This window comes from Burkholderia sp. DN3021, from assembly GCF_049805555.1.
GTDB classification, from domain to species: Bacteria; Pseudomonadota; Gammaproteobacteria; order Burkholderiales; family Burkholderiaceae; genus Burkholderia; species Burkholderia pyrrocinia_C.
Genome location: NZ_JBNCAB010000020.1, coordinates 1 through 57,084, shown reverse-complemented (window position 1 = coordinate 57,084; position 57,084 = coordinate 1). Strand labels below are relative to the sequence as shown.

General features: G+C 67.4%; 46 protein-coding genes and 6 pseudogenes (1 of these 52 only partly in view). 23 read left to right on the top strand and 29 right to left on the bottom strand.

What is annotated here, in order from left to right:
- A pseudogene (locus ACPUER_RS13080) lies at positions 1-420 on the bottom strand (trypsin-like serine peptidase) (it extends 805 nt beyond the left edge of the window).
- Positions 421-1,156: 736 nt separating this feature from the next.
- Here ACPUER_RS13080 and ACPUER_RS13075 point away from each other — a divergent pair.
- The 4 genes and pseudogenes from ACPUER_RS13075 to infA form a co-directional block, all read left to right on the top strand.
- Positions 1,157-1,297, top strand: a pseudogene (locus tag ACPUER_RS13075) (VOC family protein); the annotation flags it as partial.
- Positions 1,293-1,983, top strand: a pseudogene (locus ACPUER_RS13070) (3-ketosteroid-9-alpha-hydroxylase); the annotation flags it as partial. The pseudogenes ACPUER_RS13075 and ACPUER_RS13070, both read left to right, overlap by 5 nt.
- A gap of 288 nt (positions 1,984-2,271) precedes the next feature.
- Positions 2,272-2,475: a cold-shock protein gene (locus tag ACPUER_RS13065; protein ID WP_006483056.1), complete on the top strand. Its 204-nt coding sequence runs from the start codon at positions 2,272-2,274 to the stop codon at positions 2,473-2,475.
- 476 nt (positions 2,476-2,951) lie between these two features.
- The gene (gene infA / locus ACPUER_RS13060) at positions 2,952-3,215 is read left to right on the top strand and encodes a translation initiation factor IF-1 (RefSeq protein WP_034180178.1); all 264 of its coding nucleotides are present in this window, start codon (positions 2,952-2,954) and stop codon (positions 3,213-3,215) included.
- 165 nt (positions 3,216-3,380) lie between these two features.
- On the opposite strand, the gene ACPUER_RS13055 is transcribed toward infA, so the two are convergent.
- Positions 3,381-4,187 carry an alpha/beta fold hydrolase gene (locus ACPUER_RS13055; RefSeq protein ID WP_425131304.1) on the bottom strand — a complete coding sequence of 269 codons (807 nt, stop codon included), beginning with the start codon at positions 4,185-4,187 and terminating at the stop codon, positions 3,381-3,383.
- A gap of 113 nt (positions 4,188-4,300) precedes the next feature.
- Positions 4,301-4,411, bottom strand: a pseudogene (locus ACPUER_RS13050) (3-oxoacyl-ACP reductase); the annotation flags it as partial.
- A 185-nt stretch (positions 4,412-4,596) separates the two neighbouring features.
- Between ACPUER_RS13050 and ACPUER_RS13045 the strand changes: the two are divergent.
- From ACPUER_RS13045 to ACPUER_RS13020, 6 genes are all read left to right on the top strand, one after another.
- The gene (locus ACPUER_RS13045; RefSeq protein ID WP_425131303.1) at positions 4,597-5,844 is read left to right on the top strand and encodes an alkaline phosphatase family protein; all 1,248 of its coding nucleotides are present in this window, start codon (positions 4,597-4,599) and stop codon (positions 5,842-5,844) included.
- On the top strand, positions 5,841-6,083 hold the full coding sequence (locus ACPUER_RS13040; protein ID WP_310137748.1) for a hypothetical protein: 243 nt from the start codon (positions 5,841-5,843) through the stop codon (positions 6,081-6,083). Before ACPUER_RS13045 ends, ACPUER_RS13040 begins: the two co-directional genes overlap by 4 nt.
- A 251-nt stretch (positions 6,084-6,334) precedes the next feature.
- Entirely contained in the window at positions 6,335-6,583 is a 249-nt protein-coding gene (locus ACPUER_RS13035) for a hypothetical protein (RefSeq protein WP_072438631.1), read from the top strand.
- 423 nt (positions 6,584-7,006) lie between these two features.
- Entirely contained in the window at positions 7,007-7,651 is a 645-nt protein-coding gene (locus tag ACPUER_RS13030) for a DUF1326 domain-containing protein (RefSeq protein ID WP_175963536.1), read from the top strand.
- Positions 7,648-8,439, top strand: coding sequence for a DUF2182 domain-containing protein (locus tag ACPUER_RS13025; protein ID WP_425131302.1), 792 nt, complete (start codon positions 7,648-7,650; stop codon positions 8,437-8,439). Before ACPUER_RS13030 ends, ACPUER_RS13025 begins: the two co-directional genes overlap by 4 nt.
- Positions 8,440-8,813: 374 nt before the next feature.
- Positions 8,814-10,085 (top strand): collagen-like triple helix repeat-containing protein, encoded by a 1,272-nt coding sequence (locus ACPUER_RS13020; RefSeq protein ID WP_425131301.1) that lies wholly within the window; start codon positions 8,814-8,816, stop codon positions 10,083-10,085.
- A 114-nt stretch (positions 10,086-10,199) separates the two neighbouring features.
- Here ACPUER_RS13020 and ACPUER_RS13015 read toward each other — a convergent pair whose 3' ends face one another.
- A complete protein-coding gene (locus ACPUER_RS13015) occupies positions 10,200-10,661 on the bottom strand; it encodes an Lrp/AsnC family transcriptional regulator (protein ID WP_072438626.1) in 462 nt (153 codons plus the stop codon).
- Between the two features lie 114 nt (positions 10,662-10,775).
- Between ACPUER_RS13015 and ACPUER_RS13010 the strand changes: the two genes are divergently transcribed.
- Complete coding sequence (locus tag ACPUER_RS13010) at positions 10,776-11,408, top strand: LysE family translocator (protein ID WP_175963539.1); 633 nt, start codon at positions 10,776-10,778, stop codon at positions 11,406-11,408.
- A gap of 53 nt (positions 11,409-11,461) precedes the next feature.
- Positions 11,462-11,698, top strand: a complete 237-nt coding sequence (locus tag ACPUER_RS13005) for a hypothetical protein (protein WP_310137766.1) — start codon at positions 11,462-11,464, stop codon at positions 11,696-11,698.
- A gap of 95 nt (positions 11,699-11,793) precedes the next feature.
- On the opposite strand, the gene ACPUER_RS13000 is transcribed toward ACPUER_RS13005, so the two are convergent.
- From ACPUER_RS13000 to ACPUER_RS12985, 4 genes are all read right to left on the bottom strand, one after another.
- The gene (locus tag ACPUER_RS13000) at positions 11,794-12,042 is read right to left on the bottom strand and encodes a hypothetical protein (protein ID WP_425131300.1); all 249 of its coding nucleotides are present in this window, start codon (positions 12,040-12,042) and stop codon (positions 11,794-11,796) included.
- A gap of 117 nt (positions 12,043-12,159) precedes the next feature.
- A complete protein-coding gene (locus tag ACPUER_RS12995) occupies positions 12,160-13,134 on the bottom strand; it encodes a threo-3-hydroxy-L-aspartate ammonia-lyase (protein WP_425131299.1) in 975 nt (324 codons plus the stop codon).
- A gap of 51 nt (positions 13,135-13,185) precedes the next feature.
- The gene (locus ACPUER_RS12990; RefSeq protein ID WP_175963542.1) at positions 13,186-13,824 is read right to left on the bottom strand and encodes a helix-turn-helix transcriptional regulator; all 639 of its coding nucleotides are present in this window, start codon (positions 13,822-13,824) and stop codon (positions 13,186-13,188) included.
- 50 nt (positions 13,825-13,874) lie between these two features.
- Positions 13,875-14,390, bottom strand: coding sequence for a YbaK/prolyl-tRNA synthetase associated domain-containing protein (locus ACPUER_RS12985; protein ID WP_175963586.1), 516 nt, complete (start codon positions 14,388-14,390; stop codon positions 13,875-13,877).
- Between the two features lie 246 nt (positions 14,391-14,636).
- On the opposite strand from ACPUER_RS12985, the gene ACPUER_RS12980 reads away from it, so the two are divergent.
- Positions 14,637-14,825, top strand: coding sequence for a hypothetical protein (locus ACPUER_RS12980; RefSeq protein WP_175963587.1), 189 nt, complete (start codon positions 14,637-14,639; stop codon positions 14,823-14,825).
- A 266-nt stretch (positions 14,826-15,091) separates the two neighbouring features.
- Here ACPUER_RS12980 and ACPUER_RS12975 read toward each other — a convergent pair whose 3' ends face one another.
- Positions 15,092-15,589 (bottom strand): nuclear transport factor 2 family protein, encoded by a 498-nt coding sequence (locus ACPUER_RS12975; protein ID WP_425131298.1) that lies wholly within the window; start codon positions 15,587-15,589, stop codon positions 15,092-15,094.
- Between the two features lie 89 nt (positions 15,590-15,678).
- Between ACPUER_RS12975 and ACPUER_RS12970 the strand changes: the two are divergent.
- Together ACPUER_RS12970 and ACPUER_RS12965 are read left to right on the top strand one after the other, a co-directional pair.
- Positions 15,679-15,876: pseudogene (locus ACPUER_RS12970) on the top strand (SDR family oxidoreductase); the annotation flags it as partial.
- Positions 15,877-16,403: 527 nt separating this feature from the next.
- Positions 16,404-18,269: a phosphoenolpyruvate carboxykinase (GTP) gene (locus ACPUER_RS12965; RefSeq protein WP_204423029.1), complete on the top strand. Its 1,866-nt coding sequence runs from the start codon at positions 16,404-16,406 to the stop codon at positions 18,267-18,269.
- Between the two features lie 289 nt (positions 18,270-18,558).
- Here ACPUER_RS12965 and ACPUER_RS12960 read toward each other — a convergent pair whose 3' ends face one another.
- On the bottom strand, positions 18,559-20,223 hold the full coding sequence (locus tag ACPUER_RS12960) for an acid phosphatase (RefSeq protein ID WP_425131297.1): 1,665 nt from the start codon (positions 20,221-20,223) through the stop codon (positions 18,559-18,561).
- 473 nt (positions 20,224-20,696) lie between these two features.
- Here ACPUER_RS12960 and ftsH point away from each other — a divergent pair, with 473 nt between their 5' ends.
- Complete coding sequence (ftsH, locus tag ACPUER_RS12955) at positions 20,697-22,670, top strand: ATP-dependent zinc metalloprotease FtsH (protein WP_425131296.1); 1,974 nt, start codon at positions 20,697-20,699, stop codon at positions 22,668-22,670.
- 83 nt (positions 22,671-22,753) lie between these two features.
- Positions 22,754-23,221 carry an OsmC family protein gene (locus ACPUER_RS12950; protein ID WP_072438613.1) on the top strand — a complete coding sequence of 156 codons (468 nt, stop codon included), beginning with the start codon at positions 22,754-22,756 and terminating at the stop codon, positions 23,219-23,221.
- Between the two features lie 6 nt (positions 23,222-23,227).
- Here the strand turns inward: ACPUER_RS12950 and otsA are convergent, their stop codons facing one another.
- Positions 23,228-24,634, bottom strand: coding sequence for an alpha,alpha-trehalose-phosphate synthase (UDP-forming) (gene otsA, locus ACPUER_RS12945; RefSeq protein ID WP_425131295.1), 1,407 nt, complete (start codon positions 24,632-24,634; stop codon positions 23,228-23,230).
- 309 nt (positions 24,635-24,943) lie between these two features.
- The gene (locus tag ACPUER_RS12940) at positions 24,944-27,022 is read right to left on the bottom strand and encodes a TonB-dependent receptor (protein ID WP_425131294.1); all 2,079 of its coding nucleotides are present in this window, start codon (positions 27,020-27,022) and stop codon (positions 24,944-24,946) included.
- Between the two features lie 449 nt (positions 27,023-27,471).
- Here ACPUER_RS12940 and adhP point away from each other — a divergent pair, with 449 nt between their 5' ends.
- On the top strand, positions 27,472-28,500 hold the full coding sequence (adhP, locus tag ACPUER_RS12935) for an alcohol dehydrogenase AdhP (protein WP_425131293.1): 1,029 nt from the start codon (positions 27,472-27,474) through the stop codon (positions 28,498-28,500).
- Positions 28,501-28,560: 60 nt separating this feature from the next.
- Here adhP and ACPUER_RS12930 read toward each other — a convergent pair whose 3' ends face one another.
- From ACPUER_RS12930 to ACPUER_RS12920, 3 genes are all read right to left on the bottom strand, one after another.
- Positions 28,561-30,003, bottom strand: a complete 1,443-nt coding sequence (locus tag ACPUER_RS12930) for a sialidase family protein (protein ID WP_425131292.1) — start codon at positions 30,001-30,003, stop codon at positions 28,561-28,563.
- Between the two features lie 520 nt (positions 30,004-30,523).
- Positions 30,524-30,955, bottom strand: a complete 432-nt coding sequence (locus tag ACPUER_RS12925; protein WP_310137807.1) for a MarR family winged helix-turn-helix transcriptional regulator — start codon at positions 30,953-30,955, stop codon at positions 30,524-30,526.
- Positions 30,952-31,869: a serine aminopeptidase domain-containing protein gene (locus ACPUER_RS12920; RefSeq protein WP_175963551.1), complete on the bottom strand. Its 918-nt coding sequence runs from the start codon at positions 31,867-31,869 to the stop codon at positions 30,952-30,954. The genes ACPUER_RS12925 and ACPUER_RS12920 overlap by 4 nt, the downstream gene beginning before the upstream one ends.
- A 301-nt stretch (positions 31,870-32,170) precedes the next feature.
- Between ACPUER_RS12920 and ACPUER_RS12915 the strand changes: the two genes are divergently transcribed.
- Together ACPUER_RS12915 and ACPUER_RS12910 are read left to right on the top strand one after the other, a co-directional pair.
- Positions 32,171-33,136, top strand: a complete 966-nt coding sequence (locus ACPUER_RS12915; protein WP_175963552.1) for an ABC transporter substrate-binding protein — start codon at positions 32,171-32,173, stop codon at positions 33,134-33,136.
- 52 nt (positions 33,137-33,188) lie between these two features.
- The gene (locus ACPUER_RS12910; RefSeq protein WP_425131291.1) at positions 33,189-34,283 is read left to right on the top strand and encodes an LLM class flavin-dependent oxidoreductase; all 1,095 of its coding nucleotides are present in this window, start codon (positions 33,189-33,191) and stop codon (positions 34,281-34,283) included.
- 108 nt (positions 34,284-34,391) lie between these two features.
- Here ACPUER_RS12910 and ACPUER_RS12905 read toward each other — a convergent pair whose 3' ends face one another.
- From ACPUER_RS12905 to ACPUER_RS12860, 10 genes are all read right to left on the bottom strand, one after another.
- A complete protein-coding gene (locus ACPUER_RS12905) occupies positions 34,392-35,327 on the bottom strand; it encodes an ABC transporter substrate-binding protein (protein WP_425131290.1) in 936 nt (311 codons plus the stop codon).
- A 34-nt stretch (positions 35,328-35,361) separates the two neighbouring features.
- Positions 35,362-37,152, bottom strand: a complete 1,791-nt coding sequence (locus tag ACPUER_RS12900) for an amino acid ABC transporter permease/ATP-binding protein (protein WP_425131289.1) — start codon at positions 37,150-37,152, stop codon at positions 35,362-35,364.
- An 81-nt stretch (positions 37,153-37,233) separates the two neighbouring features.
- Positions 37,234-38,586: an LLM class flavin-dependent oxidoreductase gene (locus ACPUER_RS12895; RefSeq protein ID WP_175963556.1), complete on the bottom strand. Its 1,353-nt coding sequence runs from the start codon at positions 38,584-38,586 to the stop codon at positions 37,234-37,236.
- Between the two features lie 7 nt (positions 38,587-38,593).
- Entirely contained in the window at positions 38,594-39,643 is a 1,050-nt protein-coding gene (locus tag ACPUER_RS12890) for an LLM class flavin-dependent oxidoreductase (protein ID WP_175963557.1), read from the bottom strand.
- A gap of 53 nt (positions 39,644-39,696) precedes the next feature.
- Positions 39,697-40,638, bottom strand: coding sequence for an ABC transporter substrate-binding protein (locus ACPUER_RS12885; RefSeq protein WP_175963558.1), 942 nt, complete (start codon positions 40,636-40,638; stop codon positions 39,697-39,699).
- 53 nt (positions 40,639-40,691) lie between these two features.
- Entirely contained in the window at positions 40,692-41,252 is a 561-nt protein-coding gene (locus tag ACPUER_RS12880; RefSeq protein WP_425131288.1) for a GNAT family N-acetyltransferase, read from the bottom strand.
- A 315-nt stretch (positions 41,253-41,567) separates the two neighbouring features.
- Complete coding sequence (locus ACPUER_RS12875; RefSeq protein ID WP_175963560.1) at positions 41,568-41,777, bottom strand: type II toxin-antitoxin system MqsA family antitoxin; 210 nt, start codon at positions 41,775-41,777, stop codon at positions 41,568-41,570.
- Positions 41,778-41,808: 31 nt separating this feature from the next.
- Positions 41,809-42,843, bottom strand: a complete 1,035-nt coding sequence (locus ACPUER_RS12870) for a succinylglutamate desuccinylase/aspartoacylase family protein (protein WP_425131287.1) — start codon at positions 42,841-42,843, stop codon at positions 41,809-41,811.
- Positions 42,844-43,098: 255 nt separating this feature from the next.
- Entirely contained in the window at positions 43,099-43,371 is a 273-nt protein-coding gene (locus ACPUER_RS12865; RefSeq protein ID WP_152859912.1) for a hypothetical protein, read from the bottom strand.
- A 245-nt stretch (positions 43,372-43,616) separates the two neighbouring features.
- Complete coding sequence (locus ACPUER_RS12860) at positions 43,617-45,167, bottom strand: sensor domain-containing diguanylate cyclase (RefSeq protein WP_175963562.1); 1,551 nt, start codon at positions 45,165-45,167, stop codon at positions 43,617-43,619.
- A gap of 348 nt (positions 45,168-45,515) precedes the next feature.
- On the opposite strand from ACPUER_RS12860, the pseudogene ACPUER_RS12855 reads away from it, so the two are divergent.
- Positions 45,516-45,851: pseudogene (locus ACPUER_RS12855) on the top strand (c-type cytochrome); the annotation flags it as partial.
- Between the two features lie 95 nt (positions 45,852-45,946).
- Here the strand turns inward: ACPUER_RS12855 and ACPUER_RS12850 are convergent.
- A complete protein-coding gene (locus ACPUER_RS12850) occupies positions 45,947-46,117 on the bottom strand; it encodes a hypothetical protein (RefSeq protein ID WP_175963563.1) in 171 nt (56 codons plus the stop codon).
- A gap of 105 nt (positions 46,118-46,222) precedes the next feature.
- Here ACPUER_RS12850 and ACPUER_RS12845 point away from each other — a divergent pair, with 105 nt between their 5' ends.
- Positions 46,223-46,801 carry a hypothetical protein gene (locus ACPUER_RS12845; RefSeq protein WP_310137845.1) on the top strand — a complete coding sequence of 193 codons (579 nt, stop codon included), beginning with the start codon at positions 46,223-46,225 and terminating at the stop codon, positions 46,799-46,801.
- A 141-nt stretch (positions 46,802-46,942) separates the two neighbouring features.
- Here ACPUER_RS12845 and pal read toward each other — a convergent pair whose 3' ends face one another.
- The 3 genes from pal to ACPUER_RS12830 all read right to left on the bottom strand — a co-directional run bounded on the left by pal (position 46,943) and on the right by ACPUER_RS12830 (position 49,924).
- A complete protein-coding gene (gene pal / locus ACPUER_RS12840; RefSeq protein WP_175963564.1) occupies positions 46,943-47,434 on the bottom strand; it encodes a peptidoglycan-associated lipoprotein Pal in 492 nt (163 codons plus the stop codon).
- A 409-nt stretch (positions 47,435-47,843) separates the two neighbouring features.
- Positions 47,844-49,055 carry a porin gene (locus ACPUER_RS12835; protein WP_425131286.1) on the bottom strand — a complete coding sequence of 404 codons (1,212 nt, stop codon included), beginning with the start codon at positions 49,053-49,055 and terminating at the stop codon, positions 47,844-47,846.
- A gap of 290 nt (positions 49,056-49,345) precedes the next feature.
- Positions 49,346-49,924, bottom strand: a complete 579-nt coding sequence (locus ACPUER_RS12830) for a hypothetical protein (protein WP_425131285.1) — start codon at positions 49,922-49,924, stop codon at positions 49,346-49,348.
- Between the two features lie 360 nt (positions 49,925-50,284).
- Between ACPUER_RS12830 and ACPUER_RS12825 the strand changes: the two genes are divergently transcribed.
- Positions 50,285-57,084, top strand: a 6,800-nt coding sequence (locus tag ACPUER_RS12825) for a DUF4781 domain-containing protein (RefSeq protein ID WP_425131284.1), incomplete at its 3' end; no start/stop codon positions are given.

The window sequence follows — 57,084 nt, the reverse complement described above, 5'->3', positions numbered from 1 at the left end:
TGCGGTTCGACCCCGGACTGACTCAAATCGACTGGCGCGACCAGTCGCACCGGCCTTTGCCTGCCGTCTCCAACGCCGCCTTGCGCATAGCCCGGCACGCCCAGCGCCGGCCTGGCGTTGTACATCAGTGAATCCAGCATGGTAGGCGGCGCAACGAGCGGTCTTGGCAGCGGCATCGGCAGAGCGTGCTTGAAATCGACTGTGGCCACCTGGAGACCGCGCTCGGGTAACGTGATCTGCGTCACGCCTCCCTGCGTTCTGATCTGCTGGGCCAGCGCGCTGGTTGCGATCAACGAACCGAAAGCAACAACAGCGATTTTACTGATCAGTTTGCTCATTTGAATCTCCTTTCGAACTTATGAGTTGTTTTTCTGAGATTCGAAATATCTGTCGAACATTGAGGTGCCCCTCAGATAGCACGAAAATTATGCTGGGCGAATTAAATAAACTGCGAGGACATTGCGTGAAAATGCTTCCAATGAACTCTCTTTGTTGTTGCTGAGCAATCGAGCCGGTGGGAGGGGCTTTGTTTTAATTGATTGGTTAATGTTTTTCGCCGATTGGAATGCAAATCGTGCGCCAATTTAATTTCTTGGGGCCATCTCCGGTGTGGTCGGTAAGAATCAACAAAAATGCAGTGGATGTAATGCGAATTTTGTTTGGATGAAATAAAGAACAAATCAAATTTACACCTTATAAATCGACTCAATGGTATAACATTATATAATAAGCTTTATTACTTTTTATAATTTAATGAAATCCGGTTGATTTAAATGTGATTGTCGGGTGCGAATAAATCCGGAGGCATTAATGGAATTAAAACTTGCATCGTTTCAAATCCACGCCGCGAGATTCAATCGAGGGAATCGGTTCGAAAACCGCATACGAGTTCAACCGGAACGGTGGCGCGAAGCCGATGTGTCTGGACCGGGCGGCCGCCTTTTTGCCGCCGTCGGTCGCGCGTTCAGCCGATGCCAGCGTGCCGGCGCACAAACCTACCGAACGCCCCCCGGCTGACCCAACCCGCCGCACCGCCTCCACGGCCCGCCCCGTCCGTTTCCTCTCCGCCTCTCGTCCCAACAGACGATGTAACGCCACCCCCGACCGGCCAGAATCCTTTCACGAACAACGGATTCTGAACCAGGAGGACGCCGACATGATCGATGTCCTTGCGCTTGGCTATGTCGTCGTCGAGGCGACGCGCGTCGATGCGTGGCGCCGCTACGCGGAAGACGTGCTGGGCATGCAGGCGCTCGACGCACCCGACGGCGCGCTGTACCTGAAGATGGACGAGCGCGCCGCCGGCGGAAGTCGCGATTCCGCGCGTCGATGTGTGCTTCTCCGGCGAATGGTCGGACTGGGTCGTCGACAAGTTGGTGATCCAGGCCAACTGCCGCGAACTCGTCGACAACATCTCGGACGTCGCGCACTTCGCGACCGTGCACCGCGCGCCGATCGACTATTTCGCGAACCTGTTCGAGGATCACAAGGCGACGCAACTGATGGTCGGCCGCAGCGAGAAGCTCGGCGGCGACAGCCTGAGCGCGCTGTCGACGTATTTCGGGACGGCCGTGCACATCACGCAGATGACAGGGCAGAGCAACGGGCAGCCGATCCATTCGGTGCTGTTGAACTGCCATGTGCCGATCGGCATGAACAGCTTCGAGCTGCGTTACGGCGTGATCGTGAAGAAGGTGGCCGGGCTGACCGACGAACAGAACCTGGAGATCGCGAACGCGTACGTGAAGGAAGCGCAGCGCGCGTTCTACGAGGACGTCGACATCTGGCACAGCAAGACGCGGATCGACAACCCGCTGCTGTGCGAAGGCGACGGCCCGCTGTACCAGATGCGCGACTGGTATTCGCGGTTCTACCTGGACATGGCCGACGTGTGGCGCGACGTGCGTCGCGCGCGAGACATTCGAAATGCGGATTCGCGAAGGCGCCTCGCCGCCGGCGCTGCAGCACGTGTTGGAGCCGCGGCAAAAAAACGGCGGCCCAGCCGAAAATCGGGGGGGCATCGAAATATGCTCCGTCGGCCGACAACACCCGCCACATAAGGCGCGCGCGGCGCCCGTGCGCGCGCGTCGCACCGAAAGAGCTTGACGGGGCGGCCGCTACCGCGTAGTGTCCGTGACCGAAGTCTTCAAGAAGTTCGATTGCTCATCATTGGCCGCACTCCGTGTGCGGCAGTCGTTGGTCTCTCCCTCTTTGATTCTTTCTGTGCCCGTCGCGGGCGCATGTTCAATTATTCGTATTAAGGAAGTATTTGTGGATACCGGTACCGTCAAGTGGTTCAACGAAACCAAGGGCTTTGGTTTCATCTCCCCGGACAACGGCGGCGACGATCTGTTCGCCCATTTCTCGGAAATTCGCGGCACGGGCTTCAAGACCCTGGCCGAAGGCCAGAAGGTCAGCTTCGAAGTGAAGCGCGGCCCGAAGGGTCTGCAAGCGTCGAACATCACGCCGCAGTAAGCCGCATCGGCATCGGCCGCCGATCGGCGGCGGGTGCCGGATGGAGTTTCGCGCGGGGCGCCGCTGCGGTTCCGGTGGCCTGCGCGTTCCGATGCGCACGACCGATGCATCGCGACATTCACGATGCATCGGTCGTGACGCCTCCCCATCGCATGCGTGACCCGCGTGCGACACAACGCCCTCGCGAAGCGAGCGCCGCTTCGCCAGCGCATCACCGCTTTAACGCATCAACCCGAGCAGACCGCCGCCATGCCGTAGCAGCCGGCGCGGTCCCGACTACTTGCGCGGCGCTCATCGCGCCGCCGCCACCGACCGCCCGAACGCCGCAACGCGCCGGGCTCCGATCGCAAGACAGGCCCGTGGCCCGTCTGAACGAACCGATACCCGGCAGCCTGCCGGCCGTCGTCCCGTTGCGGGAAACGGCGCCGGGCAGATCGCCGCGGCCGCGGTCAATCACCTTGTCTGGAGGAATTGGTTTGGCAAAAGAAGAACTGCTGGAACTGGACGGAATCGTCGACGAAGTGCTGCCGGACAGCAAATACCGTGTCACGCTGGAAAACGGCGTGGTGGTGGGCGCGTATGCGTCGGGCCGCATGCGCAAGAACCACATCCGCATTCTCGCGGGTGACCGCGTAACGCTGGAACTGTCGATGTACGACCTGACCAAGGGCCGCATCAACTTCCGTCACAAGGACGCGAATTCTCCGCGTCCGCAACGCAACAGCGGACCGCGCCGCTAAGCGGTCAGGATCGCGCGCAGCACAGCGCCGATCGACTCCCGTCCGGCCGTGCGGGCGGACGAACCGGATGGACGGCACGGGTCGTGCCGTTTGTCGGTCGCCGGCGGCGTCGTTACGCCGCGGCGGCCAACACTATCTTCTCCGATCGCCGCGCGTATTCAACGCTCAGGTGGCCACGTCTCTCAGGAAATCCTCGACGACCGTCGCGAAATACGGCGGACATTCCTGCATCGGGTAATGCCCGCAATTCGGAATCTTCAAGAGTCGCGCGTTCGGGTGCCAGGCCAGGAACGTCGCCTGCATCGCCGCTTCGTCGAGCCCCGGATCCTTGTCGCCGACGATCACTAGAAAGCGCGTGTCGAGCCCGCGGATATCGTCGACGAAATCCGTTCCGGTCAGCATGTCGAGATAGGCGAGCCGGCAACCCGGCGCCACGCGCTCGCGGTTCTGCCGCAGTTTCACGTCGGCCCATCGCGCCGACAGTCCACCCGTCACGAATCGCACGAGCCGGCGAAACGCGTCGTCGCTCACGGCCGTGCTCGCGAAGAACGCGCGCGCGTCGTCGTTCAGGCGATTGCCGGCCGCCGACACCGGACACACGGCGATCGCGCTCTTGATGCGCGACGGCGCGTTGGCGGCGATCCGCTGCGTCGCCATGCCGGTCATCGAATGGCCCATGACGTGAAAGCGCTGCCAGCCGAGCCGGTCCGCGAGCGCGAGGCAATCGGCTGCAATCTCGTCGACGGTGCAGGCACCGTTCAGGTGGATGGAGGTCCCGTAGCCGCGCAGGTCGACGAAGACGTAGGTGAAGGCCGTTTCGTCGAGATACGGCAGCAGCGCCGCGTAGTTCGTACTGTCGCCGAGCCAGTCGTGCATGACCATCACGCATTCGGGGCCGGTGCCGTGCCGCAGGTAGCCGAGGCCGTCGAGGTCGGCGTTCGGGCAGGAGGCGAAGGTGTCGATACGGTTCATTTCAAGGGGTTTCCTTTTGGTCCGGGAACCAAAACGAAACGCCCTCCCGGCGGACCGGGAGGGCGTCTTGAAAGTGCATCGATCGTATCGGGCCGACCCGCGAAAGTCAACGTTCAGCGCGCCATCCCGCTCGACACCTCGACGCGCTGCGCATTGACCCAGCGGTTGTCGTCCGATAGCAGCGACGCGATCATCGGCCCGATGTCGTTACACTGAAAAGCGCGCCGACGGGCGGGTGAACGCACGCGCAGCAACGCGGTTCGCGTGCGGCTTTACGCGCGGGCCGGCACGGTCGTACACTCGTCGGCAATTCGCGGCCCGCGCGCATGGCTTTCAAATCCTTCAGTCGCTTTCAGCAGGCCAACGACCGTGCCAGCCGGACATTCGTCGCGCGACGCCAGGAGGCGCCATGAGTGCAGACGCAGCCCCCGCATCCCCATCCGTTCAGGACCGCATCCAGCACGTGTTCGTGCTGATGCTCGAGAACCGCTCGTTCGATCACCTGTTCGCGCTGTCGGGCATCGCCGACATCGTCGCCGCGTCGCCGGGCGACAGCAATGCGTACGGCGGCGCCGTCTATCCGTTCGGCGGCGGCGCGCCCGACCGGATGCCGACCGACCCGTGTCACGAATTCACCGACGTGCTCGAACAGCTCTGCGGCGCGGGCGTGCCGTTCGTGAAAGGGCAGGCTTATCCGGGCGTCAATAATTCGGGATTCGTGTCGAACTACGCGACGTCGCATTCCGAAGGCACGCCGCCTCAGCCGGCCGACGCGGGCAAGGTCATGCAGGGCGCCGACGTGCGGACGCACGCGCCGTCGCTGTACGCACTCGCGAATGCGTTCGTGCTGTGCGACGCGTGGCATGCGTCGATGCCGGGGCCGACCTGGCCGAACCGCTTCTTCCTGCATGGCGCGTCGTCGGCCGGGCTGGACCATTCGCCGACCAGGGAAGAAATGGGCGGGTGGGAGGCGTTCGACGGCTTCCGTTATCCGAAGGGCTCGATCTTCGGCACGCTCGGCGACGACAACTGGCGCATCTACCAGGATCAGTCGGGCGATCCGCTCGGCCACGTGCCGCAGGTCGCGTCGCTGAAGGGCGTGAGCTTCGTCGACGTCGACGATCTCGCGCACTTCGAGGCCGATCTCGCGGCCGGCTACACGGCACGCTACACGTTCATCGAGCCCAGCTACGGCGACATCGTGCACGGCACCTACCGGAACGGCAGCTCGCAACACCCGATGGACGGGCTGGCCGGCGGCGACCAGCTCGCCGCGCGTGTGTACAACGCGATCCGCAATTCGCCGGTGTGGAACCGCAGCCTGTTCGTGATCGTCTACGACGAGCACGGCGGCTTCTACGATTCGGTCAGGCCGGGCGCCGCGCCGCCGCCGAACGACGGTGCGGCCGCGACGCTGAATGCGAGCGGCTTCGGCTTCGACGTGTATGGCGTGCGCGTGCCGGCGATCGTGATTTCGCCGTGGGTCGCGGCCGGGAAGGTCGACCACACGCCGTACGATCATGCGTCGGTCGCCGCGACGCTCGAGCGGCTGTTCGGCCTCGCGCCGCTGACCGATCGCGACCGCCTCGCCAACGATCTGCTGGCGCTCGTGACGACCACCTGCCGCACCGACTGCCCGCAAAGGATTGGATCATGAGCACGCCCCCGGACCCGCGTGACGCGCTGCCCGTGCGCGACGGTACGAGCCTGATCGCCTATCTGCACATCCTGAAGAAAGCGCATGCGGCGCTGGTCGGTCACGACAACGCCCATCTGCGCTTCAGCGAGATCGTGACGCGCGGGCAGGCGCGGCAATACATCGAGGAACTGATGCCGACGCTGCTGCAGGCGCGTGCGGAACACCGGCGGCGCCGGCACGGCGGGAGGCATCGCTGACGGGTATGGCGGCGCACGGGTGGCGCAGTGTGAAGCCGGTGCGTGCGTGAGACAGGCCGCGACGCGTCGCGCCGCCTGCCGCGCGCGCTGCACGCTGACTGCCGCTACCGCCGCACCCGTCGACTGAGCGGCCGCGCCGGCAAATATCGCGGCGCGCAAGCCACGATGATCGGGCCGATACCGGATCGATTGCGTCACACGTCGCCGTTGGCTTAAGATCGGCAGCAGTTCATCCCACGCCTTCAGCGCCAATGAAAACGAGCATACGCCTGCGGGTCGCCGTCATTACATCCGCCTTTGCGGTGTTCAACGTCTACATGCACATTCAGCAGTTCATCAGCGGCTGCATGTGGGTCAGGGGCCATCAGCGCTGCAGCTTCGAAAACAGCGCGAATTTCGAAGGCTGGATGGATCTCGACCTGCTGGTCACGTGTTGCTGGGTCGCCGGCGCCGTGATGGGCTGGGTGGCTGTCGCAGAGGCGGCGAGAAAGCCGGATTAACGGGCGACACCCGTGTTCGTGTGCGACGAATCGGCTGCAACATGGCGCTCGATCGAAACGACTCTGTCAATCCGTGACTACGCGTATTCGCTGGCCAGCGGCGAAGCCGCTCCTGATTCAATCGAACCGGAAATGAACTCGCGAGCTGCTGCCGGCGGAAGAGATCACGGCGATCCTCGGCGAGTGTTTCCGTGCGGCGCGCGCGCCGCGTGGTGTGCGATCGTCGCATCGCTGCTCGTGTGAGATCCGGGGTGCGACGACGGTGGCCGGAACCGCCTTCGTCGAGTAGTTCGGACCGTCACGCGTAAGGCTGGAACGCACGGGTTTCACGCGTCGAACCGGGCTTCCATTCCGGCTTTGATTTCCCCAGTGCCGTGCACTAGATTCGAAGCGTTCATATGTCACCGAGCGCGAGGTGGAGTCATGACTCCGTGGGAGATTCAGGGCACCGAATTGATCAGTTGCAATTGCTCATACGGTTGTCCTTGCCAGTTCAGTGCGTTGCCGACCAACGGAAATTGCGAAGCGATGGGCGCGATTTCGATCGACAGCGGCCACTACGGCGACGTGGTGCTCGACGGCGTCAGGATCGCTGTCGTGTTTCAGTGGCCGGGGGCGGTCCACGAAGGCAGGGGCAAGTGCCAGCCGATCGTCGACGAGCGCGCCAGCCCGGCACAGCGCGAAGCGGTGCTGAAGATCATGACCGGTCAGGATACCGATCCGTTTGCGACGATGTTCTCGGTGTATGCGTCGACGCTCGAGCATGCGTTCGAGCCGATCTTCACGAAGATCGATTTCGACGTCGATGTCGATGCGCGGCGCGGCCGGATTCATGTCGACGGCGTGTTCGACGTTGCGGGCGATCCGATTCTTAACCCGGTGACGGGCGCCGAGCATCGCGCGCGAATCGACCTGCCGAACGGCTTCGAATACGAGCTTGCCGAGATCGGTTCGGGCACGGGGCGCTCGCAAGGCAACATCGCGTTGACGCTCGACGGAACCTACGCGCAGTTCGCGCGGCTGCACATGAACAACCACGGGCTGATCCGGCATCGCGTTGCGGCATGACTCCGTTCGACACCTGGCTCGGGCGCGAGCGCGTCGTCACGCTGCTCGGCATGGCCGCGCTCGTCGGCGCGTGCTGGTTCTATCTGTGGACGGGCGCGGGAACCGGCATGTCGGCGCTGGAGATGACGACGGTCGCGCTCTTTCCGCATCGACTGGCGGCCGGGATGGGCAGCATGGATCCGTCGCTGCCGACCGTGATCGCGATGTGGTGGGTGATGATGATCGCGATGATGACGCCCAGCGCGGCGCCGCTCGTGATGCTGTACCGGCGCGTGCTGCGGGATCGCGGCGCGGACGGCTCGGGTGCCGCGTTCACGTCGGTGTCGCTGCTGGCCGGTTATCTGGCCGCATGGCTCGCGTTCTCGATCGGCGCGGCGTTGCTTCAGGCGCTGCTGCAGCCGGCCGGGCTGATCTCCGCAATGATGCTGTGGTCGAAGAGCGCTGTTCTTTCCGCAGTCGTTCTCGCGCTGGCCGGGCTCTATCAATTCTCGCCGCTGAAACGCGCGTGCCTTCGGCAATGCCGCGCGCCGGCCGGTTTTCTTGTCTCGCACTGGCGTCCGGGCGTCGTCGGCAGTTTCCTGCTCGGCGCGCGCCACGGCATGTATTGCGTGGGCTGCTGCTGGTTGCTGATGGCGCTGCTGTTCGTCGGCGGCGTGATGAATGTCGTCTGGATTGCCGCGCTGTCGCTGTTCGTGTTCGCGGAAAAAATCCTGCCAGGTGGAGATCTGGTCGGGCGCTTGCTGGGCGTCGTGCTGATCGCCTGGGCCGGTGCGACGTTGATCGTTTGAACGGGGCATCCGAGTTCGCAAGTCATTCGCGATGCGCGACTTCCACACGCAGCGGAAGCGTCTTCGAGGTAACGGGAGATTTTCGATGAAGCGGCGGCATGCGCGAGGTGCCGGGGCGGGAGCAAGCGAGGTGCGGTCGCGGCCGGTTTTTCACCGCTCGTGCTACGTAACGCAGGGCCGGTGTTACGTCGGCGTCGCGGGGACGCGAGGGCGGATCGAACCGCAGGGCTGGACTCGCATGCGATGCGTCGTGCCGGAAAGTGCCGTCAGGAAAGCCGCCGCGGCGCGGTTGAGGAATTGTTAACGAAGCCGACGAAGATGGCACGGTAGATGCTTGCTGGAATGTTCGCGCTGAATGGCTGACGGGGACTTCCATGCAAAATCATTTCATCAAGGCGAACGTTGCGCTCGCCGCCATTGCCACGGCGTGTGCGCTGGCAGCGTGCGGCGGCAATGACGTTACTGCGCCGAAACTGGCCGGTAACAACGTCGGGACGAGTACGAGCGGCACTAGCGGGAGCAGTGGGACGAGCGGGACCAGTGGCGCGAGCGGCACAAGCGGCACAAGCGGCACAAGCGGCACAAGCGGCACAAGCGGCACAAGCGGCACAAGCGGCACAAGCGGCACAAGCGGAACAAGCGGAACAAGCGGAACAAGCGGAACAAGCGGAACAAGCGGAACAAGCGGAACAAGCGGAACAAGCGGAACAAGCGGAACAAGCGGCGCCACCAGCGGCACCAGCGGAATCGGAGGCACCAGCGGAACGAGCGGCACGCCGGGCACCAACGGTATCGTCACCTCCGTCGGCTCGATCGTCGCGGACGTGGGCGTCACGATAGGCGGCGCAAGCCTGCCCGGCGGCGTCAGCAAGGGCGTGACCGCCGGGCCGGCCGACACGCTCATGGGCGTCGGCACGCTCGTCCGCGATACCTCGGACGCCGTGAGCAGCGGCATAGGCCAGATCGGCTTCACGGCGAACCCGGTCGGCACGACGGTCGCCGGCCTCGGCACCATCGTCGGCTCGACCAGCAACCCGGTTAATGGTTTCAGCGAAACGGTGAAGGCGCTCGGCACCGGCCCGTTGTCGCCGCTGGCGCCGATCACGACGCCGGTCGGTGGCCTGCTCGACACGGTGGCCGGCGGTCTGAAGTCGGGCGGCACCATGCTCGGCTCGGCCCTGTCGTCGGGCCCGGTCCAGCAGGCGACGCAGGCGCTCAGCACCGCGATCACCCCGCTCGTGACGACAGCAGGCCAACTCACGCAACAGGTCGGCACGGCAACCGGCCTCGGCCAGCCGGTCGCCGGCCTGCTCGGGCAGGTCGGCGGGGCCATCACGTCGGCCGGATGGAAGGTGACATCCGCGTCGCCGCAGCCGGTCGTTAGCGGTGTCGGCGAACTCGTCCGAGCGGTTGGCAACACGGTGAGCAATGTGGGTGGGCTTGTGAACCCGAGCGGCGCGAACGGCGCGGTGCCGATCGCCGGTCTGGTGACGAGCGTGGCCGGCGGCATGCCGTGGATCGTGCATGACGGTTCCGCTACCGGCACCGGCACCGGCGGCGGCACGCCGTCGGGCAGTCTCGCCAATCCGCTCGCGCCGGTGACGTCGCTGGTGGGCGGCCTGCTCGGCGGCGCGGTCGGCAAATAACCGATCGGCGCCGAACGTCACGGAGGCAAACGGCCGAATGACCGAATGGCGGCCGTCACCGGCCGCCAAAGGTTCAGGCCGGGATCTGTCGGTCGGCCATGAAAACCCGGCCAGCTACTTGCGGCCGTCGTCGAACTTCGACGGCGGCCGCGCCAGCCCGCGCACCGGCAGCGGCGTCGACATCACGATCGATGTGCGCGTTTCACCGTACAGGTTGATGCGTTCGATCAGCTGTTCGAGGTGTGTCATGCTGGTGGCGACGAACCGCATGACATACGAGTCGGCGCCCGTCACATGATGGCATTCGACGACTTCGGGAATCGTCTCCAGCAACTTGAGGAATTTCGCTTTCGCCGGCTGCGGCACCGTGATGCCGATAAGCGCGCTCACCGGATAGCCGGCCGCGGCCGGATTGATCCGGGCCGTGTAGCCCTCGATGATGCCGGCCGTTTCAAGTCGCTTCACGCGTTCCGTCACCGCCGGCACCGACAGATGAACCTGGCGGGCCAGCTCCGTATAGCTGATGCGGCCGTTGGCCTGCAACAGCGCGAGTATCTTCCAGTCCAGATCGTCCATCGCGGCGGTTTTTTTAGGCGGAACGGCTATTTTTCCTTAAAAACCGCATTCAGCGGCGACCGGACTTTCCCTACGATGCCTGTTCAACCCGTTGCATGTCGCAAGGAGCAGGCGATGCTGTTCATCAAGTCCGTCGTAATGGGGCTGTCGATCGCGGTGCCCGTCGGCCCGATCGGCATGCTGTGCATTCAACGCAGCCTGAGCCGCGGCTTTCAGGCAGGGTTCGCGACGGGTGTCGGTGCCGCGTGCGCCGACGCGATCTACGGCCTGCTCGGCGCGCTGGGCATCGCGGGCATCGTCACCGCATTCCCGATGCTGACCGTCGGCCTGAAGATCGGCGGCGGCGCGTTCCTCGTGTGGCTCGCGTGGACCATCGCGCGCCAGGCGCCGGCCGTGTCGGCGCTGCAACGCGACCTGCCGCGCACGACCGTCCTGCGCGATTTCCTGACGACGTTCGGCCTCACGCTGTCGAACCCGATGACGATCCTGTCGTTCGTCGGGATTTTCGCGGCGCTCGGCCCGTTGTCGGGCGCGCGGGAAGGCGCGATGTGGCCGGCCGTGTCGCTGATGGTCGCCGGCGTGTTCATCGGTTCCGCAACCTGGTGGCTGTGCCTGAGCGGCGCGACCGCCGCGCTGCGTACGAAGATGTCGTTCGCGTTCATGCACGGGCTGTCGCGCGTGTCGGCCGTCGTCGTCGCGGCATTCGGCGCGATCCAGGTGGTCGCGGGCGTGCGCGGCCTTGTCTAGTCCTGAAGCGGGGCATCGCCTTTCGACCGGATGTCGTCGACAGCCGTCCGCAGATGCGCGAGCAGTTCGAGCATCACGGCCGCCCGAAAGTGCAGTCCGGCATCTTCAATGATCCGTTCGGCGCCGCACACGACCGGCCCGAGCCGCGCGGCTTCGTCGACACGATGCGCTCGATGCTGAACGAGCACGGGCTCACGCCCGACGCATTCGCCGAGCGGGTGTTCGACGGCATCCGCGCCGGGCGCTACTGGCTGATTCCGCAACCGGAGACGCTCGACGGCGCACTGTAGCGGCGCGCCGACGACATCCTCGCTGCGCGCGATGCGTCGCTGCCGTCGTTCCGACAATGACGGCCGCGCGCGGCAGCGCCGGCCGGCACGCGCCGTTACATGCGGGTGCCGGTGTGCGTGCGGCCGCTCGGGTCGCCGCCGCGGTCGGGCGGCGTATTGTTCTGATCGATCTTCGCGAGCACGAAGCCGGCGGCCGGCAACGCGCCGGGCGAACGATGGGGCACCTGCGCGACTGCGTCGTGCGGTGATGCGGCGGGAAAACCGGCTGACGTAACGCCCGGTTGAGCGAACGCCGAAAGGGAAACGGTCGCCAGGGCGGCGGCGACGATCGCGTGCGTGTTCATGGTGACTCCTTCACGACTGACTTCAGGACAACGTAATCAGTCTAGGGCGCGAAACTTAACGCGACGTGAAGGAGCGGCGGCGCGCAGATGACAGGATGTTCATGCGCGCCGCGACGTTCATGCCGATGTCGATACCAGCGCGCAGAAGTTCTCGAGATCGACGTTGCCGCCGCTGATCACCACGCCGACACGCTTGCCTTGCAACTGGTCCTTCATCCGTCGCACGGCGGCGAACGACAGGCAGCCGGTCGGCTCGACGACAATCTTCATACGCGTCGCGAAAAAACGCATGCAGTCGACGAGTTCGGCGTCCGTCGCGGTCAGGATGTCGTCGACGTCGCGGCGGATGATCGGGAACGTCAGGTTGCCGAGGTGCTGCGTTTGCGCGCCGTCGGCGATCGTGCGCGGCGTGTCGATATGCACGATCGCGCCCGACCGGAACGATTGCTGGCCGTCGTTGCCGGCTTCCGGCTCGACGCCGTACAACGCCGCGTGCGGCGACAGCGCACGCGTGGCCAGCGCGGTGCCCGACAGCAGCCCGCCGCCGCCGAGCGGCGTGAATACCGCGTCGAGCGGCCCGACTTCGTCGAACAGCTCCTTCGCCGCCGTGCCCTGGCCGGCGATCACGTCCGGATGGTCGTAGGGCGGGATCAGCGTGAGCCCGTGCTTCTCCGCGAGATCGCGCCCGATCTGCTCGCGATCCTCGGTGTAGCGGTCGTAGGTCACGACGTTGCCGCCATAGCCGCGCGTCGCGGCCATCTTCGCGGCCGGCGCATCCTGCGGCATCACGATCGTCGCCGGGATGCCGAGGATGCGCGCCGACAGCGCGATCGCCTGCGCATGGTTGCCGGACGAGAATGCGACGACGCCATGGCGGCGCTGCTCGGCGTCGAAGCGCGACAGCGCGTTGAATGCGCCGCGGAACTTGAATGCGCCCATGCGCTGCAGGTTCTCGCACTTGAAGAACACCTGCGCGCCGAGCGCCTCGTCGATCGTCCGCGACGTCATCACCGGCGTGCGGTGCGCATGGCCTTCGAGCCGGGCCGCGGCGGCGGCAACGTCGTCGTACGTGGGGAGAGTCGGAGAGTTCATGGTCGTTCGAGGGTCGGAAAGTTTAGTCAACATGAAAGCAGCGCGCTTGCCTCATTTCGCATCGTTGTACACGGTCGCGCGCGATACGCCGAGGTGCTGCGACACGATCTCCATCGCGCGGCGCACTTCGAGAAAGCCGTCGGCCTTCAGCGTCTGCATCAGCTCGCGGCGCTGGTCGGTCTTCAGTTCGCGCGGCGTCGTCGCGAGGCGCGTCGCGAACGCGTCGATGCGTTGCCGGATCGCGTCCGCGCCGGCCGGGTCGAGCGTTTCGGCGACGGTTTCGCCGTCCGTGCTGCAGAACTGGTTCAGCATGCCCTGGAAGCCGCGGAACAGCGTGACGTCGGCATTCAGGCACAGCGCGGCCACGTAGCGCCCGGTCGAATCCTTGATGCCGATCGACGTGCTTTTCGCGGTGCGGCCGTCGGCGAAGCGGTTCGGGTAGTTCGCGAGCACCTGCGGGAAATCGTCGTCCTCGATGCGGGCGAGGCCGAGCTCGGTCGCGGGGTCTCCGACCGCGCGTCCGGACAGGTTGTTGTGGATCGCGAGGATCGCGTGCTTCGGCGTGCGCAGGTCGTGGACCACGACCTCGGTGAACGGCGCGAACATCTCGCCGAGCCCTTCGGCGATGCGCTGCACCTGTTCGATCAGCGATGCCTGCTCCGACTGCGCTTTGTTTCGGGTGGTGGTCATGAGGGGCTCGCGTTCAGGTTTCGGATCGATGCGACGGTTTCGGGAAACGGTCACCCGGCGTGTTCCTGGTCGGCTGTCGTTTCCGGCCGCGTGATGTCGGCCAGCAACGGGCGCGCGATCCGCACGTAGTCGGCCGCATCGAGCACGACCGAGCGGTCGAGGCGGCCCGCGTTGAACGCGATCTCGTCGTTGCGTTCGACCAGCGCGGGATCGACGACGAGCGCCACGTTTCCGTCGAACACGAACGGCGGCACGGCGCCCATCACGCAGCGGGTAACGGCGGCCGCGACATCGGGCGACGCGAGCGTCGCCTTGCGGCGGCCGACGGCATCGGCGACCTTGCGGAAATCGATCTTCAGGTGGCCGGGGATCACGGCGAGCGCGGTCGTGTCGCCGCCGTCCTTGAACGTGCACAGCATCGCCTTCGCGCCCTGTTCGGGGCGCGTGCCGCGGATTGCGGCGATTACGTCGGATTTACCTTCCGCCGGGTGCTCCAGCACGCGAAAACGGGCGCCGGATGTGGTCAGCAGGTCGCAAAGCGTGTCGAAAACGGGGTAGTCGTTCATGTCGCTCATGTCGTTCCGGGCGGGTTGGTCGATGGATTGTCCAATTATAGACGTTTTGTCATGATGGCAAGCGTTTATCGCTGAGCTGGTCCTTTGACGCATGCCGGATGACCTTTGGCGTAACTGCGATCACGGAGGACGACGAATCTTGACGGCAGATCAATTCGACTGCCGGGGTTGCATACGGAATCGTGGAAGCTAGACTGGAAGTTCCCCATGCAAACCATGGAGGGAGGCATGACGACTATGACGACCATCTATGTCGTGAAGACCGGTGAGCAGTTCCTCTGCACCGGTGAGGATGGCGACATCGGCATGGCGCCGGTGATTGAAGACGCCATGTCCTTTCTGTCGTATGAGGAAGCGAAAAAAGCGGCGAACGAGAACGCCGACCCCGGATACGAAATCGTGACCGTCAACATCACCGTCCGCTGACGCGGAGTTCGTGTCCCCAGCGACCTGGCCGGCTGCATCGGCAATCGGAAACTCCTTCGCGAATCTATGCGTGGTTGACCGGACTTGGCGTGCTGCCGCGCATCCTTGTGTGTCTGGAGACACCGCGCGGCTCCACTGATCGGGCGCGGCCTGTGCGTCGCGCCACAACACGTAAACGACTTTCTCCATTGCTCCGGCTCCAGAGGGGAAATGACGGGGTCGGCGGCGCTGCCGCCGGGGTTCAGGAAGCTGTGACGGCCGCGCCACTATGCACTATGCGCACCATGTGCACCCGGCGCGAACCGGTTTGCGGCAAGCGTGAACGACGGCGGGATCGGCGACGTGACGGTTTCGAACAGCCGCTCGTGGCGCGTCGCATGAATGCGCCATACACCGTCGCGTTTCACGTACTGGTCGTCGCAGAGCGCGGTTCCGTGCATCAGGTAGTTGTCCTCTGGATTGATCGCATGATCCTCGAGAAACCGCACGTCGCACGCGTGATCGGCGGATACCAGCGTAAGTTCGGGGTGATGGCCGTGATGCATCGTCAGGAAGGTCGGCTTGCCGATCGGCTCGCGCAGGCTCGACACGAACGCGTTGCCGCCGTCGTACGCATAGCGGCCGCCATACAGCCGCGCGTCGCGGTCCTCGGTCAGGCAATCGGCGAGCAACGACCAGTCATGCGTATCGACCGCGCGGAAATACCGGTACTTCAGCTGCCGGATCTGCTCGTATTCCTGGAGCGTGCGGGTCGTGTCGTCCATCGCCGTATCTCGTGGTGGTGTCGTTCGATGGCAGGAACGAAGGCGCCTGCATCACATCGTCTGTTCGGACGAAAGCCGCGCGCGCATGCGATTCGATTCATCCGGGCGGCGTGAACAACATCGCGATGTCGAACCCGACCGGCGCGCCGCTCGAGGAGATCAACAAGCACGATGCGAACGTGCCGCTGCAGCGCTTCGGCCTGCCCGACGAGATCGCACGCGCGACGCTGTTCCTCGCGAGCGACGAAGCGTCGTATTACCCCGGATTGCCGGGCGCGCCGTTTTGAGCAGGGACGTACATCACGCGTTGGAGCACGATGTTTGTGTACGCAACCTAATTCAGGGTTTGCCTGAGTAGCGAAAACGAGAATTCGCCGGGCGCGCATGTGCAATTTTCATGCGCGCAGCTGGCGGGCCGAACTTGCCGCTTTCGCCAAACGCTTGTCCGACGGACGTTCCCCGCGTTTCGTCCCCGGCAGCGATCGCATCGACGCAGTCGAAATGACTTTCCTGCAACACATGTGCCTGCACGTCGTGACAGTTGTTTCTTGTTGCAACGCAACGCCCGCTCGATAACGGCGATGGTATGCTGGCCGGCATGGAAGTTGTAAGGCAGGTTGCTGGCATGGCGAAACTCGCGTTCGCATCTTCTAACGAGACATCACATCCTCTCGCCCGCATCGCGGCATCGACACGCGCACAGCTCGCGTGCCCCGCGTTGCGCGTTGCTGCGTCCTGCATTCCGATCGCATTCCCCATCCGGCGGGTTCACCCCGCGTCCCGCATTCCCGTCCAATAATCTGGAGACATCCCCATGTCGCAAAACAATCTGGCCGAAGCAACGTACGGCCCGCTGATCGCTCCGCCGGCTTTCGTCAAGCATCGCAAGCTGATCGACTGGGTGTCGCGCATCGCGGCGCTCACGGAGCCCGATCGCGTCGTGTGGTGTGACGGTTCGCAGGAGGAATACGACGCGCTGTGCCAGGCCATGGTCGACCAGGGCACGCTTACGCGCCTGAACCCGGCGAAGCGCCCGAACTCGTATCTCGCACAATCCGATCCGTCCGACGTTGCACGTGTCGAAGATCGCACGTTCATCTGCGCGGAATCGCGCGACGACGTCGGCCCGACCAACAACTGGGTCGCACCCGCCGAAATGCGCGAGACGCTCAACGAGCTGTTCCGCGGCTCGATGCGCGGCCGCACGCTGTACGTGGTGCCGTTTTCGATGGGCCCGCTCGGCTCGCCGATCGCGCACGTCGGCGTCGAACTGTCCGACAGCCCGTACGTTGTGGTGAACATGCGGATCATGACGCGCATGGGCCGCGACGTGTACGACGTGCTGGGCGAGGACGGCGAGTTCGTGCCGTGCGTGCACAGCGTCGGCCATCCGCTCGAAGCAGGCGAGCAAGACGTGCGGTGGCCGTGCAACCCGGTCAAGTACATCGTGCATTTCCCCGAGACGCGCGAGATCTGGAGCTTCGGTTCGGGCTACGGCGGCAACGCGCTGCTCGGCAAGAAGTGCTTCGCGCTGCGCATCGCGTCGACGATGGGCCGCGACCAGGGCTGGCTCGCCGAGCACATGCTGATCCTCGGCGTGACGTCGCCGGCCGGCAAGAAGTATCACGTCGCGGCCGCGTTCCCGTCCGCGTGCGGCAAGACCAACTTCGCGATGCTGATTCCGCCGCAGGGCTTCGACGGCTGGAAGGTCACGACGATCGGCGACGACATCGCGTGGCTGAAACCGGGCCGCGACGGCCGTCTGTATGCGATCAACCCGGAAGCCGGCTTCTTCGGCGTCGCGCCGGGCACCGGCGTGAAGACCAACCCGAACGCGATCTCGACGCTGAAGGAAAACGTGATCTTCACGAACGTCGCGCTGACGGAAGACGGCGACGTGTGGTGGGAAGGGCTGACCGACACGCCGCCCGCGAAGCTGACCGACTGGCAGGGCAACCCTTGGACGCCGGAAATCGGCAAGGAAACCGGCCGCAAGGCCGCGCATCCGAATTCGCGCTTCACGGCGCCGGCCGCGCAGTGCCCGTCGATCGACGCGGACTGGGAGAACCCGGCCGGCGTGCCGATCGATGCGTTCATCTTCGGCGGCCGCCGCTCGACGACGGTACCGCTCGTGACCGAGGCGCGCGACTGGGTCGAAGGCGTGTACATGGCCGCGACGATGGGCTCGGAGACGACCGCCGCGGCAGTCGGCCAGCAGGGCATCGTGCGCCGCGACCCGTTCGCGATGCTGCCGTTCTGCGGCTATAACGTCAGCGATTATTTCGCGCACTGGCTGAAGCTCGGCAAGCAGCTCGAAGGCGCGGGCGCCACGTTGCCGAAGATCTACTGCGTGAACTGGTTCCGCAAGGACGCGAACGGCAAGTTCGTATGGCCTGGCTTCGGCGAGAACATGCGCGTGCTGAAGTGGATGCTCGACCGTCTCGAAGGCACCGGTGGCGGCGGCGAACATGCGTTCGGCGTGTCCCCCGCTTATGAAGACCTGCACTGGGACGGGCTCGATTTCACGCGCGAGCAGTTCGCCGCGGTGACGTCGATGAACGCCGACGAATGGCGCGAGGAGCTGAAGCTGCACGCGGCGCTGTTCGACATGCTGAAGCTGCGCTTGCCGGCTGAAATGACCGACACGATGAAGAAGATCGAGCAGCGCCTCGGCGGCTGACGATCCGCAACGACGCATTGACCCTGACGTCCCGCCGCCGGCTTCCAACCCCGGCGCCGGGACGTTTTTGCATCGATGCCGTTTCTCCATCCGCATCTCGCGAAATGCGACGCGGCGGGCCTGTCCACGACGGACATACGCCGCGCACGCGGTGCGCGACGCATTGCGCAGCGCCGCGTAGCGTAGCGTGGCCGCAAATGCACGACGCCCCGGGCAATCGATCGCATTGCCCGGGGCGTCGTCGATTCAAGCGGTGAACCGGTGAACCGGCTAGGCGACCAACCGGCCGTCAGCCGAGATCGAGCGCGTTGGTGAGATCGCCGGGTGGCGTCTCGCCGCGCGCGGCGAACGCGTTGTTGCGCGCGGCCACGCCGTCGAGCGGCGCGAGCCCGTGCACGCGGCTGATGAAGCGCAGGATCGAGTTCGTGTCGTACAGCGTGTGATCGACGAAGCCCTTCTTCGCGAACGGCGAGATCACGAGCGCCGGAATCCGCGAGCCCGGCCCCCAGCGGTCGCCGACCGGCGGCGCGACGTGATCCCACCAGCCGCCGTTCTCGTCGTGCGTCATCACGATCACGGTGTTGTCCCATTGCGGCCCGCGCCGGATATGGTCGATCACGGTCGCGATGTGGCGGTCGCCCGATTCGATGTCCGCGTAACCCGCGTGCATGTTCAGGTTGCCCTGCGGCTTGTAGAACGTGACGGCCGGCAGGCGCCCCGCATCGATGTCGGCGATGAAGCGGTTCGTCGACGGCTCGTCGCCGAGCCCTGCATCACGAAGGTGCCGTTGGCGCGCGGCGGTGCCCGGCGCGTAGTTGCGGAAGTAGTTGAACGGCTGGTGGTGGTACTGGAAATCGGGCACGGTGCCCGTTTCGCGATGCTCGAGCGCGTATTGCCATGCGCCGCTGTACCACGCCCAGTCGATGTTCTTCTCCGACAGGCGATCGCCGATCGTCGCGTAGCCCTGCGGCGGCAGTACGCGATGGTCGGCCGGATCCGCATACGCGGCGTTGCCCGGGTCGGGCGGCGGCACGTAGCTCGGCTGGTACGGCGGCGCCATCGTGTTCACGCCGTAGCCGTCGGGTGTCAGCGGGCCGTCGCCCGCGAACTTCGGCGGGCCGTCGAGCGCGGATGCCGGCGAATCGGCGGCGAGCGCGAGGCGTGTGCCGGCCGGATCGTCGCCTTCGACCTTCGACAGCAGCTTCGCTGCATGCGGATGCTTGTGCGCGTCCGGATACAGCGGCGCCTGCGCGGAAATCAGGAACATGTGGTTCAGCCACGAACCGCCGAAGGCCGCCATGAAGAAGTTGTCGCACAGCGTGTATTGCCGCGCGAGATTCCACAGCCGCAGCGTGTCGGCCGAATTGCGGTAATGGCCCATCACGAGGCCGCCCGAATCGGCCCACGCGGCGAACTGGTTGTTGCGGCCGGCCGCGATCTGCATCTGGTTCTGATAGAAGCGGTGCCACAGGTCGCGCGTGATCACGCCGTTCGGCAGCGGCTTGCCCTGTGCGTCGGCGATCCGGAACGGCGCGTTCGGCAGCTTGTCGATGTCGCGCTCGGCGATCGCGTAGCGCTTGCCGTCCACTTCCTGCGCCTGAGGCACGAGCCCGCCCCAGATCTTCGGCAGCACGGGCAGCGGCGTCCTGCCGTCGCGGTCGAGCTGCTGCGCGTGCTCGGGCCGCACCTCGCTCAACGGATGGCGCACCCCCGGGAAATCGCCGTACAGGTTCGCGAAGCTGCGGTTTTCCGCATAGATCACGACGATGTGGCGCACGCGCTGACGCAACGCTTCGTCGATGCGCTGGTCGGCGGCGGAGCGCGGCGCGCTGCCCGGCGTGGTTTCACAGCCGCCGAGCGCGACACCGGCACCGAGCGCGGCGAGGCCGCCGAGTACGCGGCGGCGGTCGGGATCGGCGGGAAGGTCGTCGGGGCGATCGGGGGTGTCGGTCACGTCGTGGGCTCCTCGAATGGGCAGGTTGGCGGTGTGGATCGATACACCGGCCGCGTCGCTCGGGCTGCCGCGATGCGAAACGGACAGCAACGGCCGGCGTCGCGCAAAAGCAGGTGCGATGCAACTGTCACACAAATGTCATGAACGCGACTATAACGCGGCGGGTGCCGCCGACGAAAGGTGTTTGTCGGACGATTCGACTTGCGCGGCGGGCGATGCGCGACGCCCGCGCGCGAGCTAGACTGAATTCAGGGGCGGCGCGTCGCGGCGTGCCGCCCGGGCGACGATCGCCCGACGGTGCCGGCCGACGGCGCCGCCGCGGCGTCATCGATGCGACGAACCGAGGCGACCCAGCGAGACGACGATGACGCGGATGAATGCCGCTTCCGCATGGCTGCCGATGCCGCGCGCCGGTCGCGTGCGGTTGTCGGAGTGAGTGCGCGCCGCACCGCGCGTGCGGCTGGTCCGATGCCATGGACAGGAAATTCGACTACCCGGGATTGCTGATCGCGGCGGGCTTCTTCGTGCTGTTCGCCGCGCAGTTGCTGATGCTGCACCCGGCGTCGGCGTCGATCGCATACAGCGATTTCCACCAGCTCGTCGCCGCGCGGCTCGTCGACGATCTCGAGGTCGGCCCCACGTCGATCACGGGCACGCTGAAGATGCCGCAGGCCGGCACGATGCTGCCGGCGTCCGAAGCCGCGGCCGTGCAGCAGGCCGGCGCGCCGTGGCGCTTCACGACCAACCGCGTGACCGACGAGCATCTGACCGACACGCTGACCGCCGCCGGCATTCGCTATCACGGCACGCCCGACACGGGCTGGATCGCGTCGCTCGCGTCGTGGCTGCTGCCGCTCGTGCTGTTCGTGTTCGTATGGAACATGATGCTGCGCAGGCGCGGCGGGCTGCAGGATTTCACCGGGATGGGCAAGAGCCGCGCGCGCGTGTACGTGCAGCAGGAAACCGGCATCACGTTCGACGACATCGCGGGCATCGACGAGGCGAAGGCCGAGCTGCAGCAGCTCGTCTCGTTCCTGCGCAACCCCGACCGCTACCAGCGGCTCGGCGGCAAGATCCCGAAGGGTGTGCTCGTCGTCGGCGCGCCGGGCACCGGCAAGACGCTGCTCGCGCGCGCGGTGGCCGGCGAGGCGGCCGTGCCGTTCTTCTCGATCAGCGGCTCGGCGTTCGTCGAGATGTTCGTCGGCGTGGGCGCCGCGCGTGTGCGCGACCTGTTCGAGCAGGCGCAGCAGAAGGCGCCGTGCATCGTGTTCGTCGACGAGCTCGATGCGCTCGGCAAGGTGCGCGGCGTCGGCCCGATGTCGGGCAACGACGAACGCGAGCAGACGCTCAATCAGTTGCTCGTCGAGATGGACGGCTTCCAGGCCGGCTCCGGCGTGATCATCATGGCCGCGACGAACCGGCCGGAGATTCTCGATCCCGCGCTGCTGCGGCCCGGCCGCTTCGATCGCCACATCGCGATCGACCGGCCCGACGTGAACGGCCGCCGGCAGATCCTCGGCGTGCACGTGAAGCGCGTGAAGCTCGCGGCCGAGGTCGACCTCGGCGAACTCGCGTCGCGCACGCCGGGCTTCGTCGGCGCCGATCTCGCGAACGTCGTCAACGAGGCCGCGCTGCATGCGGCCGAACTCGGCAAGCCGGCGATCGGCATGGCCGACTTCGACGAGGCGATCGACCGCGCGTTGACGGGCCTCGAGCGCAAGAGCCGCGTGATGAACGCGCAGGAGAAGCTGACCATCGCGTATCACGAGGCCGGCCATGCGCTCGTCGCGGAAAGCCGCGCGCACTGCGATCCGGTGAAGAAGGTGTCGATCATTCCGCGCGGCGTCGCCGCGCTCGGCTATACGCAGCAGGTGCCGACCGAGGATCGTTACGTGCTGCGCAGGAGCGAGCTGCTCGACCGGATCGACGCGCTGCTCGGCGGGCGCGTCGCCGAAGAACTCGTGTTCGGCGACGTGTCGACGGGCGCGCAGAACGATCTCGAACGCGCGACCGCGATGGCGCGCCACATGGTCATGCAGTACGGGATGAGCGAGAAGATCGGGCTCGCGACGTTCGACGACGGCGATGCGCGCCAGGGCATGCCCGGCGCATGGCATGCGGGCGCCGGACGCTGCAGCGAGCACACGGCCCGGATGATCGACGACGAGGTGCACGCGCTGCTGGCCGACGCGCATGCGCGGGTCGCGGCGACGCTCGGCGAACGTCGCGATGCGCTCGAACGCATCGCGCGACGGCTGCTGCAATGCGAAGTGCTCGAACGCGACGCGCTGCAGGCGCTGATCGACGCTCGCATCGAACCGTCGTCCGCGGCGGCGGCAGCCGACGGCGATGCCGGTCCGCGCGGCGACGCGCTCGCGCCGGAGCAGGCGTCGGCGGTCGAGCGCGATTTCGTCGCGTACGGGCCGCCGCGCGAACCCGAACGCTGAACGCGCCGCAATCCTGCGGCCGGCGCGTGTCGATGCGGCGATGCGCCGGAATTCCTTTCCCTCTTTCCAGCTACGGAGTCGCCATGAGCGAGGCGCACGTATCGGTCGAAGTCGCGCAGCAGGCGCGATTCGGCTTCGAAGTCAGGTTTGCCGGCACGACGCTGTCGCCGGTGCTCATCGATGAACCGCCGCCGCTCGGCGACGGGCGCGGGCCGAACCCGATCCGGCTGCTTGCCGCGTCGGTCGCGAGCTGTCTCGCGGCGAGCCTGCTGTTCGCGCTGAACCGGCAGCATGTCGATCCGGAGCCGGTCACCGCGCGGATCGACGTCGACATGGCGCAGAACGAAGCGGGCAGGGTGCGCGTGAGCGCGATGGCCGTGCGGCTGTCGATCGGCAAGACGTGGGCCGATCTCGCGGCGGCGACGCGCGTGCTCGATCAGTTCGATGCGTATTGCGTGGTGACCGAGAGCATACGTGCGGGCATCCCGATCTCGGTCGATGTGTGCGACGTGAACGGCGCGGCGCTCGAATACGCGGCGACGGACATGTGAGTGCGGTCAGTGCTCGGTGGCCGCCGCGACTTCGGCCGCTTCGGCGAGCGCTTCGAGAAAACGCGTGCGCCACCAGTGCACGTCGGTCTTGCGCACGATCGCCATCAACGCGGAGTGGCGCTGGCGGCGTTCTTCGAGCGGCATCGTCAGCGCGCGCTGGATCGCCTGCGCGGTGCCTTGCGTGTCGTACGGATTGACGAGCAGCGCCGGCTTCAATTGCTCGGCCGCACCCGCGAAACGCGACAGCACGAGCACGCCCGGGTCGGCCGCGTCCTGCGCGGCGAGGAACTCCTTCGCGACGAGATTCATCCCGTCGCGCAGCGGCGTGACGAGCGCGACGCGGCTCGCGCGATACAGGCCCGGCAAGCGCTTGCGCGCGACGGTGCGGTGAATGTAGCGCATCGGCATCCATTCGAGTTCGCCGTAGTCGCCGTTGATCGCGCCGCACAGGCTGTCCATCTCGCGCCGCAGGTCGTCGTATGCGCCGAGATCCTCGCGGCTCGGCGCGGCGATCTGGATCAGCGTCGCGCGGTTGCGATTCTCCGGATACTGTTCGAGCAACTGGCGGAACGCATGCACGCGCTGCGGCAGCCCCTTCGTGTAGTCGAGCCGGTCGACGCCGACCAGCAACTGGCGGCGCGAATATTCATCGCGCATCCGGTCGAACATGTCGAGGCCGTCGCGATCGCGGGCGAGCGACTCGAACTCGTCGACGTTGATGCCGATCGGAAACGCGCCGGCCGACAGCGTGCGGCCGAAGGCGCGCAGGCGGCCGTCCGGCAGCCGCGCGGCGCCGGCTTCCGCTTCGACGTAATGCTCGAAGTGGAGCAGATCCGATTCGGTCTGGAAGCCGACGAGGTCGTATGCGAACAGCGAGCGCATCAGCCATTCGTGTTCGGGGATCGCGGCCATGATCGGCGGCGGCGGCATCGGGATGTGCAGGAAGAAGCCGATCGGATTCCTGCAGCCCATCGCGCGCAGCTCGGCGGCGAGCGGAATCAGCTGGTAGTCGTGCACCCAGACGATGTCGTCGGGGCGCAGCAGCGTGCGCAGCTTGCGCGCGAACAACTGGTTCACGCGCCGGTAGCCGTCGGCGAAGCGCCGGTCGAACTGCGCGAGATCGAGCCGGTAGTGGAACACCGGCCACAGCACGTTGTTCGAATAGCCGAGGTAGTAAGCGTCGTAGTCCTGCGGGTCGAGGTCGATCGTCGCGAGCTGGATCCCGCCGACGTTCTGGATCTGCACCTCTTCGCCCTGCGAGGGCTGATCGTCGGCGCCGCGCAGCCTGCCGCTCCAGCCGAACCAGACGCCGCCGGTTTCCTGCAGGCTGTCCTTCACGGCGACGGCGAGGCCGCCGGCCGCGGCTTTACGGGGATCTGCGATGCGATTGGATACGACGACGAGACGGCTCACCAGCTCTCCTGACGATTGTTGGGGGAAGGTTCGTGCGGCCGGGGCGCGAAGCGGACGCCGCCATCGGCGCGCTGCGCGCGATGCGATGGGGCCGCAATGCGATCGGACGGGAATCAGGGCACGCGATTCGCCGTCCGAACGGGGAGTGCTTTTTTTAGGATACTCGTCATTCGCCAGTTTTAAAAGTCTGCATCGGCGCAGGGGAAACGGCGAGATGCGGCACGATGTGCGCCGCATCTCGCGACGGGCGGGGCCGCACCTTGCGCGGGCGAACGCCGCGTGCGCAAGGGGCGGCGGGCCGCCCGGCACTCAGAACGTGGTGCGCAATCCGGCCATCACGCTGCGGCCGCCTTCGGGCGCGAAGCCGCGCACGACCGACGTCGAATAGCGGATTTCCTGGTTCGTCAGGTTGTCGCCGCGCAGGTACGCGAGCCAGTGCGTCGCGCCGACGCGGAACTTGTAGGTCAGCATCACGCCCAGCGACGTATAGCCGTCCGTCGAGAAGTCGTTGTCGGGCACGCGATGCTGCGACCACGCGTGCGTGACCTGCGCACGCGCGCCGAACGGGCCGTAGCCGTAGTCGGCCGCGAGTGTCGCGCGCAGCGGCGCGATGCGCGGCAGCGGCTGGCCCGTGTCGACGTTGCGCGCGTGCGTGTAGTCGGCCGTCAGTTCCAGGTCGACCGTATGGCCGCGCCGCGAGAACGCGCGCCATTTGCCGTCCAGTTCGATGCCGTAGAACTCGGCGCGCACGCCGCGATAGATCGCTTCGTTCAGCGAGCCGTCGGCGCCGGGCGCGACGGGCTCGCCGTCGCCGTTCACGACGCGGCCCGTGTTGTACTCGGTCAGGTAGTTCGAGAAGCGGTTGTAGAACACGCCGACGCTGCCGCGGTTCGGGCCGCTCGCATAGCGCAGCGACAGGTCGGTCGACACGGCCTTTTCCTTCGACGCGTTCGGGTTGCCGATCAGGAACTGGCCGGTCGCATCGTGCGGGCCGTTCGAATACAGCTCGTAGAAGGTCGGCGCGCGTTCGGTGTACGCGACGTTCGCCGCGACCGACCACACGGGCGTCAGCGAGAACAGCGCGCCGGCCGACAGGCTGCCCGCGTTGAAATCGCGCGGCTGCGCACCCGCGAATTTCTCGACGCCGGCCGGATCGGGATCGACCTTCACATGCTCGAAGCGGCCGCCGAGAGACAGCTTCAGCGCCGGGACGACCTGCCATTCCTCGAGGCCGAACAGCGCGACGCTGTTCGTGCGGGTGGACGGCACGAGCGTCTCGTCGCCGAGCGCGGAAAACGTGTTCTGGCCGAACTGCACGCCGATCGCGCCTTCGAACGGGCCGATCTTGCGATGCCTCGCCTCGATGCGCGCCTCGTAGCCGCGGTTGCGGAAGGTGGTCGCCGTCTCGCCGTTGTTGACTTCCTTGTGGCGGTAGTCGGTGTATGCGAAGTCGAATTTCAGCTTCGTGAACGGCCCGCTCAGGTTGCGCACCTCGGACGCGAGCGCGAGGCGTTCCTGGCGCATCCGCAGCCGCACGTCGCTCTCCGCGACGGACCCGTAGTTCGATTCGTAGCCGCTGTACGACAGGCCCGCGAAGCCGTCCGCCCACGTGTACGACGCGCCCACCGCGCCGCCGTGTACGCGGCCGTCGCTGTTCGGCACGCTGCCTTCCGGCTGCGGCGTGTCGGGGCCGTCGATCGCGCGTTGTGCGCTGCTGCGTGCGTAGCCGGGAATCCGCAGCTTGCTCGTTTCGCGGTCGAACGCGTCGACGTGGAACGCGAAGCGTCCGTTGCCGCCTTCGACCTGCGCGGCACCCGCGCGCACGGAATTCGCGCCGCCGTAGCGCGCGTCGAGCGCACCCGTCACGCCTTCGATCGCTTCGCGCGGAATCCGGTTGTCGATCGTGTTGACGACGCCGCCCACCGCGTTGCCGCCGTACAGCAGCGCGGCCGGGCCGCGCACGATCTCGACGCGTTCGATCGATAGCGGATCCTGCGGCACCGCATGGTCGTACGACAGCGACGACGCGTCGTAGGACGCGACGCCGTTCTGCAGCAGCCGGATCCGGTCACCGTCCATGCCGCGGATGATCGGGCGGCCGACCATCGGCCCGTAGGTGGTGGTCGACACGCCGGGCAGCCCGTTCAGCGTTTCGCCGAGCGAATCGGCCTGGCGGCGCGTCAGCGCGTCGCCGGAAAGCTGGACGGTCGGCGAGATCAGTTCGGTATCGCCGAGCGGGTTCGCGGTCACGAAGATCGGCGCGAGCGCGGTAGCCGAAGGCGTGCCCGACGCGGCGGGTGCATCGGTCTGCGCGTGCGCGGCGGCGGCGAGCAGCATCAGCGAAAGGGGCGAAAGCGGGCGAAGCGGTAGACGAGGGAGGTCGCGCATGGTCGGTGAATCGGTTGGAATCGGATCGGATAACGAGCGATGCGGGTCACGGCTGGATACGATATATTGTTGCGTCAACGACGCGCGGTGACCCGTTGGAACATGGCTCGGCGACGCTCGGCCACCCACAGTGGAACGGAGTCAGGCGGACGAGCACGCGAAATGATATGTTATATCGTTTCAAATTCCAAGCCGGATGTCGGCGGTGCGTCCGGCTTCCGTCTGGTCGTCGAAATATCGGCTTGAGCGGAAGGCGTTCCGGCCGATGATCGCCTGCGAGTGCGACCGGTACGGCGTGGAGCGAAGCGCCGGGCGCCCGACCGCGCCGCGGTGCGACGCGATGATGCAGCCGCGATTGGCGGATGGCGCGCATCGCGTTGACACGCATCAACGTTCTCCGCTTCCGAAACCGGATACTGGGTCGCTCAATGACCAGACAGGAGCGACGCATGACGCAAACCATGAAAGCGGCCGTGGTGCACGCATTCGGCGAACCGTTGCGTATCGAGGAAGTGCCCGTGCCGACGCCGGGCCCCGGCCAGATCCTCGTCAACATCAAGGCGTCGGGTGTCTGTCACACCGACCTGCACGCGGCCGACGGCGACTGGCCCGTGAAGCCGTCGCTGCCGTTCATTCCGGGGCATGAAGGCGTGGGCATCGTCGCGGCGGTCGGCGCGGGCGTCACGCACGTGCGCGAGGGCGATCGCGTCGGCGTGCCGTGGCTCTACAAGGCCTGCGGACATTGCGAGTACTGCTACACGGGCTGGGAAACGCTGTGCCACGACCAGCAGAACACCGGCTATTCGGTGAACGGCAGCTACGCGGAATACGTGCTCGCCGATCCCGACTACGTCGGCCATCTGCCGGCGCAGGTCGCGTTCGACGAGATCGCGCCGATCCTGTGCGCGGGCGTGACCGTCTACAAGGGCATTCGCGTCACCGATACGCGCGCCGGCCAGTGGCTCGCGATCTCCGGCATCGGCGGGCTCGGGCACGTGGCGGTGCAGTACGCGCGCGCGATGGGCCTGCACGTCGCGGCGATCGACATTTCGTCCGACAAGCTTGCGCTCGCGCGGCAGCTCGGCGCGCAACTGACGATCGACGCATCGGTCGACGATCCGGCGAAGGTGATCCAGAAGGAGATCGGCGGCGCGCACGGCGTGCTCGTCACGGCGGTGTCGCGCAGCGCGTTCGCGCAGGCGCTCGGGATGGTGCGGCGCGGCGGCACGGTCGCGCTCAACGGGCTACCGCCCGGCGATTTCCCGTTGCCGATCTTCTCGACGGTGCTGAACGGCATCACCGTGCGCGGGTCGATCGTCGGCACGCGCCGCGACCTGCAGGAATCGCTCGACTTCGCGGCCGACGGCCTGGTGCGCGCGCATATCCATCGCGACCGGCTCGGCAACATCAACGACGTGTTCGCAAAGCTGCGCGAAGGCAAGGTCGACGGGCGCATCGTGCTGACCGAGATGCAGTGACGCGGGCGGCCGCCGCGCGACGGATCGCGTCGCGACGGCGGCCGTGCTGCCCGGTTCGCGTCATTGGGCGAAGAACACGTCCGTGCGGTTCGTCAGATTGCCCGAGTTGGTCTGGACGAAGAACGGATGGAACGACGACGACGGGCGAACGTCGAGGCCCTGATAGTCGCCGATGAAGAAGCCTTCCGCGATCGGCGCGAGCTTCATGTCGAACGGTCCGCCGACGCGCCGCTCGTCGCCGAACGAGGCGCCGCCGTCGTGCGAGATCTTGCGCCAGAAGCCTGTCGGCAGCGTCGTCGTGTTCCCGGCCAGCAGGTCGCGGAAGTCGTAGTGGGTGACCATTACGGCGCCCGTGTTGTCGACCCGCACCGACGGATTGAAGGCAGGCCGACCGGTCGGCGTGTTGACCTGCAGCGGCGCGCTCCAGGACGCGCCGCCGTCCGTCGACGTCGATAGCGCGATTTCATCGTACTTGCCGCCGTTGAAGCGGCTGTCCTGCCATACGACGTAAAGCTGGCCCGATGCGGGATCGATCGCGGGCTCGGGAATGATGTCGCCGGTGCGAACGGGTTCGCCGGTGTTCGGATCCGTCACGCCGACCGTCTGCAGCCCGGCGATCACCTGCGGCTTCGTCCACGTCGCGCCGTCGTCGGTGGACTTGATGAACGCGACCTTGCCGGCCGCCTTGCTGAACGGCGGCTGGATCAGGTTGAAGAAATCGTACAGCGTGCCGCTCCTCGGATCGACGACGATCTGGTTGCCGATCGTCTGCTGGCGCGACGGCACGTGGACGATGACCTTCGCTTTGCTCCAGGTCTTGCCGCCGTCGGTCGTCTTCGAGAACAGCGTCGGCCCGCGGAACGCCTGCGTATGCAGGTTCGCGTACGGGTTGCCGTTCGGCAGTTCGAGGCGGTCCCATACCGCGTATGCGGTGCCGGCCTTCACCGGGTTTGCCGTCACCGACTCCTTGTCGTTGAAGAACTGCGTGGTCGGTTCGTTGTCCGCGATCAGCACTGCGGGGCTGCTCCAGGTCTGCCCGCCGTCGGTCGATACCGATGAGGCGACCGCGTTGCTGTTGTTCGACTGGTTGAACGAGATCGATACCGAATACGCGGTGCCGTCCGGGCCGAAGGACACCCATGGGTCGGACGCGCGCTCGTACGTGAGCCCGCCCGGCGCGCATGCGCTGAACGGCTGCGTCGTCCGCGCCCAGGTCGCGCCGCCGTCGAACGTATAACCGGCGACAAGCCCGTGCGCGCCGCCGTTCGACCAGCGGTCCTGCTGCCATACGCCGATCATGTTCGTCGGGTTTGCCGGATTGACCGAAAGCCAGGGTTCGACCTCGGCATTCACATAGACGGTGCCGGGGCCGCCTATGGTGCAGGCGGCGTATGGACTGGGGCCGGACACGAGCACGGGATCGGCGTGCGCGGCGGCACAGGCCAGCGCCATCACGGCGGGCAGGCAGGTGAAAAGCGGGTGGGACACGATAATGCGTCGCATGGACTGCTCCTCGTTGACGTGCGGCCGCGATGGTGCGGCGGAACGAGGCAGCGCGAGCCGATGTGCGGCGGCACAGGCCGCCGGTGTCGGGGTGTTGCGGCGCCGCACCCGATGCGTGCCGCCGGTGTCGTTCAGGATGCCGCTTCAGCCATCGCAATCCGCGTGCGCTGGATACCGCCAGCACTTCGGTCAAGACTCCTATTCGTTTTATTGCTTGTGACGGATGTGTCGTTGATGCCAGCCCGGCTGGGGGGCCGGTTCGGGCAGGCGAAGAATGCGTAGAAGTGGATTGCAATGTAGATGATCCGGATGCGGCGCGGCAGGCAATTTTTTGTAACAGAGCGTAGCCGGAAAGCGTTGCCGGAGCGGCGCGGCGCGAACGCAAAATTTGCCGTCGCGAGTGCGTGGAAATCGAATCGAAAAGGCGAATCGCAATCGCTTTCGATTGCAGCCGGCGCGAGCCGGTTTTGTCGAATCGATGCGCTGCCGGCAGGCGCTGCGGCGTCCGCGTTGCCGCTGCTCAGCGCTCCGCCGGAAACCGGTCCTGCAACGCGTGCAGCCAGCGCGCGACGATATCGAGTTCCGCGTCGGAAAACCCGTCGCACAGCTTGCCGTTCAGCTCGCGCAGCAGCACGCGCGCGTGCTTGAGCGCCGTGTGGCCTTCGTCGGTCAGGTACAGGCGCGTCGCGCGGCCGTCGTCCGAATCGGCGTGGCGCGCGAGCAGGCCGGCTTTCGCCATCCGGTCGGCGAGCCCCGTCATCGCGGACGGCGCGAGCTGCAGCGCGGCGCCAACTTCGCCGATCAGCGCGCCGTCCTGCTTCGCGAGACAGAACAGCACGCCGGCCTGCGCGGCGCTCGCGCGCGTATCGGTCTCGGCCTTGCGGTCGACCCAGCGCTGCACGCGCCGCTGGCCGATGTTCAACAGGAAAAACAGTCGTCGGTTTTCGCTCAAGCTGGGTTCCCGGCTGCAATGGAAAGGGATGGACGGCCCGCGGCGCGCGGCGTGTCGAGTGCCTGCGCGAGCCAGTCGGCCAGGTCGGGCCACAGCACGGTGCCGGGCCGGCTGCGGAAGAAGCCCATGTGCCCGACCGGGCCGCTGCCCGCCGCGTGCGGATCGATCTGGCGGCGCTCGACCGCCGCGCCGGTCAGATAGCTTATCAGCAGGTCGATCGCGGCCGGGTTCGCCCACGGATCGTCGTCGAAGCCGAGCGCGAGGATCGGCAGCCGCTGTTTCGAGAAACGATCGGCCGCGCCGAGTGTCGGATCGTCGAAGAAATAGTGCGGCAGCGTCGTCCAGCGGCTCCATTCGCGGAACACGCCGGCCGGCAGGTCCTCGCCGAGCCCGAGCCGCTTGCCGGGCACGTAGCCGAGCAGCGCGGACATCAGCGGGCCCAGCACGCGCAGGATCAGCCGCACCTTCAGGCGCTCGGCCGCCTGCGCGATCAGTCGCGTGCTGCCTGCATGCGCGGCGACGAGCACGGCCGCGCGCAGGTGCGTCGTGCTCGCGGACAGCCCGATCGCGTGCCCGCCGACGCTATGCCCGACCGCCAGCAGCGGCAACCCTTCGTACGCGTGCCGTGCCCATGCGGTCGCGGCGCCGACGTCGAGCTCCATCCAGTCGCGCATGCGGGCTCGCAGCGCGCCCAGGCGCGCGGGCCGCGACGCGCCGATGCCGCGGTAGTTGTAGGTCAATGCCGCGAAGCCGCGTTCGGTCAGGAAGCGCGCGAAGCCCGCATACAGCCGCTCCGGCACGGCCGTCGCCGGATGGATCAGCACCAGCGCGCGCGGTTCGGCATCGGGCGTCCACAGCGTGCCGCGCAGCGGATAGCCGTCGATGGCGGAAAACTCGATCGGTTGGGAGGTCATGGCCGTCCTCGTTCCAGGTGATTATTTTGTATGCGAAATATAGTCCGAGATTTATTTCGTGCACGAAATATATGTCGAGGAATCGTTCGAAGGCTGTGTTGCGGAAGGCGGCGTCCGGCGTCGCGTGACGCGGCTCGTCCCATAAAATATTTGCATCTTTGCATAGCAGAATATTGCGTTTGTCTCATGAAGAGGATCGCCGTATCTTCATCGGTTCCATCCGTTCCGCCGGCCGTCGCGCAAGGCGGACAACGAGGCGCCGCCGTCGTGCGGCAGCCCGCCAACCATCCGGGAGATTACGTTGCCGAGCCGAATCGTCACGGCGCTCTTGCTGGCGCTTGCCGCGCAGCCGGGCATCGCGAAAGACACCGTCACGCTGCGCGTCGGTGAACAGAACTACTTCAACATCCAGGCGTCGATGGAGGCGTCCGGCGTGCTGAAGGACCTGCCTTACACGATCGAGTGGAAGCACTTCCAGGCCGCCGCGCCCGTCGCCGAGAGCCTGAACGGCAACGCGATCGACATCGGCTTTCTCGGCGATTCCGCGCTGCTCACGCTGGCCGCACGCGGCGCGCCGGTGAAGGTCGTCGCGGTGTCGCGGCAGAGCCTCGACGGCGTCGCGATCCTCGTGCCGAAGAATTCGCCGGTGCGCACCGTGGCCGACCTGCAGGGCAAGACCGTCGCCGTGTGGCGCGGCGCTTGGAGCCAGCAGCTCGTGCTGCGCGCGCTCGAACACGCGGGCCTGCGCGCGGATTCGGTCAAGTACGCGTACCTGATGCCGATCGACGCGACCAACGCGCTCGCGAACGGGTCGGTCGATGCCGTGTCGTTGTGGGAGCCGTTCGTCAGCACGCTCGCGCTGCGGCAGGGCGCGCGGCCCATCACCACCGCGCAGGGGCTGATGCCCGCGCTGAGCTTCGTCGCCGCGAACGAGCAGGCCGCGTCGGGCAAGCGTGCGGAGATCGCCGATTTCCTGAAGCGCGTCGTCGCCGCGCGCCAGTGGGTCGACAGCCATCCGCGCGAGTATGCGGACCTGTGGGCGAAGCGCGCGAAGCTCGAGCCCGACGTCGCGTACCGCTGGCTCGACAATGCGAAGCAGCGCGTGGGCCCGGTCGACGATACGGCCGCGAAGGACGCGCAGAACACCGCCGACTTCCTGCACAAGGCCGGCGTGATTCCGGCCGCGTACGACACGTCGAAGCTGCTCGACCGCTCGTATGCGGGCGCGTTCGCGGCGCCTGCGCAAAAGACGGCCGCCGCGCAGTAATCGCGCCGTCGCATCCACGATTCCCGATCGAGAACCAGAAGGACATCCCGACATGCCAGTCAACATCATCGGCATGATCACCGCGACGCCCGGCGCGGAGGTTGACGTACCGGGCGGCGCGGCCGTCCAGCCAGACTACGTGCGCCGTTTCGCGCAGGCGCACGAGGCGGCGGGCTTCGACCAGATCCTGGTCGGCCATTTCAGCAACGCCGCGGACGGCTTCATCGTCGCCTCGTTCGCGGCCGCCGCGACCGAACGCATCCGCATCCTGCTCGCGCATCGGCCAGGCGTGATCGTGCCGTCGGCCGCCGCGCGGCAGATCGCGACGCTCGACGTGTTCAGCGGCGGCCGGCTCGCGCTGAACGTCGTGTCGGGCGGCGACGATACGGACTTGCGGCGCGACGGCGATTTCGTGCCGCACGATGCGCGCTACCGCCGCACCGGCGAATATCTCGACGTGCTGAAGCGGATCTGGCTGGCCGATGCGCCGGTCGACCACGACGGCGAGTTCTACCGGCTGCGCGGCGCGTCGCCGCTCGTGAAGGGCGCGCAGCGGCCGCACGTGCCGATCTATTTCGGCGGCTCGTCGCCGGCCGCGCTCGCGGTCGCGGGCGAGCACGCGGATGTCTACATGACGTGGGGCGAGCCGCTCGCATCGGTGCGCGAGCAGATCGCGCGCGTGCGGGCCGCCGCCGCGCCGTTCGGGCGCGCGCCGCGCATCAGCGTGTCGTTTCGGCCGATCGTCGCCGATACCGAGGCCGCCGCGTGGGAGAAGGCCGAGGCGATCCGCGAGCGCGTGCGTGCGGCGCGGGTCGCGAACGGCCAGCCGATCGCCGGCCACGCGCCGCAGAACGCGGGCTCGCAACGGCTGATGGCCGCCGCCGCGCAGGGCGATGTGCTCGACGAGCGCTTGTGGATGGGTGTCGCGAACCTGACCGGCGCGCGCTGGAATTCGACCGCGCTGGTCGGCACGCCCGAACAGGTCGCGCGGGCGCTCGGCGCGTACTACCGGCTCGGCGTGTCGACGTTCCTGATTCGCGGGTTCGATCCGCTCGACGATGCGCTGGTCTACGGCCGCGACCTGATTCCGGCGATTCATGCGCAGGTCGCGGAACTCGACCGATATCAAGCGGCGGTGACGGCGTAGGCGCGACTCGGCGACGAACGGTACTGCTTCGACTGCGCCCCGGTATTTCCATCGTGGAATGCCGGGGCGATGTCACTCAGGCATCGACGCATCGACGCATCGACGCCTTCAGAACGACGGCAACCCCGGCGGATTGGTCTCCGCGCGCGCGATCGCCTCGCTCTGCAATCCCCATCGCGCGAGCGCCTGCCCGTAGCGGCCGCTGCCGATCAGCGCATTCGTCGCGAGCGTCAGCGCAGGCGCGAGGCCGCTGCCGCGACGCGTCGCGATCGCGACATCTGCATTGTTCGGCCAGCCCGCATTGACGACGCCGACGCGGCGGATCTTGCCGCTGCGCGCGGCCTCGTATGCGAGCGACGCGTTCGGGTTCAGCTCCGCATCGGCGCGGCCCGACAGCAGCGCGACGCGCGCGGTCGCATCGTCGTCGAAATAGAGCAACCCGGTCGCCGTCAATCCTTGAGCGACGTTGCGCCGGCTCCATTCGAGCAGGATGCGCTCCTGGCTCGTGCCGGCACCGGTGATGATCCGCAGGCCCGCGATGTCCTTCGGCTCGGCGATCTTCGCGATCGGGCTGCCGGTGCGTACATAGAAGCCGTGCAGCCCGAGCCGGTACGTCGTGAAATCGTATTTCTCCTTGCGCTTCTCGGTCACGCCGACGTTCGAGATCACCGCGTCGTACTTGCCGGACGTCAGCCCGAGCGGCCAGTCGGCCCACGCGATCGGCACCAGCACGAGCGTGCGGCCGAGCGCATCGGCGACGAGCTGCGCGTAGTCGGGATCGGCGCCGACCACGGTGCGTGCGTCGGTCGCGTAGGTCGATACGGGCGGCGCGTGCGGTGAAATCGCAACCGTGAATGCGCCGTCGCGCACCCAGCGGTAGCCGCTTGCCTCGCGGATGGCCGCGTCGTCACGCGACGCGCGAATCCGGCCGGCCTGGCGCGGGTCGAGGTCGGCGGTTGCGGCCGCCGCGTGCGCGATGCGCGACGGCAGGCTGCCGGATGCCGCGACCAGCGCGGCGGTCATGAATTGACGTCGATCGATCATCGTGTGGCGCCCCGGTTATCGGCAGGGATGCGCATCACAGCACCCGCGACAGGAACGCGCGCGTGCGCGGATGCGACGGCGCGTCGAGCACGACGGCCGGCGGGCCGGCCTCGACGATGCGTCCGCGCTCCATGAACAGCACGTTGTCCGCGACTTCGCGCGCGAAGCCGATCTCGTGCGTGACGATCACGAGCGTCGTGCCCGAGCGAGCGAGTTCCTTGATCACGTCGAGCACCTCGTTGACGAGTTCCGGGTCGAGCGCGGACGTCGGCTCGTCGAACAGCAGCACCTTCGGACGCAACGCAAGCGCCCGCGCGATCGCGACGCGCTGCTGCTGGCCGCCGGACAACTGGCGCGGATACGCATCGGCTTTATCCGCAAGACCGACGCGCGCGAGCAGCGTGCGAGCGGTGCGCTCGGCCGCATCGCGCGTGACGCCGGCGACGGCGACCGGCGCCTCGATCAGGTTCTCGAGCACCGTCAGGTGCGGGAACAGGTTGAAATTCTGGAACACCATCCCGACGGCGGTGCGCCGCTTCAGCACTTCGCGCTCCTTCAGCTCGTAGAGCACGTCGCCGTCGCGCCGATAGCCGATCAGTTCGCCGTCGATGTCGATGAAACCGTCGTCGACGCGTTCGAGATGGTTGATCGTGCGCAGCAGCGTCGACTTGCCCGAGCCCGACGGCCCGACGATCGCGGTCACGCTGCCGCGCGGCGCGACGAACGACACGTTGTCGAGCACGCGCTGCATGCCGAACTGTTTCGACACGCCATGCACGGCCACTTCGCCGCCCGCACGCGGCACGGCGGCGGCCACGGTATCGGTATCGCCTGCGGCCCGCACGATCGACGCCGAATGGCGCGACGCGGCACGCCGCCACAGCACGCCGATGCGCGCGAGCGCGAACGTGAGCACCGACGGCGGCGGATTGCGCAGCGCGCCGCGCGCATAGTGCCGCTCGACCTGCACCTGGATCGCCGACAGCACCGTCAGGATGATCAGGTACCAGACGGTCGCGACCATCAGCAGCGGAATCACTTCGAGGTTGCGGCGATAGATCACCTGCACCGTGTAGAACAGCTCCGGCATCGCGAGCACGTACACCATCGACGTGCCTTTCGCGAGCGTGATCAGGTCGTTGAACGCGGTCGGCAGGATCGCGCGCATCGCCTGCGGCAACACGATCCGCGCGGTCTGGCGGCTGCGCGGCAGCCCGAGCGCGGCGGCCGCTTCGAGCTGGCCCTGGTCGACCGCGAGAATGCCGCCGCGGATCACTTCCGCGGAAAACGCCGCGTGGTTCAGCGTGAGGCCGAGCACGGCCGCGAGGAACGGGCTGATCAGGTCGGTCGTCGGCGCTTCGAACCACACGATGCCGGTGAACGGGACGCCGAGCCGCACATGCTCGTACAGGTAGCCGAGGTTGTTCAGGATCAGCAGCAGCACGATCAGCGGAATCGAGCGGAACAGCCACACGAAGGTCCATGCGCTCGCGGACAGCAGGCGCGAACGCGACAGCCGGGCCAGCGCGACGAACGCGCCGAGCACGAAGCCGAACACCGCGCCGAGCAGCGTCAGCACCAGCGTGCGCGCGAGCCCCGACAGCACCGGCGGCGACAGGAACCATTCGGCGAACACCGGCCAGCCCCATTGCGGGTTGCCGAGGATCGAATGCAGCGCGATCGCGATCAGCACGACGGCGAGCACGGTCCCGGCCGTGCGCGCCCGGTGGCGCGCGGGCACGATCCGGAACCGCGTGCCGGGCTCGCGCGCGCCGGGGGAAGAGAGCGGCGGCAGTGCGCCGCCGAGATGGGTCGTGTCGCTCATGTCGTTGGAAGTCCTCGAATCGGTCGGGAGCGCCGCGCCCGGGCGGCGCGGCGCGTCGGCCCGTGGCCGGGCCGCGGTGGGTCAGGCGTGCGCTTCGGCCGCCGTTTCCTGCGCGGCGCCGGGCACCGCGTGGCGGCTCGCCTTGCGCGGCAGGCCGAGGTGGTCGCGCAGCGTCGCGCCGGGCAGGTCGCGGCTGTAGCGGCCGCGCGCCTCGAGCACCGGAATCACGAGTTCGACGAAATCGTCGACGCCTTGCGCCTGCACCGGAAAGCCGAGGATGAAACCGTCGCCGGCGCCCGCGTCGTGCCAGCGGATCAGCTCGTCGGCGACATGCTCGGCCGTGCCGATGAAGTTCGGGCGCGGCGTCGCGACCGCGAGCGCCGTCTCGCGCAGCGACAGGCCCTTGGTCTTCGCGTCGGCCTTGATCCGGTCGGTGGTCGAGCGGAAGCTGTTGCGGCCGAGCTCGCCGAGTTCCGGGAATGGCGCGTCGAGCGCGTATTGCGTGAAATCGTGGTGATCGAAATAGCGGCCGAGATATGCGAGCGCCTCGTCGATCGTCAGCAGGTCGCGGATCGCCTGGTATTTGTCTTCGGCCTCGGCGGCCGTGCGGCCGACGATCGGCCCGACGCCGGGGAAGATCTTCACGTCGTCGGCTTGCCGCCCGTGCTCGACCGCGCTTTGCTTCACGCGCCGCGTGAACGCGGCTGTCTCGTCGAGCGACGGCGAATGCGTGAACACGGCGTCCGCGTATTTACCGGCGAGACCGATGCCGGTGTCGGACGAGCCGGCCTGGAAGATTACCGGCTGCCCCTGCGGCGAGCGCTGGATGTTCAGCGGGCCCGCGACCTGGAAGAAGCGGCCGTGGTGATCGAGCGTATGCAGCTTGTCGCGATCGAAGAAGCGGCCGGTCGCGCGGTCGCGCACGAACGCGTCGTCGTCCCAGCTATCCCACAGGCCCTGGACGACGTGGAGGTATTCGTCGGCGATCTCGTAGCGCAGTTCGTGATCCGGATGCGCCTTGCCGAAATTTTTCGCGGTGCCTTCGAGCGGCGTCGTCACGACGTTCCAGCCCGCGCGCCCGCCGCTGATCGCGTCGAGCGACGCGAGCTGGCGCGCGACCGTGAACGGCTCGCTGTACGACGTCGAGATCGTGCCCGCGAGCCCGATCTTCTTCGTCGCGACCGCGAGCGCCGACAGCACGGTCAGCGGCTCGAAGCGGTTCAGGAAGTGCGGGATCGACTTCTCGTTGATGTAGAGGCCGTCCGCGACGAACGCGAACGCGATGCCGGCGGCTTCCGCCTTGCGCGCGATGCCGATCGCGAAGTCGAGGTTGATGCTCGCGTCCGGCGGGTTGCTCGGGTGCCGCCATGCGTTCATGTGGCTGCCTGCGCCTTGCAGCATCAGGCCGAAGGGGATCGATCGTCGGGTCGTCATGGGAGCGTCACGCGTTCTGGTCAGGGGAAAGGGAGCGGTCGGCCGCGAGGGCCGCTTGCAGCGGCGTGGCCGACAGCGCGCCGCCGAGCCATTCGACCGACGCGAGCCGCGCCGCGTAGTCGGTCACCGGCGAATCGATCACGAATGCATCGACGTCGAGCCGCCGGCTCAGCGCATCGAGCGCGCGGTGCACGCGCTCGGGCGTATCGGCCAGCACGGTCGGGCGCAGCTCGTCGATCCGGTAGTCGGACGCGCCGCTTTGCCGCGCGAATTCGGCGGCCGCCTGTGCGCTCGCGAGGTTGAAGCTCTGGCCGCCCGCGAACTGCAGCTTGAAGATCTTCAGCGGCCCGATCAGCTGCTCGGCCTGGTCGCGTGTCGGCGCGGCCACCGCGTACAGCGCGACGAGCGGCCGCGTGCCGCCCGCGCTGCGGTACGCGTCGAGCGAGCGTTCGAGATTCGCGTCGTCGCCGTTGAAATGCCCCGCGTAGCAGAAGCGCCAGCCGTTGCGCGCGGCGAGCGCGCCGCTGTCCGGCGAGCCGCCGAGCAGGATGCGTTCGGGCGGCTGCGGCGGCACCGGCATCGCGACCGCGCCGGCGAGCGGATGATCTTCGGCGACGCCCCAGCCGAGAAACGCGTCGAGCTCCGCGAGCTGGCCCGCGAAGTCGGGCTTGCGCGCCTTGTCGTGGAACCACTGCAGCGCGCGCGTGGTCAGCGGCAGCCCGCCGGGCGCCTTGCCGATGCCGAGATCGACGCGGCCCGGCGCGAGCGCGGCCAGCAGCTTGAACGATTCGGCGACCTTGAACGGGCTGTAGTGCTGCAGCATCACGCCGCCCGAGCCGACGCGGATGCGCGACGTGTGCGCGAGCAGGTGCGCGACGACGATCTCCGGCGCCGAGCTCGCGAAGCCCGGCGTGCCGTGATGCTCGGCGACCCAGAAGCGCTCGTAGCCGAGCTGTTCGGCGCGCTGCGCGAGCGTCGAGGTGAAGCGCAGCGCGTCGGCGGCGCTCGCGCCGTCGGCGATCGGACTCTTGTCCAGCAACGAAAGCGAATAAGACATGGTGAGCGGCGTTCCTGCGTATGGCGTGGATGGACGGTATGCGCGTGCGGCGCTCAGCTCTTCGGCAGCCCCGGCGGATTCGTGCGCGACTGGTCGATCGCCTCGGACGCGAGGTTCCAGCGGTCGAGCACCTGCTGGTAGCGGCCGTTCTTGATCAGCCCGTTCAGCGCGACGGTCAGCGGCTCGGCGAGCCCGCTGCCGCGGCGCGTCGCGATCGCGATGTCGGCCGTGCGCGGCCAGCCGCCGCTGATCGCGCCGACGAGCCGCGTCTTGCCTTGCTGCGCGCTTTGATACGCGAGCACCGAGTTCACGCTGAACACGGCATCGGCGCGGCCCGACTGTACGGCGACGATGCGCATCGCCTGGTCGTCGTAGTACTGGATCTGCACGGGTTTCAGCCCGTGCGCGACGTTCTCGCGGTCCCACGCGAGCAGGATCTTTTCCTGGTTGGTGCCGGCGTCGGTCACGACGCGCAGCCCCGCGACATCCTTCGGCTCGCGGATCGCCTGGATCCTGCTGTCGTTGCGCACGTAGAAGCCGACCAGATCGTGGCGGTACGACGAGAAATCGAACTTCTGCTTGCGTTCCTCGGTGACGGTCACGTTCGAGATCACCGCGTCGACTTTCCCGGATTCGAGCGCGAGCGGCCAGTCGGCCCACGCGAGCGCGACGATCTTCAGCTTGCGGCCGAGGCTGTCGGACACGAGCTGGCCGACGTCGGCGTCGAAGCCGACCACCGTGCGCGCGTCGGTCGCATACGAGCTGATCGGCGGCAGGCTCGGCGCGATGCCGATCGTCAGCGTGCCGGGCTCGGCGAACTTGAACGACGCGGGCACCGCGCGTTCGACCGCCGCATCGGCCACGCCGCGCGGGCGGCCGCGCTGCTCGGGGCTCAGGTCGAACGTCGCGGCGGCCGCGGCGAACGCGGTCAGGCCGATCAGCGCGGCGGCCAGCGTGCGGATGGCACGGGAAGAAAGCGGTACGGCTCGTTGCATGAAAACGTCCTGTTGTGGTGTCGTAGGGAGCGGAGTCGGGTGGAGCGGTGGGCTCAGCGCGGCAGCACCGGCTCGGGTAACGGCGCCCACAGGTCGGCGAGCGTCGACGTGCGCGACGGATCGGCGAGATCCTTGCCGAACCGCAGGTGGAAATACGCTTCGGGGTCGATCGACGAATCGAACAGCCGCGTATAGCCGGTGCGGTCGTACAGCGCCCACGCTTCGGGCTGGCGAAAACCGGTGGTCAGGTACAGGCGGCGATAGCCCTGCTGCGCGGCGCGCAGCTCGAGCGCTTCGACGATGAGCCGCGCGAGGCCCTGACGGCGCAGGTCCGTGCGCGTCCAGATGCGCTTGAGCTCGGCGGTCTGCGCGTCGTAGCGCTTGAACGCGCCGCCGCCGATCGTTTCGCCGTCGCGCAGCAGCAGCACGAAGGCGCCTTCGGGCGGCGCGAACAGTTCGGCCGGGTAGCGCGCGAGTTCGTCGCGTGCGGACGCGCGGCTATCGGGGCGGTACGCGTTGTAACGGGTCGAATACTCGTCGATCAGCGCGTCGATCAGCGGCTGCGCGCGGACGTCGAGCGGCGTCGTGTCGATGAGGCGGTCGTTCGTGGCCATGGGCATCGCGAAGGGCGCGCGATGCGGACGTTCCGTTCGGGGCTCGGGCACGCGGCCCGTCCGGTCTGTTCCGTTATCGCGGCGCGGTTGTCGTGATGACGGCAGCCGGTGCGCATCGTGCGATGCATGTGGCGGGCCGCCGCCGTTTCGAACACGTTAGCGGCGCGGCCGGCAAAGGCGAACGAAGCAATTTCGATAAGGATTTCGCGGCAGGCGTCAGAAGGCTTGCAGCGGGAATGGGGTGGGGTCAGCCGAATGGGGCGCTCCGTGCAGAAGCACTCGTTTGATGCATGTGGGGCGACGGATGTCGCGCGGCTACGTCGATCGGCCTTGTATATGTGTTGCGAACCGTGTCACGGCTTCGCCGAGGCGGCTTGCATTTTCAAGGTCCAGCACGAATTCCCCGCATGCAGGGCAGAAGTCGCCGGTGATGCGCGGTATGACCGTGGAGCGACCTTGGCAGGTGTGCGGAATATCGCGTGTGTCACGGATCAGTTGCGCGCCACCGCAGGCAGGACATTTCATGTTCGTGATTTCCTGAACGATAGGATCCGACTCATTGGCCGACACTCGGCGCAGCCGACAACTCCGCCAGCTGAAACAGGCAATCGCCGCGCCGCACCTGCGCGGGCACGCGCTTGCACACCACTTCGCCGTCGCCGTTGAACCGGTGCAGCATCGGTTCGTGCAGCGGCGTATCGGGGAAATGCACCCACGCGGCCGGCTGTCCGGCCTTCACCTGGTCGCCGAGTTCGACGAGCGGCTCGTACAGCCCGCGCTCGTATGCATAGACGAAGTGGCGGTCGCCGTCGACGCGCATGAAGCGCGTGACGGTCGGCGGTGCGTCGGGCACGAGCGCGCCGCGCAGCAGGCCGATATAACCGAGGTAGTGCAGCAGCCCGTGGCGGCCGAGCCGGATCAGCGACGGATCGGCCATGCCCGCGCCGCCCAGTTCGGTCACGATCGAGATCGCGCCTTGGCGGCGCGCCGCCGATGCCGAATGCACGGGGTTCGGCGCGTGCAGCAGCGCATTCGGCAAGCCGAACGCGACCAGCAGCCCGTTGAGCTTCGCGGCTTCGTCCGCGTCGAGCGGATCGATCGCGAGCATGTTGCCGCCCTGGTACAGCAGCGAGCTGCCGCCCGAATGCAGGTCGACCAGATACTGCGCACGCGACAGCAGCGCGTGCTCGATGTAGTGGGCGATCATCTGCGTCGGCGTGCCGGTTGGATCGCCGGGGAAGCTGCGGTTCAGGTTGCCTTCGTCGAGCGGCGATACGCGCAGGCCCGCGTCTGCAGCGGGGAAATTCGCCATCGGCAGCAGGATCAGCTGCCCGCTGACCATCTCGGGTTCGATCTCGCGCATCAGCTGCGACACGATGATCTGGCCTTCGTATTCGTCGCCGTGGTTGCCGGCCATCACGAGCGCGACCGGGCCGTCGCCGTTGCGGATCGACGCAATCGGGATCGGCAGCCACCCGTACGCCGAGCGGTGCACGGAATGCGGCAGCCGCAGGTAGCCCGCATGCTTGCCTGGCGCGTCGAGATCGATTTCGCAGTGGATGGGGTTTCGCTGTGAGGAAGGGGCGGTCATGGCGGCATCGTTCGATGAACGGAATCTGCCATCTTATCGGGAAACGACCGCCACGCGGCGCGCGGGGAGCGCGCAACGCCGACCGCCGTCAACCGGCATGCGCGTGGATGCGCATGGGCGAGCCGGCTTGCCGATACACGAAACCGCGCGCGATGTTGCATCGGTGAACGCATGCGGCCGCGCGGGCCGGCCGCATTCATGCGTCAAATTTCGCGCCGACCCCTTGCCGCAACAGGGCCGGCGCGCGCGGTCGGCTCAGCGACCCGATGTTTCAGCTTCGATACGACCTTCTTCCCACAATGCCCAGAAACGGCTGCCGGCGCGATACGGATTCGCGCGTCGCGCGCCGTAATCGGTGACGCCCTGGCGAAACGCGCCGTACAGCGTCAGCGGCGGATTGTCGACGCACGCGGCTTCACGGGCGGGCGTGCGGCGTTCGAAAACGAGCCGCCGGATCAGGGACGCGCCGTCGATCACGGTTTGTTCGTCGATCGTTTCGGTTCTGGCGAGGACTTCGACGGTATTCATGTTGGGCTCCCTGAAACGTTCTTTCCCATCAAGGAGCAATAAGAATGCCAACCACGAAATGTCGGCCGCTGCATCGATCGTGCAGGCTTCTGCGGTCAACGTAACGGGTGGCGAGCGGCGATGTTACGGAACACGTCACGTGACACGTGGGCGTGCGGCCACGCAAAGCGTTTCGAGATTGAATCGTCGGGAGGGATGCGGCGGTCGGCGGAAACGACGATGAACGGGCCGCGCGTGCTGTCGGATCAGCTGGCGGTGACCGGCGCCACGCGGCGGCTGCCGTTCGAATAGAAGCGGTAGATGCCCTTGCCGGCCGACTTCGCGTCGTACAGCGCGCTGTCGGCCTGACGGATCAGTTCGTCGGGGGAGCCGTGCCCGTCGTCGAGCGCGATGCCGATGCTGATCCCGAGGCTGACGATCTTGCCGATCGACAGCGTATACGGTGCCGAGATCTGCCGGATGATGCGCGCGGCGAGGATCGAGCATGCGTGCATCGTCGTATCGTCGATCGCGACGACGAATTCGTCGCCGCCGATGCGCGCCGCAAGCTCGCCGGGCGGCAGCGTCTTGCCGAGCCGCTCGGCGACCTGCGTCAGCACCTCGTCGCCGGCCTGGTGGCCGAAGCGGTCGTTGATCGCCTTGAAGCCGTCGAGGTCGAGATACATGACGGCGAGCGACGCGCCCGGCATGTGCGGCCGGTGCGACAGCATCCGCTTGAGCCGGGCATGCAGTTCGTGGCGGTTCGGCAAACCCGTCAGCGCGTCGTGCCGCGCGAGATGCCGGATGTGCTGCTCGGTCCGGCGGCGCGCGGTGACGTCCTCGACGATGATCACCGCGTTGCCGTCCGGCACGCGGTGGCGCGTCAGTTCGAGCTGGCGGCCGTCGGCGAGCGCGATGTCGAACGGCTCGGGTTCGTCGCGGGTCAGCCAGACGTCGCATTGCGCGGCGAGACCGGCGCCGCCGGCATCGCACACGGCGTTCGCGCCAAGCGCCGCGACGACGTCGGCCAGCCGCGTTTCGAGCATGATCTCGCGCGGCGAACCGAACAGCTGCGCGGTGCGGCGGTTCGCGACGATCACGCGGGTCTCGCTGTCGATCATGCACAGGCCGTGCGGCATGTAGGTGAGTGCGGCGTCGAAGCGTGCGACGAGTTCGGCGTTGCGCTGGCGCGCGGCGATCAGCGCGACGAGCACGCGGTAATGGCGCTGGACGACCGTGCGCATGGCCGCGAGATAGATCGCGAGCGGCGGCAGCAGCAGCCACGCGCCGGGCCGGTCCGCCAGCAACGCGCCGAGGCCGATCGGCAGCACGCCGAGCGTGACCTGCGTCATCGCGAGCCGCGGCAGCGCCGAATTGCGCGACGCGATCCCGCCGAACACGCCGCCCGCGACCATCACCGACAGCGTGCCGAGCTCGACGTCGACGGCGTCCACGCAGCCCATCACGCCGAGGCCGAGCACGTAGCATGCGGCGAGCGACACGGGCGCATAGCGCCTCGCCCAGTATTCGGCGCGATCGTCGCCGGCGTCGCGGCGCACCGTGTACGCACGCGCGATCGCAAGCCGGGCGGCGAGCAGGCCGACGTCGACGATCAGCCACACGAGACACCAGAGTTGCTGCAGCCGGATCAGCGCGACGGCCGCAACGAAGCCGCTCGCGAGCCCGGACATCGCCATCGGGCGAATATCTTCGAACAGCGTGACCAGCATCGACGGGCGCAACGCCGCCGTGACACGGTGGTTGCCGGAGGAGGGTGTGGCGAGAACGGAGTTCAGGATAGACGTCCTGACTGCCATGGTTTTTGACCTCGACACGAGTCGCGATGGCTGGCGGCGCCCGCATGGCACGTGGCGGAGGCACCGGCAAGCCGGATACGCGCGACATTACCATGAAACACGGGCGGCGCGGGGTGCGCGGGCGCATGGCAGGCGCACGTCGCCGGCACTGGACATCGCGCCTGCCGATAGTCGCACACCACGCCTGCGAATCTCTTGCGCATTCGACGGGGCGAAGGCAGCGTCGTTGCGAACGGAACGATGTGCGGCGGCCGACCGGAGACCGGCCGCGATGCGTGGGGCGCGCTTGCCCGTCGGATGCTGTCGAGGCGGAGCAAAGCCGATGCGACGGCATGCAAACGCACGCAGACGGCCGACGCCGCGCAGCTCGCGGCCGGCCGCTCGGTGTATCTCGCGGTGTGCGCGGGCTGTCACGGCTTCAACGGCGAATGCAAGCCGAACGTTGCGGTGCCGATGAACGGCAACTCGACGGTGCGTCAAGGCGATCCGCGCAACCTGCTGGTCGCGATGCTCGACGGCATCGACGAGCAGAAATTTGCCGGCTTCGAGAACCTGCAGCCGATACCGGGTTTCGCACGCACGCTGAGCGACGACGAACTCGCACAGCTTGCGAACTACCTGCGCGCGACATGGGGCGGCCAGCCCGCGAGCGTCACGCCGGCCGACGTGAAGGCGATGCGTTAAGTCCAGGGCACGCCGCAGGGCGGGGCGTCGCGCGCGATGCAGCCGGTTTCCGGTGCTCGCGCGCGATGCGTCGCCCGACTTTTCGAGGCGGTTCTTCAGTAGCCGCCGCCACCTCCGCCTCCGCCACCGCTGCCTCCCGAGCCGCCGCCGCCGTACCGGCTCATGCCCGGTCCTTGCGAAGTGCCGCTGCCCGGCTGCGTACATCCCGCCGACAGCACAAGCATCAGCGCCGCGATCAACGCCGCGGCCAACGTTGCCGATTTCATTGCAATCTCCTTGCAGCGCGCAGGCCGCAGGACAGGCCGGTTCGCGTGAACCGCGCGTCTGCGCGATGACGAAACGTCTCGGGCGAGCGGTTTATTCCATGCTTTTTGCGTATCGTCGCGCGCGATGGTGCCGGATCGGATGCGCCGCGCGGTGTCTTGGTACACTCCGGCACGCCGCCATTCCGATTCCGACTACAAAATACAAAAAACATGAGTGCAACCCTCGAGAGCCCTTCGCGCAAACCGTTGCGTGCGTCCGACCGTGCAGTGTTCGGCTGCCTGTCATTTGCCGTCGGCGGCCCGCTGGTCGCGGCGCTCGTCTGGCCGGGCGTGATGCTGATCGCGTGGACGTTGATCGACGGTCCGTCATGGGACGAACTGAAAATCAGCGCCGGCATGGTGCCGCTGATCTTCTTCGCGTCGTTCCTGTTCGGCTATTTCCTGCCCGCGGCGGTCGCTGGCGGCATCATGGGCGCGATTGGCACGCGGATCCGGCGGCGCTGGTTCGTATTGCTGGGGATCGTCGTGGGCACCTGTTCGATGATCTGTTATGTGCTGCTACAGAGCCACCTGCTGAACGACGATGAAATCGGCGGCATCAACATGATCGCGATACTCGATTCGTTCGTGACGTCGGCCGTGATGTCGCACTGGCTGCATCGGCGGCTCGAACGCCGGCGTTGAGCGCGACGCGCCGCGTATCGGGTGCGTGAACGGTGACGCGCATGAACCCGGCGAGCCGAACGGCACCGCTCGGCCGCGCCCGCGGCCGGCGGCCTGCCATGCTTTCCTTTACGCGGATGCCGCCGTCGCGGCGGCGTCCGGTCAACGATAGACGAGATCGGCGCGGCGGTTCTGCGCCCACGAATCCTCGTCGTGGCCGAGCGCGACCGGCTTTTCCTTGCCGAGGCTGACGGCCTCGAGTTGCGTGCCCGGCACGCCGAGCGTTTCCAGCGCGCTCAACACGGCTTGCGAACGGCGTTGGCCGAGCGCGAGGTTGTATTCGGACGTCCCGCGTTCGTCGGTGTTGCCCTGGATCAGCACGCGCCGGGCCGGATGGCCGCGCAGGTAGTCGGCGTGCGCCTGCAGCAGCGGCTGGAATTCGGGCTTCACGGAATACGCGTCGAAATCGAAATAAATGCTGCGCTTCGCAAGCGGGCTGTTCGGATTGTCGAGATCGTCCGCCGTCACCGTTGCGACGGCTTCGCTCGAGGGCGTCGGCGCCATGCCGGCATTCTCGGGTGTTTTCGCCGCGTGGTGGCAACCGGCCAGCAGCGCGACGGCGGCCAGGATCGCAAATCGGTTCGTTTTGCTCATCGTTCGTCTCCAGCGGTTGACTGCGTTGAAAGCGTCGTGCGTGCCATCGGCACGTACGTATCCGGCTGCAACGGCGCGAAAGGTCCGGCTCCGTCGACGCGATGCATGTCCGTAAGCCGGTGGTGCGCCATATGAAAGAGTGTTGCGGCCGGAACGCCGAATCATGGCGTCGCTGCAAACAGAGTAGGAAAAATGTCACAACGCGACCAGTTTCTCCGCATTTTTTGCGCGGACGCGACAGTCAGGGACGCATTCTTGCTCCCGCCGGCGCCGCGCGGTACACGCTGCCACAGCGAAAAGGCCACGCACGGGCGCGGCCTGTTCTGCATGAGTCACCACGATCGAGCGGGGCTCGAAACGCGTGCCGTACGCGATAGACCGGGCAGTGAAGCGGCGAAGCGCCGCGTCGTCAGAACTTGTGCCGCAGCCCCAGTGCGACGACGACCTGGTTGCTGTTCGCCGAAGGCGTCAGCGTCCAGACGGTCGCGTTGAACGCGGGATTGCCGTTGCCGCCGCTCACGCTCTGGTACACGCCTTCGAGATACGCGTCCGTGCGCTTGGACAGCGCATAGTCGGCCTGCGCGACGACCTGGTTCCACTTCGGGCGCGTCCGGCCCGTGCGCGTGTCGAAGCGGCCCATCGTGTACGTGTACGCGGCGGCGAGGTTCAACGCGCGCGTGACGAAGAAGCGCCCGTCGACCGTGAAGTTGTCGAACACGAGCGATTCGCCTTTCAGCGGCGCGATATTGCTGCCCTGGAGCACGCCCGTCACGCCGTCGGTGGTCGAGTGCGACCACGCGGCGCCGACCGAATGTGGCCCGAACGCATAACGGCCGGCCGCGGCCCAGATCTGCTGGTTGCCGCCCGTGATCGTCGCCGACCCGTCGACCGTGCTCAGCGCACCGTCCGGGTTCGGCGAATTGCGGTCGCGGCTGATCTTCAGGTAGCCGGCGCCGAGCTTCAGCGGCCCGTTCGCATACGACAGCCCCGCGCTCCATGCCGCGTTGTTGGCGAACTGGCCGGCCGTGTTCGAGAAACCGAACATCGCGCCGAACGTCAGCCCGCGATACGTCGGGCTCGTGTATTTCACCGCGTTGTTGATGCGAAGGTTGCGGTTCGAATCGTCGTTGTCGTACGGATGGACCGCGAGGTTGCCGCCCCAGCCGGGGCCGGACGCACCGAGTGGCGTCACGAAGTCGAGGATCAGGTCGTACTGGCGGCCGAACCTCAGCGTGCCGGCCGTCTTCGAGCTTACGCCGAGCCATGCCTGGCGGCCGAACATGTCGACGCCTTTCTGCGACAGCTTGCCGGTGGTGCCCGAGAAGCCGTTTTCGAGCGTGAAGACCGCGGCCATGCCGCCGCCGAGATCCTCGCGGCCGTGCAGCCCCCAGCGCGACGCGTTCAGTGCGCCGCTCGTCATCGCGACGCTGCCGCTGCCGGGCGAGCCGGCGCCCTGCGTGCGCTGGTTGGTCGAGTAGGTGATCGACGTGTCGATCAGGCCGTACAGCGTCACGCTGCTCTGTGCGTGCGCGATGGCCGGCGCGAAGCCGGTCAGGCATGCGGCGATCGCGGTCCCCGCGACGCGCGCGCCGGCATGCTTGTTCATCTGGTAGGAATGCATAGGAGTTTTTATCGTTGGCCCGGCCCGGTCGCCGGCGGGTCGCGCCGGCATGCTGGCCGGCGGATCGAGCGGCCATTATTGGAGATCGTGCGACGGTCGATTAAGGCGTTGCACAGGAAAGGTCCTCTGCGGAATCGAGCGGAATCGCGGCGCGTCGGCGCCGGGGATTCAGTCGGGAGCGGGGCGCATGTGGCGCAGGAGGGCGTGCGTCGCGGCGTCGGCGACGCGTTTCAGATTCAGCGTGACGCCAAGCGGTCCAAGCCGTCTGCGCGTGATCGACGGTCGAACGATTAACGGCGAGCAATCGGCAGCGCGGTTTCGACGCCGCCGCTTCGATACGCGGCGCGAACGGCGATCGCTTTGGCTGCGATCGCTTCCGGAGACGGGCAGGGTCTCAGCCGAACGACGACGCGCGGCAACGCAGCAAGCTGATTGCGCAAGCGCACGATCGATTGGCAGCAACGGAATGCCGACGACGATGCGTCGGAACCCGACGCGGCTTCGGCAAGCTCGGCCGACCACTCGACACCGCGATGGCGCCTGACCTCGTCGAGGTGCGGCAGGTAGCGTGCGTTGCCCGATAACGCGATCAGCAGCGCGGCCCAGTGCGCGCCGCGCCATCCATGGTTCAGGTCGCGCGTCAGGTCGGCCAGCAGCGCGTCGTCCAGCACGGACAGGCTTTGATGGCAAAGGTAGTGGAAGTCGAGCGGCTGGTAGCGGACATGCGGGTAGTCGCACAGCACATGCTTGAGCTCGACGCCCGTATCGACGGCGGCGGCGAGGAATCGTTCGGCCGGAGCTGGGCGGTTCAGCAGCAGCGTCGGCACGCTCAGGAACAGCCGGCCGATGTCGTCGGGATGGTAGTGCATCGCGAAGGTCGCTTTCGAGGGAGTGTTGTCGTTCGACGTTCAAGTCAGCCGGAAACGGCGATGAATGTCAAAGCAGTGCCGCGACCGCCGCGGCTTTCGCCCGACCGAAGAGTATGGATGGACGGCACGGACGGAGGCAACGGAAAAATTTACCGTTCGTGCTGCGCCGAACCGGTATCGGCAAGCAACGGCCGTTGCCCGCACCACATTCGTAGCGCACGTTTCCCGGTGCCGGCGTAACCGGGCCGGCGACTACGTAATTCGCGACTTTTTGCGCGTTGTCGGTTCGGCACAATGGACCATTGCGCGTGGCGGCCTGCCGCTTGCCCGGTACGTCACGCATGCCGCGGGAGAACGGACATGGTGTTGATGGCAGTGGGAGGGGGCGGACCGGTCGACGTGCCGCAGCCGCAGAACGACAACAACCCGACGAACAATAACGGGACGAACAACAACGGCGCCGCCGGCGCCCCTCCGGCCCAGACCCCCGAACAGAAGGCCCTCGCCGCGGCGCAGGCCGAGACGCAGCGCCTGCTCCAGCTGGCGCAGGCGGAGATGGCGGCGCTCAAGCGCCTGAACGACCAGGGCGCGTCGCAAGCCGACCTCGACAACCAGGTCAAGAAGGCCGAAAGCGCCTGGGGCGCGGTGCAGGCAGCCGTCGAGAACCAGATGCGCGTCGCCGCGGACGGCGGCGGCGACACGAACAAGGCGATCGCGGGCGTCGCATCGGATCTGCGCAACGCCTCGCCGAAGGATCCCGTGCTCGGCGAGGTGCTCGACGACGCGCAGAAGGCGGTCGCGGCGGAATCGGCGCCCCAGCGGGCGACCAACGAGAAGGCATTCCAGTTCGCGCTGGCGGTGCAGCACGACCAGGACGCGTATGCCGACGTGAAGCAGTACAACGCGCTGCCGGGCGGCGTCCGGCGCGCCGACCCCGAAACCGGTGCGCAGTTGCGTCAGGCGGCCAGCACGGCCGACGCGAACAGCGACACCGCCTACACGGCGCTGACGACCGCACTGCGCCACGAATACAGCGTGTCGGCCGCGACGCTGCGCCTTGACGACGCGAAGGCAGACTACGCGGCGTGGCAGAAGGAACCGGGCGGATTGCGCCGTGCCGACGAGGCCGACATCACGCGGGAGATGTCGCAGGCACAGAGCCAGTACGACAAGGTGGTGGCGGGCGGCGACGACACCGCGCTGACCTACGTGACGCCCGACGAGCAGAAACAGGCCGTCGCGTCCGTGAAGCAGAACCACGACGGCATGTGGTACACCGGCCTCGTCGACGCGTTCGGCGAGCAAAGCCAGCTCAACCGCACGATCGCGACGATCAATCCCGACGATCCTTCGCTGTCGCCGCAGATGAAGCAGCTCGCGCAGTCCGATCCGGTCACCTTTGCGCTGCTGCAGGACACGGGCCAGACCGTCGATCCGAACGACCCGAAGCTGTCGACGCAGGAACAGGCGCTGGCCAAGCAGAACCCGCTCGCGGAGGCGTTCGTCAAGCTGACGGGGGTCGAGGTGAATCCGGCCAACCTGAAGGACCCCGCCGCGGCCAAGGCGCTGAAGGATCAGATCGACCAGCCGGGAGGCGCGTTCCAGTATGCGATGGCGCACGTCGACAAGAACTCGCCCGGGTACCAGAAGATCCAGCTGCTGCTCGCGGCGGCGCCCGACGTGCGGCTGCAATACACGAAGCAGCAGGTCTCGCTGCTGATGCAGAACCCGGGCAGCAACCCCGGCGCCGCGCTCCAGGTGCTGAAGACCAACATGGACGCATCGTTCTCGCTGGACGAGCGCCAGACGCTGTGGACGCAGGCCGGCCAGCCGCATTTCGACGCGAACTTCATCCATTCGCAGATCGATCCGCTGATGCAGAAGCCCGATTCGAAGGCGACGGACCAGGCGAGCATGCAGGCGCGTTACGACGGCAGGATGAACGCCGACAAGGCAGGCAAATGGATGCAGGACATCCTCGCCAATGCGCCGCCCGAATTCGCGGGCGTCGTGCTCGACACCGTCAAGAAGGATTTCGGCAACAAGTGGACGCAGTCGAACACGGGCACGCCGCAGCCTTACGGGGACGGCACCGAGTTCTACAAGGGGCTCAGCAAGGCGGTCGGGCTGGCCGACCAGCAGCCGACCGCGAACGGCGAGCCCGTGCATCGCGAGGACGACGTCGCGAGCTGGCTGCTCGACGCCAACGGCAACGCGAAGACGATGATCTACACGCTGCGCGGCAGCGACACGGGATACGGGTTCGACGGCGTGCGCCAGGCGCTTTCGTCCGGCGTCGATCCTTCGCTGTCGAAGGCGCTGCTGTCGAAGATGCAGAACGACGACCGGTTCCGCTCGGGCTTCGCGAACGACTTCCAGCTGCGTTACCAGCAAGGCACCGAGCACGCGCAGAGCAACCAGAACAAGCAGGCCGCGACGGCCAGCTACAACCTGTTCAAGGCCGATCCGGACAAGCAGCTGAAGGCGTACTTCAACGACTTCCAGAAGAACTTCGACGGCCAGTCCCGGACGTTCACGGTCGGTTCCGACCAGCTCACGAACTTCGTCGGCGCGGGGCTCGGGATACAGCCCGACGACCCGGGCGCGGTGCCGACCGACGCGAAAGACGTGCCGTCGATGGCGCTGCTCGAGCAGATGATCGTCGGCAACGGGCAGTTGCTGAACGGCACGGCGGTGAACAGCAAGTCGCTGTACGCGCAGAATTCGGCCGCGACGAAGATGATCCAGACCGTCGTCGACCAGATCCGCAAGGTCGGCGGCGATCACGCGGTCGTGTCGCTGGTGCCGATCTACTACGTGTCGAAGAGCACGGGCACCGCGCCGAGCGCGCTGTTCAAGGTGCAGGTCGAGGGGCATCCGGACCAGTACAAGCTGATCGACGATCGCGGCTGGAAGTACGACACCGTCGACGACTACCAGCACAACAATGCGCTGTCCGACGACGGCCAGTTGTACGTGCCGAAGAGCCTGAAGCTCGATGGGTCGCCCGTCGATCTCGGGCAATACGAACCGATCGACGCGCACAAGACGGAGTGGTACCAGCACGCCGAACACATTCTCGAGATCGGCACCGGCATTCTCGCGGCGGCCGGCGGTGTCGTGCTGGTTGCGAGCGGGATCGGGGCGATCGGCGGCGGCCCGCTGCTCGGTTACGCAATGGCGGCCATCGGCGCGGGGATGGCGGTCGGCGTGCCGGCCGCGATCGGCGACCTGAAGAACCTGAGCGATCACGGCCAGTCGACCGGCTTCGGCAACGCGCAGGCGCGCGGCGACTGGATCAGCCTGATCGGCAGCGGCGCCGGCTTCGCGGGCGGCGGGCTCGGCATGGCGGCGAAGTCGCTCGCGGAAGCGTCGTCGCTGCTGCGCACGACGGGGCAGATGTCCGACATCATCGCGTTCGCATCGCGCGGCGAGGGCGTCACGGCCGAGGCCGCCGGTCTCGGCCGTTTCACGCAGGAGGCCAACGCGTTCCAGTCGCTCGCGCAGACGACCGGCCGCACGGCGGCAGTGTTCAACGTGACCGGCGGCGCGATCGGCGGTTACCAGATGGTCGACCAGGGCGTGTCGCTGGTGAAGAACTGGGACGCGATGTCCGATTCCGATCGCGCGCAGCAGCTGCTGAACCTCGGGATCGGCGTCGCGCAGATGGGCCTCGGCTCGCACACGCTGATGGAACGGCCGATTCGCGCGATCACGAAGACGCCCGCACCGTCGGCGCCGCGGCCGACCACGATCGACGTCGTGCACACGATGCTCAACAGCGGACTGGTGAACCAGCGTCTCGCAGTGGGCGAGATCGGCAACCCGTGGCAGCACGCCGAGCAGCAGGCACGCAGTTTCGGCGAACCGGCCGACAACGGCGAGCCGGTCGCGCCGGCCGAAACCGGCTTGCGGTCCAGATTCTCCGCGTGGCTGCGCGCGCGCCGCACCCAGGGCACGCCGGAAGACGGCGACGTGACGCTGCTGCGGCTCGCGCCCGACGCCGAAGCGGGCGACGGCGCGGTGACGCCGGCGGTCGCCGGCGCGCTGGCGGGCGATGAGGCGGCGCCGACCGAGGCCGGTGCGCCTGGGACGGTGGCGCGCCCCGCGTCGTGGGCGATTCCCGCGCATGTCGCCGCCGATCCGGAGATCCTGAGCAGCGTGATCGGGTCGATCCTCGAGAGCGGCAACCGTCTCGAGCATGTCGAGTACTACGTCTACGCACTGGAGGACGCGGCAGGCGACGTGCGCGTGCCGGAGGAAGATGGGCTGCCCGCCACCGAACGGGGCAATCTGTGGGACGACATGCAAGTGGCGAAGGCGGACGCGCGCCGCGCCCGCGCGGCCGACGATGCGGCGGCACACGCGGCCGCGTCGCCCGACGACGAAGGCACGATCGGCGTGACCCGCTATACGGCCTATCACGACGCGCTGATGGTCGGCGGCGAAGGCGTGGCGGCCGGCCGCTACCGGATCGCGCTGGTCGACAGCAGCGCGCTCGCCGCGGACGGCACGGTGCCGCCCGAGGCGGTCGTCGGCCGCATCGGGCTCAACGACGCCGGCAATGCGTTCGTGCTGTCGATGAACGACGCGTACGACCGCACGCTGCACGTGGTGTATCCGCGCGGGTTCGATCCGGCCAAGCCGCTGATCCGCAGCGAGGACGGCCGGCGCGTCGACGTGATCAACGCGCCGCTCGGCCTGAATGAAACGCAGTGGGGCGCGTATCCGCGCCGCGAAGCCGATCTCGCGATCTATTCGGCCCACCCGCAGCAGCCCGAGAACCTGCTGCCGGCCGGCGAACGGCCGCTGATGCCGGTGCCGCCCGGCTATTTCGCCGTGTATGCGCACGCGTGGGCCGATGCGTTCGCGAGTGCGACCGGCAAGCCGATGAGCGCCGACGATCTCGCGGAAATGGTGCGCCAGAGCGGCTGGGACGGCAAATCGCCGGTGATCCTCTATGCATGCGGCGCGGGCACGCGGGTGACTTCGCTGGCGCAATTGCTGGCAAACGTGCTGGGGGTGGACGTTTACGGCGCGAGCGGCTTCGTCGCGTGGCGTTCGCCGCGCTATCGCAACGACGGCAGCCCCGCCTCGGGCTATGCGGGCGGCATCGTGGTGGAGCCCGGCGCCCCCAATTACGCGGGGGTGCCCGACCATTCGGTGCAGCATGCGCCGCGCACCTACCGCTTCTCGCCGGCCTTGGCGGTCATCGACCAGGGCGCGCATCCGGTCAACTGGAGCAACGTGGCGCTGCGCCCGGTGTCGAACCGCTGGGGCGGCGGCGATAGCTCGGGCGACGTGCGCGTGCCGCTCGGCGTGTACGTGTGGCGCGTGCTGACGAGGCGCGGATCGATCGTCAATCCGCGCAGCGGCCGCTCGGCGAGCGCGCTCGAGATGACGCACGCGCTGGAGGATCTGGCGTGGAAGGGCTACACGCCGGGCGTGCCGGTCGCGCTGGAGGGGCCGCACAGCGGCGCCGATCCCGCGTTGCTGCAGGAATTCGCGGACCTGATCCAGGCACCGGTATTCGGACGGCTCGGCGACGACGACGCGGCCGGGTGGCGGCGCGCGATCCCCAATCCGGGCCGCCGGCTCGCGCGTTTCCAGATCGAACCCGATGTGAACGGCAAGTTCTCGCCGGGCCGCGCGCAGCCGGTTCGCATCAATCCGCTGGAACTGCGGCCCGTGCCGGGCTCGAGCGTCGTGAACCTGCTCGGCCACGCGACCGCGCGGCAATTCCTGAAGGTGTCGGGCTTCGACATCGCCGAATCGCACGGCACGAAGCCGCGCGACGTGAGCTGGGACAGCTCGGCCGCCGTCACGCAAGGCGGCAGCACGATGTCGCCGCGGGAATTCGCCCGAAAGCTGCTCGAGGATCCCGCCTATACGGAGGGCAACGGCGTGCTGCTGACGGGCTGCTATCTCGGCTCCGGCGGCTATCCGTTCGCGCAGGAGCTCGCATACGAGCTGCAGGTGCCCGTGATCGCGTCGATTGCGTCCAACTCGGTGCGCGGCACCGGGGCGCTGTTCCTGCATCCGAACAGCGACGACATCGTCGTGCCGGCACACGATCCCGACGTGTCGACGCGGCTCTATCTGCATATCCCGGAGACGCCCGACGCGAACGAACCGCCGATGGTGTTCGCGCGGCGGGGCGAGCCCATGCCGGGCGCGGCTGCGCACGGCGACGCGCCGGTCGAACCGGTGCGCCCGATCGAGTCACAGATCGATCCGGAAGCGGACAGCGGGCGGCGCGGCAACGCCGGCACGCCGGAGGAGGCCGGACGGCCCGCGCCTGGGCCGACGCCGCGCGGGCCCGCGCATCCGCGTCTTGCGCCCGAACCGGACGCGGGCGAGCCGCCCGTTTATGTGCCGCCCCCGCTCGTCGAGGTCGGGCCCGGGCAGATCTTCACGGCGGACGAATGGGCTGCGCGCGCCGAGCAGGCTGCCGAAGCCGAGGCCGACGACGGCCTGTCGGGCATCCCGCAGAAGATTTATCCGAAGAGCAGCCGCGTCTATACGGACCGCAGGATCGTCGACGACGGCGTCGTCACGACGACGGTCCACGGCCAGTCGGTGCTGCAGCCCGGATTCGACGACGTAACCGGTGTCGACGCGACGCAGCATCCCGAATTCCTGCGCCCGGCCGACACGCTGCTGATGCCGCCCGACGATCCGCTGCATGCGATCGGCGCGCGCGGGCTGATGTCGCCGCCCGGCCATCATGTGGTGTTCGGACACGGGATGTCGGCGGACGCGATGCTCGGCCCCGAAGGCCGGCCGATGACGCCGGACGAGGTGGCCGAGCGCGTCGCGCCGCTTCTCGAACCGGAGCAGGACGTGACGCTGTATTCGTGCTTCGGCGGTTCGAACAAGCACGATCCGTTGCGCGTCGCGCCCGGTCAGGTGCGGGCCGCGAGCACGACGTTCGCCGCCGCGCTCGCGCAGCGTCTGTCCGAGATCACGGGGCGGCCGATTTCGGTCTGGGCGCCGCCGGACATCCTGCTCGTCGAGCATGACGGTTCGACCGCCGTACGCGGGACGCGACTGACCGGCCAGGTCGACAAGGATCGCCTGCCGATGCAGAGCTTCCGCGGCGACCCGGCGCGCGCGGGCCGCCCGGCGCTCCCCGCCGCGCCGGACGCGCAGCCGTCGCC

Bases quoted from the DNA above. Each gene is read 5' to 3' on its own strand.
- ACPUER_RS13055 (WP_425131304.1), bottom strand. From the start codon at position 4,187: ATGAACCGTATCGACACCTTCGCCTCCTGCCCGAACGCCGACCTCGAC.
- ACPUER_RS13045 (WP_425131303.1), top strand. From the start codon at position 4,597: ATGAGTGCAGACGCAGCCCCCGCATCCCCATCCGTTCAGGACCGCATC.
- ACPUER_RS13040 (WP_310137748.1), top strand. From the start codon at position 5,841: ATGAGCACGCCCCCGGACCCGCGTGACGCGCTGCCCGTGCGCGACGGT.
- ACPUER_RS13035 (WP_072438631.1), top strand. From the start codon at position 6,335: ATGAAAACGAGCATACGCCTGCGGGTCGCCGTCATTACATCCGCCTTT.
- ACPUER_RS13030 (WP_175963536.1), top strand. From the start codon at position 7,007: ATGACTCCGTGGGAGATTCAGGGCACCGAATTGATCAGTTGCAATTGC.
- ACPUER_RS13025 (WP_425131302.1), top strand. From the start codon at position 7,648: ATGACTCCGTTCGACACCTGGCTCGGGCGCGAGCGCGTCGTCACGCTG.
- ACPUER_RS13020 (WP_425131301.1), top strand. From the start codon at position 8,814: ATGCAAAATCATTTCATCAAGGCGAACGTTGCGCTCGCCGCCATTGCC.
- ACPUER_RS13015 (WP_072438626.1), bottom strand. From the start codon at position 10,661: ATGGACGATCTGGACTGGAAGATACTCGCGCTGTTGCAGGCCAACGGC.
- ACPUER_RS13010 (WP_175963539.1), top strand. From the start codon at position 10,776: ATGCTGTTCATCAAGTCCGTCGTAATGGGGCTGTCGATCGCGGTGCCC.
- ACPUER_RS13005 (WP_310137766.1), top strand. From the start codon at position 11,462: ATGCGCGAGCAGTTCGAGCATCACGGCCGCCCGAAAGTGCAGTCCGGC.
- ACPUER_RS13000 (WP_425131300.1), bottom strand. From the start codon at position 12,042: ATGAACACGCACGCGATCGTCGCCGCCGCCCTGGCGACCGTTTCCCTT.
- ACPUER_RS12995 (WP_425131299.1), bottom strand. From the start codon at position 13,134: ATGAACTCTCCGACTCTCCCCACGTACGACGACGTTGCCGCCGCCGCG.
- ACPUER_RS12990 (WP_175963542.1), bottom strand. From the start codon at position 13,824: ATGACCACCACCCGAAACAAAGCGCAGTCGGAGCAGGCATCGCTGATC.
- ACPUER_RS12985 (WP_175963586.1), bottom strand. From the start codon at position 14,390: ATGAACGACTACCCCGTTTTCGACACGCTTTGCGACCTGCTGACCACA.
- ACPUER_RS12980 (WP_175963587.1), top strand. From the start codon at position 14,637: ATGACGACCATCTATGTCGTGAAGACCGGTGAGCAGTTCCTCTGCACC.
- ACPUER_RS12975 (WP_425131298.1), bottom strand. From the start codon at position 15,589: ATGGACGACACGACCCGCACGCTCCAGGAATACGAGCAGATCCGGCAG.
- ACPUER_RS12965 (WP_204423029.1), top strand. From the start codon at position 16,404: ATGTCGCAAAACAATCTGGCCGAAGCAACGTACGGCCCGCTGATCGCT.
- ftsH (WP_425131296.1), top strand. From the start codon at position 20,697: ATGGACAGGAAATTCGACTACCCGGGATTGCTGATCGCGGCGGGCTTC.
- ACPUER_RS12950 (WP_072438613.1), top strand. From the start codon at position 22,754: ATGAGCGAGGCGCACGTATCGGTCGAAGTCGCGCAGCAGGCGCGATTC.
- ACPUER_RS12940 (WP_425131294.1), bottom strand. From the start codon at position 27,022: ATGCGCGACCTCCCTCGTCTACCGCTTCGCCCGCTTTCGCCCCTTTCG.
- adhP (WP_425131293.1), top strand. From the start codon at position 27,472: ATGACGCAAACCATGAAAGCGGCCGTGGTGCACGCATTCGGCGAACCG.
- ACPUER_RS12930 (WP_425131292.1), bottom strand. From the start codon at position 30,003: ATGCGACGCATTATCGTGTCCCACCCGCTTTTCACCTGCCTGCCCGCC.
- ACPUER_RS12920 (WP_175963551.1), bottom strand. From the start codon at position 31,869: ATGACCTCCCAACCGATCGAGTTTTCCGCCATCGACGGCTATCCGCTG.
- ACPUER_RS12910 (WP_425131291.1), top strand. From the start codon at position 33,189: ATGCCAGTCAACATCATCGGCATGATCACCGCGACGCCCGGCGCGGAG.
- ACPUER_RS12905 (WP_425131290.1), bottom strand. From the start codon at position 35,327: ATGATCGATCGACGTCAATTCATGACCGCCGCGCTGGTCGCGGCATCC.
- ACPUER_RS12900 (WP_425131289.1), bottom strand. From the start codon at position 37,152: ATGAGCGACACGACCCATCTCGGCGGCGCACTGCCGCCGCTCTCTTCC.
- ACPUER_RS12895 (WP_175963556.1), bottom strand. From the start codon at position 38,586: ATGACGACCCGACGATCGATCCCCTTCGGCCTGATGCTGCAAGGCGCA.
- ACPUER_RS12890 (WP_175963557.1), bottom strand. From the start codon at position 39,643: ATGTCTTATTCGCTTTCGTTGCTGGACAAGAGTCCGATCGCCGACGGC.
- ACPUER_RS12885 (WP_175963558.1), bottom strand. From the start codon at position 40,638: ATGCAACGAGCCGTACCGCTTTCTTCCCGTGCCATCCGCACGCTGGCC.
- ACPUER_RS12880 (WP_425131288.1), bottom strand. From the start codon at position 41,252: ATGGCCACGAACGACCGCCTCATCGACACGACGCCGCTCGACGTCCGC.
- ACPUER_RS12875 (WP_175963560.1), bottom strand. From the start codon at position 41,777: ATGAAATGTCCTGCCTGCGGTGGCGCGCAACTGATCCGTGACACACGC.
- ACPUER_RS12870 (WP_425131287.1), bottom strand. From the start codon at position 42,843: ATGACCGCCCCTTCCTCACAGCGAAACCCCATCCACTGCGAAATCGAT.
- ACPUER_RS12865 (WP_152859912.1), bottom strand. From the start codon at position 43,371: ATGAATACCGTCGAAGTCCTCGCCAGAACCGAAACGATCGACGAACAA.
- ACPUER_RS12860 (WP_175963562.1), bottom strand. From the start codon at position 45,167: ATGGCAGTCAGGACGTCTATCCTGAACTCCGTTCTCGCCACACCCTCC.
- ACPUER_RS12850 (WP_175963563.1), bottom strand. From the start codon at position 46,117: ATGAAATCGGCAACGTTGGCCGCGGCGTTGATCGCGGCGCTGATGCTT.
- pal (WP_175963564.1), bottom strand. From the start codon at position 47,434: ATGAGCAAAACGAACCGATTTGCGATCCTGGCCGCCGTCGCGCTGCTG.
- ACPUER_RS12835 (WP_425131286.1), bottom strand. From the start codon at position 49,055: ATGCATTCCTACCAGATGAACAAGCATGCCGGCGCGCGCGTCGCGGGG.
- ACPUER_RS12830 (WP_425131285.1), bottom strand. From the start codon at position 49,924: ATGCACTACCATCCCGACGACATCGGCCGGCTGTTCCTGAGCGTGCCG.